A 57,671-nucleotide genomic window follows, 5' to 3' on the forward strand; every position below is an offset into this window, starting at 1 on the left:
GATTTCAAGCCCTTACGATAAGATGGGTGTTCGTGCTTCTAATACTTGTGAAATCGTACTTGATGGTGTGCGTGTACCGAAAGAAAATATACTTGGTGATGTAAATAAAGGATTTAAACAATTCTTATATACACTTGATGGAGGACGTATTTCAATCGCAGCATTAGCAGTAGGTATTGCACAATCTGCATTTGAACGTGCATTGCAATATGCGAAAGAACGTCAACAATTTGGAAAAACGATTTCTAATTTCCAAGCGATTCAATTTAAATTAGCTGATATGGCGACTGAAGTGGAATTAGCGCGTAATTTAGTACATAAAGCAGCTTGGTTAAAAGATAACGATAAACCTTTCGGTAAAGAAGCGGCTATGGCAAAGTTGTTTGCATCTGAAGCAGCTAGTCGTATCGCGAATCATGCAGTACAAATTCATGGTGGATATGGCTATATGCGTGAATATGAAGTTGAACGATATATTCGTGATGCAAAACTGTTAGAAATTGGTGAAGGAACTTCTGAAATTCAACGTCTCGTAATTGCAAGACATTTAGGATGTAGATAAAAAGGAGGAGTCACTATGTTTCAAAAAATATTAATTGCTAATCGCGGGGAAATCGCAGTTCGCATTATGAAAACTTGTCAAAAACTTGGCATTCGTACCGTTGCTATTTATTCTGAGGCTGATGAAAATGCCCTTCATGTAAAATTGGCAAATGAAGCTTACTTAGTAGGCGGTCCACGTGTCCAAGAAAGCTATTTAAACCTTGAAAAAATTATTGAAATAGCTAAGAAGACAAATGCTGAAGCAATCCATCCGGGGTACGGATTATTATCAGAGAATCCATCCTTTCCGATTCGCTGTAAAGAAGAAGGAATCGTATTTATCGGTCCTTCAGAAGAAATCATTACTAAGATGGGAAGTAAAATTGAGTCACGTATAGCGATGCAAGCAGCAGATGTGCCAGTAGTTCCAGGCATTACTACAAATATTGAAACTGCTGAAGAAGCAATTGAAATTGCAAAACAAATTGGTTATCCATTAATGCTTAAGGCATCCGCAGGCGGCGGAGGCATTGGAATGCAGTTGATGGAAACTGAGCAAACGCTCACCAAAGCATTTGAAAGTAATAAAACAAGAGCGCAAAATTTCTTTGGTAACGGAGAAATGTATTTAGAGCGCTATATAGCAGATGCACACCATATTGAAATTCAGCTTTTAGCAGATACACATGGTAATACAGTGTATTTATGGGAACGTGAATGTTCAGTGCAGCGCCGAAATCAAAAAGTAATTGAAGAAGCGCCTTCACCATTTTTAGATGAGGGTACACGAAAGGCTATGGGAGAAGTTGCTGTACAAGCTGCTAAAGCTCTTGGTTATACAAATGCTGGCACAGTGGAGTTTCTTGTAGATGATCAAAAGAACTTTTATTTCTTAGAGATGAATACGAGATTACAAGTAGAACATCCAGTTACAGAAGAAATTACTGGGTTAGATCTAGTTGAACAACAACTACTTATCGCATATGGTGAGAAGCTATCATTTACACAAGATGATGTAAAACGTAGTGGTCATGCCATCGAGGCTCGTATTTATGCAGAAGATCCGAAAACATTCTTCCCATCACCTGGGAAAATTACAGATCTAACGTTACCGACAAATGTACGTATTGATCACTTTTTGGAGAATCAAGTAACGATTACACCTTTCTATGATCCAATGATTGCGAAAGTAATCGCTCATGGCGAAACTCGTGAAGAAGCGATTTCAAAATTACAGGATGCGCTGCAAGAGTTAAAAGTAGAAGGTATTAAAACGAATACACCAATGCTACTACAAGTATTGGAAGATGATGTGTTCAAAAGTGGTATTTATACAACGGGTTTTGTAACGAAACAACTTGTTAAAAAATAAGATTTATGAATATTAAGGGGGAAAAAATGATGACGAAAGTATATGCATCGATGGCAGGAAATGTTTGGAAGATTGTTGTAGGAGTAGGAGACACAGTAGAGGAAGAGCAGGATGTCGTCATTTTGGAATCTATGAAAATGGAAATTCCAATCGTTTCAGAAGAAGCCGGAACTGTTATGAAAATTAACGTACAAGAAGGCGATTTTGTAAATGAAGGAGATGTATTACTAGAAATTGAATAGGGAGATATAGGGGGAAGCGAATTGAAACTACCTAATTTTGCTGTCATTAAAGAAGTCGGGCCACGTGATGGCTTACAGAATGAAAAAAAGATTGTTGGCACAAAAGATAAAGTAAAATGGATTCAACTACTTACAGAAGCGGGATTGTCGTACGTTGAAGTTTCCTCATTCGTTCACCCTAAATGGGTTCCTGCATTAGCAGATGCAAGTGATGTATTTTCTGAGCTAAAAAGGGATCCAAATGTTACATATGCAGCGCTTGTTCCAAATCAAAATGGTTTGGAACGAGCTTTTTTGCAAAATGTAGATGAGGTGAATGTTTTTTTATCAGCAAGTGAATCTCATAATAAAAGTAATATTAATAAATCAGTTAAAGAAGCATTAGCTGTAATTGAAGATATAACAAAACAAGCAACATTCGAAGGGAAAAAGGTAAGGGGCTATGTTTCTACTGTATTTGGATGTCCTTATGAAGGAGATATAAGTGTTGAAGCGGTTGACGAAATATGTAATCAACTATTTTCATACGGCATTTATGAAATCTCACTTGGTGACACGATTGGTGTAGCGAATCCGTTACAAGTAGAGCAAGTATTAGAACATTTATTAAAGAAATATGATGCTTCGCAGTTTGCGATGCATTTTCATAATACGTATGGAATGGCACTAGCAAATGTAGTTAAGTCTTTAGAACATGGTATTACAACGTTTGATAGTTCTTGTGGTGGACTGGGAGGATGTCCTTATGCACCAGGAGCATCGGGTAATGTTGCTACTGATGACTTAGTACATATGCTCCATAAGTTAGGTGTCCAAACAAATATAGACGAAGAAAAGTTATTGAGAGCTAGTCATTTTATTCAAAATAAGTTAAATATCCAATTACCGAGTCATGTGTATAGAGCGCTTCAACATAAAACGATAAGTAGGTGAGAAGATGCTACAATTACAAAACATTTCCGTTGACTATGTTACACCGCATGTTGTAAAGATTTCGTTAAATCGTGAAAGACAAGCTAACTCATTATCTTTGGCATTATTAGAAGAATTACAAACTATATTAACTCAAATAAACGAAGAATCAAATACGCGCGTTGTTATTTTAACAGGGGCTGGCGAAAAAGCGTTTTGCGCTGGTGCTGATTTAAAAGAGCGTGCCAACATGAATGAAGAACAAGTTCGCCATGCTGTGGGTATGATTCGTTCTACTATGGAGATGGTTGAACAATTACCACAACCAGTTATTGCTGCAATAAATGGAATCGCACTTGGTGGAGGTACTGAATTAAGCTTAGCTTGTGATTTTAGAATTGCTTCTGACACTGCAAGTCTAGGTCTCACTGAAACTTCCCTTGCAATTATACCTGGGGCGGGTGGTACTCAGCGCTTACCTAGATTAATTGGAATTGGTAGAGCGAAAGAATTAATTTATACAGGAAGACGTATTTCGGCGCAAGAAGCGAAAGAGTATGGTTTAGTAGAATTCGTAGTACCAGCTGATTTACTAGAAGAGAAAGCAATTGAAATTGCAGATCGAATTGCTAATAATGGTCCAATTGCCGTTCGATTAGCAAAAGAAGCAATTTCAAATGGTATTCAAGTAGATTTACATACCGGCTTACAAATGGAAAAACAGGCGTATGAGGGCGTAATCCATACGAAAGATAGATTAGAAGGATTACAGGCATTCAAGGAAAAACGCAAACCAATGTATAAGGGGGAGTAAATATGTTAGATCAAAAACAACAATCTAATTCATTTGAAGAACGAGTTGAAACAATTAAGCAAGGCGGGGCACCGAAATATCATGAACAAAACAAAGCAAAAGGGAAACTTTTTGTTCGAGATCGTTTGGCTCTTTTATTCGATAATGGTGAATATGTGGAAGATGCATTATTTGCAAATTGTGAACAAACTGGATTACCAGCTGATGGTGTTGTAACTGCGACTGGTAAAATACATGGTCGTACTGCGTGCGTAATGGCAAATGATTCGACTGTAAAAGCTGGATCATGGGGAGCACGTACAGTTGAAAAAATTTTACGTATTCAAGAAACAGCAGAAAAATTACGTGTACCGTTATTTTATTTAGTTGATTCTGCTGGAGCGCGTATTACAGATCAAGTTGAAATGTTCCCTGGACGCCGCGGTGCAGGAAGAATCTTTTATAACCAAGTGAAATTATCTGGTAAAGTGCCACAAATTTGTTTATTATTTGGACCTTCAGCGGCTGGTGGTGCGTATATTCCAGCATTTTGTGACGTTGTTATGATGGTTGAAGGAAATGCTTCTATGTATTTAGGGTCTCCGCGTATGGCTGAAATGGTTATCGGTGAGAAGGTAACTTTAGAAGAAATGGGCGGAGCACGTATGCATTGCTCAGTATCAGGATGCGGAGATGTTTTATGTAAAACAGAAGAAGATGCAATTACGCAAGCAAGACAATATATTTCTTATTTTCCAAGTAACTATTTAGAAAAGACTCCTTTGATTACACCTCAAGAACCGAAACAGTTCGATAAAACGTTAGAAGAAATCATTCCAGAAAATCAAAATGCTCCTTTCAATATGAAAGATCTCATTAACAGAATTATTGATGAAGGTTCTTTCTTTGAAGTGAAAAAATTATTTGCTCAAGAACTAATTACAGGTTTAGCACGCATTGATGGTAAGCCAATTGGCATTATTGCAAATCAGCCGCGTATGAAGGGCGGCGTATTATTCCACGATTCAGCTGATAAAGCAGCGAAGTTTATAAATTTATGCGATGCATACCATATTCCATTATTATTCCTTGCAGATGTACCTGGATTTATGATTGGTACAAAAGTAGAACGTGCCGGAATTATTCGTCACGGTGCAAAAATGATCTCTGCAATGAGTGAAGCAACTGTACCGAAAATTTCTATCGTCGTTAGAAAAGCGTATGGAGCTGGCTTATATGCAATGGCAGGTCCAGCGTTTGAACCAGATTGCTGCTTAGCATTACCAACAGCTTCTATTGCAGTAATGGGTCCAGAAGCAGCGGTCAATGCTGTATATGCAAATAAGATTGCAGCTTTACCAGAAGAAGAGCGTGCAAGCTTTATTGCTGAAAAACGAGAAGAGTATAAGAAAGATATTGATATTTACCGTTTAGCATCTGAGATGGTGATTGATGGTATTGTTCATCCAAACAATTTACGTGAAGAGTTAAAAGGACGATTCGAAATGTATATGAGTAAATATCAAGTATTCACGGATCGTAAACATCCTGTATATCCAGTTTAAAAGCCCTATTTAGGGCTTTCTTGCTCAAAAAGTCAAGGAGGGGAAAACATGAAACAAGCAGTTTGGTTTCCAACAGAAGAATATAAAGAAAAAACGCGTTTATTTGGTTGGATGAAATCATTAGGCTATGAAGATTACGAAGCTTTTTATAATAAGTCAATTGAAGAAACAGCTTGGTTTTGGGGAGAAGCTGAGAGAGCAGTTGGCTATCAGTGGATGAAACCATATACAGAAGTGTTAGATTTAGAAAATGGTACACCGTTTGCACAGTGGTATACTGAGGGAACTTGTAACGTTGTAGAATCTGCTTTATCTCGCTGGCTTGCAGACGATAAAACGAAAACACAAGCAGCACTTATGTATGAAGGGGAAAACGGAACTTCGAAATCATTTACATATGAAGAGCTTGACAGTTGGGTAAGCTGTGTTGCAAACGGTTTGAAACATGCTGGTATTGAAAAAGGTGATCGTGTAACAATTTACATGCCAATGATTCCTGAAACAGTTGTTGCTATGTTAGCAGTAATGAAAATTGGAGCGATTATTTCACCAATATTCTCAGGTTTTGCTGCGGATGCAGTAATGACACGTGTACAAGCAGCGGGTTCAAAAATGATTATTACCGCAGATGGCTTTTCACGCCGTGGGAAAATTGTTTCATTAAAAGATGAAGTAGATAAAGCTTGTGAACATTGTCCAACTGTTGAAAAGGTGGTAATTGTTCGTCATGCAGGAAATGATTTTACACCGCATAATTATGATTTTTCATGGAGTACGTTAGAAAAAGAAAAACCATTTATACATGCTGAAGAAATGAACAGTGATGATCCATTAATGCTTATATATACATCTGGAACGACTGGTAAGCCGAAGGGGACAGTACACACACATGCTGGTTTCCCGTTAAAATCTGCATTTGATGCAGGATTTGGAATGAATATAAAACAAGGCGACCGCGTATTATGGGTAACTGATATGGGCTGGATGATGGGACCATTTTTACTATTCGGCTCTTTAATTAATGGTGCAACAATGGTTATGTACGAAGGTGTTCCAGACTTCCCAGAAGCAGATCGCTTATGGGAGACAGTTGATAAATATGAAATTACTCATCTCGGTATTTCGCCAACGTTAATCCGTGCATTAATGGCAAAAGGTGATGAGTATGTAAATAAACATTCTTTAAAGAGTTTAGAAGTATTCGCATCAACAGGAGAACCTTGGAATCCAGATCCGTGGATGTGGCTGTTTGAAACAGTTGGAAAAGGAAAGGTCCCGATCTGTAACTACTCAGGTGGAACTGAAATTTCTGGTGGGATTTTCGGTAATGTTCTTATAAAGCCAATTGCACCGATTAGTTTTAACGCATCTTTACCAGGAATGGCAGCAGTTGTACTTGATAATCAAGGTAAACCGATTCGTGATGAAGTCGGAGAATTATGTTTAGAAAAACCGTGGGTTGGTATGACGAAAAGTTTCTGGGAAGATGATGAGCGTTATGTGAACACATACTGGTCACGTTTTGAAAATAAATGGGTTCATGGTGACTGGGTCATTTATGACGGTGAGCAATATATCATTACAGGACGTTCAGATGATACGTTAAACATTGCTGGAAAACGTATTGGGCCTGCTGAATATGAATCTATTCTTGTGAAACATAATGATGTAATAGAAGCAGCGGCAGTTGGTGTACCGGACGATGTAAAAGGTGAAGTTTGTCATTGTTTTGTTGTATTACGAGACGGTGTAATATTCTCTGGAGAGTTAAAGAAAGAATTAATGAGTTTAGTAAACTCTCATATTGGTAAAGCTTTATGTCCAAAAGACATCCACGTTGTAGAAGATTTACCAAAAACACGAAATTCTAAAGTAATGCGACGTGTTATTAAAGCAGCTTACTTAGGAAAAGAGTTAGGAGATTTATCGTCACTTGTAAATCCTGAAGTAGTTCCGTTTATTCAGGGGTTACAGTCTAGCAAACTATAAAATTACGAATGAGCTCTATGTAAATAGAGCTCATTTTTAATGTTTACAAAAAGATAAGAGAGAAAAAGTAAATTTGAAGTTGAAAAATCTACTATTAGTGTTAAGTATGTCTGTTTGTTTTTAGTTTTTATCAAAATAGGATACTGTGGCTGTCTATTCAATGGAGTGATTGAATTTTGCTAAGAATGAAAATTTAGTGAAGAAAAAAGTAATGAATAAAAGGAGAAATCCCTGGGGGACAGGGATTCAATAAGGGAGATATTATTGTCGTTCAATGTCGAAATTTGGCGTATCCGACAAATTAATATTATCACGAATTTTCAGGAGATTGTGATAGTGGATGTGTCAAAAATGTGTACGGGTTTCATATAAAAGTGTTATTTAAATAGGAAAAGGGAAAAGAATTAAGTTCACTGGTTCTTAAGATTTTTTCCCTTTTAAATTTACTGTTTGTTCGTTGTTCTATATACAGCTGAAATTGGTAAATCTTCGCCATGTAAAGCTTGAGTACTGTCCTTTTTGTTTGAATCATGTGCCTCCTGAGATGTTTCTTGCATTTGCTCTTGGGCTTTACTAGGAGTATTCAGCGCATCCGATGACACATAATCAAGTTGTTGACTTAATAGATTTTTTTTATCCATGTTATGTAGCTCCTTTTTGAACTTAGATATAAAAACGAAGTATTTTTAAATAGTTACGTGGATATTATGTATCTTTGAATGGAATTATATACACAAACTATATTGAGAATTTAACTAATTATAAAAATTACTTGTGATGACAAGCTTAAGAAATATAAAGATCATTAGTTCTTAATAAAAGCGTTATTTTAGTAGGGTGTCACGAAATTTCATTTGAAAGGAACATCCCAATGATAAAAAAGAGCACTGTAAATCAGTGCTCATCTTATCAAAAATTACTTAGTACTTAAAAATAAAACCATTACGGACAATTCACAATGGTAATAGTGACGCTAGCCATTGTTCCAGGAGAATCAAGAAGTGAAGCAGTAACGGTTACTGTTCCAGGCCCATTAGCGGCTAGAAATACAACGGTAAAGTTACCTAAAGCATTGGTAATGACAGCAAGAGGAACCATGAAAGCAAGAGAAGGGTTACTAAATGAAAAACTGACCACTACTCCTGGAGTAGGACTACCGTTTACTAATACTTGACCCGAAAAAAATAAAGTATTATTTCCTTGAGTGGATACACATGCTGTGGTTTCGTTAGAAGTCAAGGTAATAGATGCAGGCCCAGCAGGAAGATTAAATCCAGTTGGTCCAGTTGGTCCGGTAGAACCAGTTGATCCCGTTGGTCCTGTAGAACCAGTAGCTCCTGTAGAACCTGTAGAACCGGTGGGACCAGTAGGGAATTGAAAGGGTTGAACAGGTGGAAGTGTAGGTCCAATAGAACCCGGATTAAGTGCAGCAAAATATAAAAACTCGTGCATTTTTATCACCTCTAAAAATCGTATTACTAATAGTAAATGTAATGATAGAGCAATGTGAAATGGACAAGCGGTTGTATTTTAATAAATTAAACAAAATAGTTATTTGATAGAAAAAGAAATTAAATATAAAAAGGCGATTATCGTCAAATCGCCTTTTGGGTAATGCAGTGTAATTTTATTCAGTTATTTGAAATATAGTTTCATTCGGTTTGGAAAATCCATACAGTTTCCTTGCGAATTTTAAAATTTCTTCTTCACTACCTGTTAAAGCTTTAACATCATTTTTAAGGGAATGACCATCCTTCTTTAAAGAAGATAATTTTTGTTGCTCCGTATTAAGCGTGATTTGTTTTTCTTTAATCATTTCTTGTTGGTTATTAAGAGAATATTGAAGGACAAAAATTACAGATAATATAAAAGCCAAAGTAGTTATAATACGGCGTCTTGTTTTTTTATTATTACCTTGTTGGGTGTTAGGGTTCACTTGCTGTGAGGGTATCTTAGGATTTGATTGTTGTGATGATATTTTTGGGATGTTTCCCATTAAAATGCCTCCATTACTGATTGTAGAATTTAAACCGTTTAAAAGTATTATAAATGTTCAATGGGAATTTTAGAAGATAGTTTAATATAGATGAGTTTTGTAAAGTTTAAACAAAATCCTTATTTAAATAAAAGGAACCCCGATTGTCTGCGGGGCCCCTAAGGGTAATCGTCAAGTAATGACGTACTCGACTAGTTAACGATATCATGAATTTTTTGGTAAATATACTGGTAAATGCGTCCAAATTAATGAGAGCATTATTTGAAACAAAAACGCTATTTGCGCGACACGTTTCCTTATAAGTGTGTAAACACGAAATAGGAGGGTTATCAATTTGATAACAATAACCAATTGACTGAAAGTAGGAATGAAAGCCGTCAGGTTGAGCTGAAACTACTTATCTAATACTCCTACATGCAAGGCGTGATAGTAGTCACAAATTGTATGAAGCTAGGTGAAGTCGGCTGAACAAAACCTAAGTGAGAAATTATATGGTAATGGATAGGTCGGGATGCTACAAAATATCTATGGTGAGAATGTCTAAATGGACTGGCGAACTTGCGAATGTACGGGTCTAAACGTTTAATACATCAGAAATGTGTATGTCGTTAATGACGACGTTATCTACCGAAAAGTAAGATTAAATAGTATGAAATTCGGAACATCTAACGATGAGGATGTAAAGATAACAGGCTTAAAGTAAGCACCTAAGGATATATGTATAGCTAAGTCAATCGGAACGTGGTAAGCAAGAAACTGTCACTAACGCCTACTAGCAGACAGGTGTATATAAGGTTCTAACGAACCGAAATTGCCTTATTCTTGTGAAGGTGGGGACACAGTACCAGCGAAGCATGTAACGAATGTGGAGGGATAGTCCCTAGTCTTGTTCTTTGAAAACTAAATCAATTAGATGTAACTCACAGGATCGAGTAAGATGATGTGACCTTTCGTAAGAAAGGGGAATTAATACGTTGGTGAGTACAACATTGTTTGTAATCTAGTTGCTTTAGTATAGAAGAATAAGATGGGACGCTGTATGCGGTGAAAGTCGCACGTACAGTGTTAAGCGGGGGAAAAGATGGAGATAACTTCAAAGTCTTACCTATCGCAACTAATAGGGAGGGGAATAATGATGATTCCATGGGACAAGCGAGTATACATTGTATCAAGGTGATCATTTTATTACAGAGGGGACAATTTTAGAGGTTAGTGAAAAGGCGAATAAATCATTATATTGGCTTTGGTGCATGTTAGCTCCAAGCTATGAAAAAGTGTGCGGTAATAGTGCAAAGCGACTTCGGTTGATTCGGATAGATGATGACGAATGATATAAAAATTTCATTTTGTAGAGAAATGAGGTGATTAAGGATGGGCATAGAATATGCCATGTTTGTATTAAAAAAGAGCAGAATTTAGCCTATATATAAAGATGTTGGAATTGTTCTAAAGGGGGGGATATCTGAAATATAAATAATTGAGGGGAGTGAACTAATAATGGAAACTAGTACTTTTTTAGGATTGTTTTGGGGATGGATAACGGTTATCGTATCGGGAATACTTTTCGTACGTCCATCGGTACTACGTGAATTGAAAAAATTAGTGGTTGAAGACAGAGGATTTGGTATTATGTATGGTTTTCTATCGATTTTCCTAGGGTTAGGTAGTGTAATCCTACATAATGTATGGGTATTCAACTGGCAGGGGTTCCTAACGGTTATTGCATGGCTTGCATTATTAAAGGGAATCTACATAATTGCATATCCTGAACCCTCCAAGAAAACAGACTTTGAATTAAGGGTACTATCTACACGTATAGCGCTCGCTATCATTGGCGCCTTGGCTTTATGGATGCTTATAGTAATCTATATAAAATAATCCTTTTCTAATAAGAACTATATTAAAATAAGTCTCTACGTGTTCATTGACAAAAAGCTGACTATACTTAGTCAGCTTTTTGTATATTACATTCTAGTATTTATCGGTCACAAAAGACATGTTCTCTCTTTTAGGTCGATATTGAAAATATTACCAATTTTTTCTTTTACAATGACAACAAATAAAGAAACATTTACAACGACACTTATTTCGTTTAGAACTCCAATCATTATCACAATGATTCTTTTCTTTAGATTTCCACCAATCATCATTACAATGCTTTTCCTTAGAACTCCAATCATCATCACAATGATTCTTTTCTTTAGATTTCCACCAGTCATCACAACAATGCTTTTTCTTAGAACTCCAACAATCATTTTTCCAGGACATTCTTTTATACCTCCCTTCAATAGGATTCATACTATTCTATGTTTTAGTAAAAGAATGGCTTGTTTATTAACCTATTATTTTACCTTTATATGATAGAGTGCTTTCTACTAGATATAGAATTCATACAAACTATGCTAATTTTCAAGAGATAGTTGAGAGAACTACTGGTTATGATATTAATCAACAAACACTTGTTGAAGGAAACGTTAAGATTTTAAATAATATCTTATTTTGGAGTACGCTTTTCTGAATGTATATTTCACAATGGTAAAGGGGAAATATACCAGATCACTGCAAACAAAGCCTATGTATATGTGAAGTAATAGGAAAAGGTGGTCCCTATTCAAGGAGCCGGCTTATTAAAAGTATAAATAAGAAGGTTTAGTACAAGTGTTTGTTTTTTTGTTTCTATGCTGTTGTCTCGTACACTTTTAAGCTATTGGACATACTTTACTAGTAGAAAGGATTAGGGGGTGAGGTTTTGGGTTCTCGATTTAATAATTGTAGAAAGAAATGTACGTGTAAGCATGATGATTGTTGGGATATTTTTGAAGAGTGTAAAAATGAAAAGAATGAGAAATGTGACAGCTCTTGTGTACAAGGAATTAGAGACGAGCTTAAAAAATTAATTAATAAAACAGTGCGAATTAACACTGAAGGACGTACTTATATAGGTACTGTTTCTTCTGTAACTTGCGATGTTGTTAAGCTAGCTGCTATTCCTGGTTCAGTTGCAGCAATTATATCTCTTTGTAAAATTGAAGCAATTTTACCACCTGCTACAACTGTTGCTGATGAGTTTGATTTTAACGGTGTTGACGTAGCAAATAAAGAGTAATTATGCTTTATTTATGCTAAGCCATTCTTATGAATGGCTTTTTATTTTATTTAAAAGGGAATATATTTTTCATATAGAAATAAATTTGAAGGTGTATAAAAGGTTGTGTGAAAGGAGAATGAGAGTGATCAAGCTGAAACAATTTACAAGAACTGATTTCAAACAATTAATTAATTGGATCGATTCCGAAGAATTCTTAATACAATGGTCAGGAAGTGCATTTACATATCCTTTAAATGAACAGCAATTAGAGAAATATATAGAAAGTGCAAATACACTCGCTTTCAAAGTAATAGATGAAGAGACTGAAGCAGTTATTGGTCATATTTCACTTGGGCAAATAGATAATATAAATAAATCTGCTAGAATTGGAAAAGTGCTAGTTGGTAATACGGAAATGAGAGGACATTCAATAGGGAAATATATGATGAAAGCAGTACTTCAGGTTGCTTTTGAAGAATTGAAACTGCATAGAGTTACTCTTGGTGTTTATGATTTTAATACGTCAGCCATTTCATGTTACGAAAAAATAGGATTTGTAAAAGAAGGTTTATTAAGAGAGGCAAAAAAAGTAGGAGAAACGTATTGGAACTTATGGGAAATGAGTATGTTAGAATATGAATGGAACAATAATTAACAACAGTTCTTTATAATTATGTTATGTTAACTAAAGGGGTTTGGTGGGAAATCATGAATAAAAAAACAAAAATAATTTCAATTGCAGCCGTTTCAGGAGGGGGGAAAACTACAATTACAGAAAGTTTAACGCATGAGCTAACGAATTCAAAGGCTCTATACTTTGATAGTTATAAATTTGATAACTGTCCTGCTGATATTTGTAAATGGATTGATGATGGAGCGAATTATGATGAATGGCTACTTACACCACTAGTCCAGGATATTCAGCATCTTATACGAGATAGTAATTTGGACTATATTATTGTAGATTATCCTTTTGCATACTTAAATAGAGAAATGGGAGAATTCATTGATGTAACTATATTTATCGACACACCTTTAGATATTGCGATGGCTAGAAGGATTTTGCGAGATTTTAATGAAGATACAATGAGTGAAATACATAATGATTTGAAACATTACATGACACATGCGAGAAAAGCTTATTTAGAGGCAATTCATACTGTTAAACCAAATTCAGATATTGTCTTGGATGGATCTTTATCTGTAAAGGAAATAATTGATCGTACACTAGAGGAACTTAATCGAAGAAAAGTGATTGTGAATGATTAAATGTATAGAGGAATATGTACAAAAGGATGAGCCACATTATATTATAGATGCCGTTAAGTGGACCAGTGGGGTAGGGGAGAGATAAGTGTGTACACTTTATTTCAATATAATTGGCAAGTAAGAGAAGAATTGTTTAAGTGGTGTGAACAACTTAATTAGTATAGATTTTAAAAGTAAATTAGCAATATAAATGGTAAGTGAAAACGCTCAGATTTTTCTGAGCGTTTTTTAGCGTAATATGTTTTATCAACCTAATTGAACTAACACTACCTGTTAATTTAATATAATTTGCTTCACAAATAAATAGAGGGAAATCGATAAAGTCAGAACCTTAAAGAATTTTGGAATCAAAATGGAAGTAGACAAACTGTTCACAGCCCCTTAAAATCAAGCAATAACTTTATTCGTTCGGATAAAGATTCTGATATGTTTTTACTGTATGTTTAATTAAATCCTTTAAAACATCGATATCGATATTAGCTAATGTATTAACATAAATACAAGCCTTACTCTTCGTGTGTTTACCAAAGTTTTCCAATAATTTTTCTCTTTCCTCACTTTCGTAGGTCAAATAAAGACTAATTTTCGCCTTTCTTGGTGAAAAACCCACTAAAGGCGCATCCCCTTCACGTCCTGATGCATACTTATAGTGATAGCTACCAAAGCCAATAATACTAGGGCCCCACATTTTAGCGTCGTAACCAGTTACTCCTTCAAAAATTTCTAATAACTGATAGGCATCTGCCTTCTTCTTCTCATTTTCCACACTTTCAATAAATTCAATTACACTATTTTCAGTTTCTTTCATCTTTGGTTCAGACATATATGTACCCTCCTATTCTCTGAATAAATTTATTTTAACATAAAACTTAAACTCGGTATTCAAACCAAACGTATCTGTGCAATACACAGTTCTCGTCATCGGCTCGATATGTAATACATTTATGTACATGTCGTGGACCATCCCGTCACGATAGTATGAAATCAATATTTCCTCTTTGTTTTGTAGTGATTGCACAAGCCATATTTGCAGTTGTTCTTTCATATCTTCAGTTACAATTGGTTTCGGTACTTTATTCAAATCATTCAGCATTTCTCTAATTCTTTCGTATTGTTCGGCATATTGGGCATTCGTTATCAAGACCTAAATCGTAAAAAGCCATAAAAAATAAGAGATGATACATATTATATATAACTAATTCATGATCAACAGCATCCAATATGGTATGGCAGGGCTGGAAGTGTTGGAAGTACTACGGGCACAGTTGGGCATTATTAATAAGAGCCCAATAAAAAATTCTCTTGGATGCAAGAGGATTTTTTATTGGGAATAGTAAGGGGGAGGGAGGTGCATTACATATGGGAAAAGGTAGAAGTAATAATGCTGGTAAAAAGCAACCGAATTTCGATGATTCATCTAATTTCGCTAAACAAAGCCAACCGACAGAAAAGAAGAAGAAATAAGAAAAGGAGCTCTCTTGATAAAGAGAGCTCCTTTTTAAGGTATATTGACATTTCAGCAAAACATATCGATCGCTCAACCAAATAGTCATAAGTGCAAGACTTAAATTCATGCGGCGAATGGCAGCAAATATAATATTATTGTCCTGCTTTTTCTAATGCTTCTTGACGGTGACCTCATATAAAATGCCAATACTCCATTTTATATAGCATGATGTTAAATAAATAAATTTTAATTCAAAAGAAATTGGTGAAGTGTTACGACATGTAATTGTACATGAAATTCATCATATTGGTCAGCTATCTATATGGGCGAGAGAATTAAATCTTCAACCTGTTTCAGCAAATTTAATTGGAAGAGGTTTATATATATAAGAGGATTTCTTAGTTGAAATCCTCGGATTTTTTCTGACGTATATGTAAAAACATTAAGAGGGTAATGATTAAAAAGATCATAATCGTTTGTATGATTAAATTTTTAAACTGAAGCAAAATGGTCCAAGATGTAACAACGTCTTTGAAAGCTTGGAGTGCAGAATATGAGGTAGGTTCAAAACCGTATTGAAGTAACTTTTTTGTTTCAACAAAAGCCGTGTTTTCTTCATTGGCGTCTAATACTACAGAAATAAACCTTGTATCTCCTTGTTTTGCTGTACCAACAAAACTATAATTACCGTTAGTTGACAAACTAGTTTGCAAGCCATCAACACCTTTTAGTTTAATGTTTTTATCAAGAGAGTAAATCATTTTATTTGTGTTGAGAACTTGAAAATCTTTGAAGGTAAATGGGTAAGAGGTTAGTTTAGTTATATTTAATACATCTGGATAGTCTTTTATTAATTGTGCAGCTATTTCGGCTGCGTCTATTGCTGTTGTAATCGATTGTTTATTCTTCTCGCTATTTATTCCAGTGGAATTTAAAAATGGAGATTGTTGTGATAACTTTAGTTGTTTTGCTTTTTCATTCATTAACGATGTGAAATTATCTTCATTTCCAGCAATGTGTTCTGCTAGTTCAAGTGCAGAACGATTATTTCCGGTTAAAAGCAATGTATTTAGTAAATCACGAACGGTTGTTTTATCATTCGATGTTACATGTATAGGACTCGTTTCGGTTTGAAAAACGTCGTTACTTATTTTTACAGATTCATCTAATTGTATTTTGCCATCATGAAGTTGTTCCATCACAATATACTCAGTCATTAATTTAGATAAAGTGGCCGACTGAATGGGAGTACTTTCATTTTTTTTATAAACAATCTCACCAGAATTAGTATCTATTAAAATAGCTGATTTAGCTTGAATAATTGGACCATTTACATAAAGGTGAAAATATAAAACGATAAGTGCAGTAATGAGAAAAGATAATAATAAAACTGTTATTTTTTTCAAGAATTGCATAAGCGATCCTCCTACTATTACATCAATAATATTATTGTAAAAAGGAATGCTTAATTAGGAAGAAAGAAAAGGTAAAGAATTTCTAAAGAATTATAAAGAATTATTAAATTTTGGATATTAATGGAATATAAAAGGTTCAATTTCTTATATGATAAAAAATTGAACCTATAAATATGTGGTATTAAGCTTTATAAGGGAGTAGTTTTACAGTGAAAGTTGTTTTTTTATCATCGCTATATACTTCAATTGTTCCTTTATGCAATTCAACAATACTTTTTGCAATTGCTAATCCGAGTCCAGATCCACCAGTGTTTGTTGAACGTGATTTTTCAACACGATAAAAACGTTCAAAAATATGAGGTAAATCAGTACTAGGGATAGGTTGTCCGTAATTTGTTATATCAATTGTAATCATGTTATTGCTTTCGTAAGCGGTAATATCAATATGATCTCCATCATTTCCATAAGTAATAGCGTTTATGATTAGATTTTCAAACACACGTACTAATTTATCCCCATCAGCTAGTACCATTAGCTTTTGAGATGGGAAAGAAGGGCGACATTCAATATTAGCTTCTTGAAGCTGTATCCGAAATTGGACAGTTAATTGTCCAATCAATTCTACAATATCAATGGGAGCAGAATATAAACTTAACTCTTTATTTTGAACGCGTGTATATTCAAACAAGTCATTCATTAATGCATTAAGACGAGTTACTTTATCGTAAATGACTTGAATATAGTATCGTAATTCTACTTCATCTCTATAATTATCATGATGGATTAAATTTACGTATCCAACTATAGATGTAAGAGGGGTTCGTAAGTCATGTGATACATTTGTAATAAGTTCGCTTTTTGCTTGTTCTGCCTGTCTTTCTTCATCAATCGAAACTTTTAATTGCTCAATAATTTGATTGACCCCAGTTGCCAGTTCTTCTAAATAATTATGGTGTACGATGGAAACTTTATGATTAAAGTTTCCACTTGCAATATACCGAATCTCTTCAATCATTTTTTTTATACAAGTTTCATAGTAAACCTTTCTTTCATGACGATAAAAAATGTATAAATAGGATGAGAAAATAGAAAATAAAAACAAATAAGATACAATCATCATCCATAAAGACTCTTTTAATCCAATATATTTTTCATGGCCAAAAATTCTAATGAATTCTTTTCCTAGTTCACTTAAAGTAAGTGAACTCTCAATTACACTAGTAACGAGGCGATAAATAATTAATTCAGTAATAGGGGTTAGTGTGATAGCTAATAAGAGCCAAAAAATAATTTTCCATTTTGGGATATCTTTTAATATGTCAAAAGCTTCATTTCTCAATTTTATAGCCTACTCCCCAAACAGTATGAATAAACTTTTCTCCATTCATTACTGTTTCAAGTTTATCCCGCAAATTACTAATATGAACCATCACAGTTTTATTTGAACCATAACCATCTTCATTCCAAACGCGTTCAAAAATTTCTTCGGAACTAAAGACTCTTCCTGTATTACTCGCAAGTAAATATAAAATATCAAATTCAATAGATGTGAGTTTAATATATTCTCCATTTACTTTAACAGTATGATTATGTTTATGTATTTCAACAGAACGAATACGAATAATACCATCTTCATTCTTTTGGGAAGTAGCATTTTGGAAAGAGGATCTTCGTAATAAAGCTTTCACTCTAGCCACTAATTCTAGTGGATTAAACGGTTTAATCATATAATCATCTGCGCCGGTCATAAGTCCTAAAATTTTATCCATATCTTCAGCCTTTGCACTAAGCATAAGGATAGGTACAGTATTATTTTCACGCACTTCTTGACAAACTTCCAATCCGTTTCGTTTGGGCATCATAATATCCAAAATCATAAGGTTAACTTCATATGTAGATATCATTTGTAATGCTTCATCACCATCATAAGCTTTATAAATGTTATAGCCTTCATTTCGTAAATAAACAGCCAGTAATTCTACAATATCTTTATCATCATCAATAATTAATATGTTTTTATTCATTTTATAGTTAGTTCCTTTCCTTACAATTAATCAACATTACTATAATATCAAACATTTATGTATTTTGTAGTAATGTTTCTACATAAAATTTCATGTATCGTATTAAAAAGGAATTAAAACATTCATAACGAATATAAAATAAGAAGGATATTTAAACTCCACATTATACTGAAAGATAGTTATAAGGGGGACTTGCTATGTTATATAATGATATATATTCATTTACTCCAACTGGAAAAATAGAAAATGATATTAAAGCTTTTCTATTAAAATACAATAAAGAATTTACATATAAACATTCAATTCGGAATTTAAAAGAAATTGTAGAGTAGAAAGGGTATAAAAATGCAATTAAAAGAATATATGAATCAAACATTCCCAGGAGTTACATTAGTACCGTTCATATACTTTCAGTGGGAAAATCATCTTCATTTTGATTTTGGGAAAGATAAATATCAAAATATAGAAGGAAACGACGATTTAAACATGGAATACTTCTCTCGACTATATACATATAATAAATATTTATTTGAAGATATATTTTCAAAAGAAGATGAAGTGTTTTTAGTAACAAATGTTTATTGATTTAAAAAGGAAAATGTGAAAAATTCGCAGAAAATAAATGTATATAATCGATTTATTAAAAAGAGGGAAATAAAGTTTCAGGTTAGACAAGAAACTTTACCATTTTTATTTAATGATGAAGAAGTAGATTTATATTGTACATATCAATTTTCATTAAAATGCTTTGCGGAAGATATTAAATACCAATCGCTTATTAAAGCTGCTAATCATGAAGATTTCTCAGGGCTTCACCCGCGTTTTGGGCGTAAGAAAGAAATTTCTTATCCAGATGTATTTCTCATAAATGCAACGAAAGATATTATCATGTTTATTTATCCTTTTCGGCAAGAAGACTCCATCTGATTTGTGTTACGGGTGAAGCCCAACAATTCAGGGGGAGATGAATTGCCGTCAGTCAATAGGCTGAACTCTCTGAGAAGGGTGGTGAAAACAATGGCTAGAAAGAAAGCAGTTAAAGTATTACGTAAACAAAAGAAAATAGAAAACATGCAACGATTCACTCAGAAACAGAATATCGGACGAGCTTGCCTCACGGCTAAAGAATTTCGTTTACTTCAACGCATGTCGCATAGTTCAAAAGCATTGCGAAATGTTGGATTGTACACCATTAAACAAAGTTATTTGAACAATAATAAAATGGCTACTGTAAAAGAAGTGGACACTGCCATGCAAGCCGATATGAACTATTGGGGCATTCAATCAAACTCTGTTCAAGCGATTCGTAGAGCCTTATATACAGAAGTGAAGAGCTTTTTTAAAGCATTGGAACAGTGGAAGAAAAATCCTGAGAAATTCACAGGTCGTCCTAAGTTTCCGAATTATTCTGGTTCAACTGACAAACGAATCATTGAAATCTATCAAGTTCCAAAAGTTGATGATAACGGGTATTGGATGATTCCGATGAATGTTGCATTCAGAAAAAAATTCGGTTCCATTAAAATACGTATGCCTAAAAATTTAATAAATAAAAAAGTCTCCTACATTGAGATTGTACCCAAGCAAAAAGGTCGGTTCTTTGAGGTGCATTATACATATGAGATGCACGTTTCTCAAATGAAGAAACAATCCACGACTACTAGTAACGCTTTGAGTTGCGATTTAGGTGTAGACAGATTATTAAGTTGTGCAACAAATGCAGGTGATACATTCTTAATTGATGGAAAAAAATTAAAATCCATTAACCAATACTTCAACAAAATGATACGTAATCTGCAACAGAAAAATAGGGGAAATGGACTTTCAAAACGAGTTGTAACGAATCAAATGGCTGCACTTTGGCATAAACGAGAACGACAAATAAATGGTTACATTTCACAAACTGTAGGCCTGTTGTTCAAAAAAGTGAAAGCATTCAACATAGATACGGTTATCGTAGGGTATAACACTGGTTGGAAACAAGAATCTGATATGGGAAACAAGAATAATCAAAAATTTGTTCAAATCCCATTTCATAAATTGATTTCAGCAATTGAGAATAAATGTGTAAAAGAAGGCATCCGATTTTTGAAACAAGAAGAAAGCTATACCTCAAAAGCTAGTTTTCTAGACAAAGATAGGATTCCTGTTTGGTCTAAGGATGATAGGACTCATTATCGTTTTAGTGGCAAACGAATGACTCGTGGTCTGTATCGAAGTAAATCAGGAAAATGTATCCACGCTGATATTAATGGTGCGTTGAATACATTGCAAAAATCAAGAGTTGTAGAATTGGATGAAAATCTCAAAGTGAAAACGCCGATTCTATTAGAAGTGCAAACACGTAAGGCTGTTGCTTCGTGCATAGCTTAGTGGGTGCGTCAACCATCCATGTGTACTCGACTTGTCGGGGCTTGTAGCACACGCCGGAGTCATCTGAGTGGTGGCTTCTTCCACAAGGAAGAATTGCTCTTTTTCGAAAGGGTGGTGCAAGTGGGAAAACAATCGTTCGTTGCCAGTACCAACCAAAAACTTACTTGGGGTGTTACCGAAAGATGGCATGAATTCTAGAGTGTCAAACTGTCTAGCGATAGACGAAAAGACCTAGAGTTCTAACTCAAGCCCCCACTGAAATGCTTCATCTCAGTGAGGGGAGTTGACGATGATAGAGGATGTGAAGTAATTGCGAAGAATAAAGAAAAGATACGGGATTTATATGAGAAGTATAAAGAGTGGATACCAGAATATGAACGAGAGAGTATAGATGACTTATTTACATGAAAATAGGAGGAAGTGAAGTGTGTAATGAAAAGGATCGCAATTGTATCTGCATGGGAACCAGAGCTTACGTATTTGCATCAACATTATCCAAGTGAGCGTGTAGAAAAAATAGCAGCTTGGGAATTTCATTTTCATTCTATTAATGAATTAGAAGTTATTTCAGTTGTAACTGGTGTCGGTAAAGTAAGTTGTGCTAGTTGTGTACAACTATTAATAAGTGAATTCCAGCCAGATCAGTTATTTATGACAGGGATTTGCGGGAGTTTATCAGATAAGGTGAAAAATGGACACATCGTTGTAGCTCTTAATACTTTGCAGCATGATGTTACTGCGGCTGGTTCAGGAGAAGATAGTTTTAATCTATATGATGGTAGAACAGCACCTATTGAAACAACTAAATCACTCGTAAAGCGAATGAAGAAATTGCGTTCGTATGACCCGGTCCATTTTGGTACATTTCTATCTGGAGATCAACGTATTCGAAGTTCAGAAATGAGGTATTTACTTCATACTGTATACGGTGCTTTAGCCGTTGATCAAGAAGTGGCAGCATTTGCTTATGTATGTCGTGTAAATAACAAACCATTTCTATGTTTAAAAGCTGCCTCAGATCAAGCGAATGACAAAACGAAAGAAGAACAAAAGGTTTTTAAAATGTTAGCATGTGAACGAGCATGTGAGCATTTAATTACTTTTTTACGTGTTTATGAGATTACTGTAGTTAACAATGTATAGTAAGAGGAGTATAGTGATGAAAGCTACAAATAAAATAGCGATTCTTGGTGCGAATGGAAAAGTCGGAAAATTCCTCGTAAATCAAGCGTTAGAAAAGGGCTATCAAGTACGAATATTAACGAGAAATTCTAAAAATATGACGATAACTAATGAAAATATAGAGACTATCAGTGGGGATGCCCGCGATTTTTCAGTCATACAGGAATTACTTCAAGGGTGTAAAGCTGTGATTAATGCGGTGGGTCAGCCGAAAAATGAACCTTATATTTTTAGTACAGTTACGAAGCATATTTTAAAAGTAATGAAGGAATATGAAATGAAGCGCTATATTCTTATTTCTGGAGGCTCCTTAAATGTAAAAGGAGATCAGAAGGGAATTGCAAATAAAATAGGGGCTAATTTGTTTCGATTATTTCTTCCAAAGATGATGCAGGATAAATATAAAGAATTGCAAATTATACAAAGTAGTGAAATAGATTGGACAATTGTTAGATTACCGTTTGTTATAGAGGGAAATGGGATTGGTGATATTAAAGAGAGTTTAGTAGATATGCCAGGAATCAAAATTCAAAATGGGGATATTGCACCGTTTGTAATAAAACAAATTAATAGTGAAAGATATATAGGAAAGTGTCCGCTCATTTCAAATTAAGAGGTGAATTACAATTGCATACGTATTATGGAGAACTTTGTACAAAGATATATGAAAGTGATAAATCAATTGCAGCCGGAAAAGAATTGGATTTTTATCTTTCTTTTGTAAAAGATAAAAATATACATGTGTTAGAACCAATGTGCGGAAATGGTAGAATGTTAATTCCCTTTATGCAAAATGGTGTGAATATAGAAGGGTTCGATATTTCGAAAGATATGCTTAAAGTTTGTAAAGATAAAGCAGAAAAATTAAACTTAAAACCGGTTGTGTCACAAGGAAGAATAGAAGAATATCATAGTGATAAAAAATACGATCTTATTATGATTCCTATCGGTTCATTTTCACTTTTACCAAATAATTTAGTAGACAATAGTCTTCAAAATATGAAAAACAACTTAAAGGAAAATGGCAAATTACTTCTGACAATTGTACAAGGTGGAAGTGAGACAGAACAAATTTTAGGTTGGATAGAGACAAATAGAAAAGAAATTAACAATGAATTAATTGTTGAGTATAGAAAAGTTTCATATGATAAGGCGCAAAAACTTCTAAAGATTATACTGAAATATGAAATCATTCATGATGAGAAAATAAAAGAAACTGAGATTATGGATTTTCCTATAAGACTATATGATTTAAAAGAATTTGAAAATATACTTATTACTAATGGGTTTAGTCAAATTGTTGTTCATGAAATAAAAGATGGATATGGTGAAGGTAATTCATTTCATGTATTTGAATGCAGTTTATAACAAGTCAAAGCGGGGGATTATACTTATATGATTCAATACAAAAGATGTAGTGAAGTAAGTATAGATTTAGTGTATAAAGCTTTTAAGGATGGATTTTCAGATTACATCATTAAACTGGAAGTTTCAAAAGAAGATTTTATAAAAAGATTTTTTGGGCCAGAAGGGAATTCGCTAGAACACTCCTTTCTTGCTTTAGACGGTGACAAATGTGTTGGTGTAATACTTGGTGGTATTAAGGTATATGAAAGTATAAAAACAATGCGCTGCGGAACATTAGCTGTTCATCCAGAGTTTCGAGGCATTGGTGTAAGTCAAAAGTTATTTGAGTTACATAAAGAAGAAGCGACACAAAATAAATGTAAGCAGCTTTTTCTTGAAGTTATTGTAGGAAACGATCGGGCGATTCATTTTTATAACAAATTAGGTTATGAAAAAGTATATGATCTTTCTTATTATAATTTAAATGATTTAACTAAAATAATGAATAAAGGTAATAAAAATATTGAAGTAAAACAATTAGAATTTCCAACATTTAAAGTTGAAATTCAGAAATGGTTAAACTTCCATATAAATTGGCAAAATGATATTGATTATATCGAAAAAACAAATCATACATTTTACGGTGCATATGTTGATAGTGATATAAAAGGTTCTGTATGTGTAAATGAACAAGGAAAAATTAGTTTTATTTTCATAGACAAAGACTATAGAAATATTGGTGTTGGGACGAAATTATTACAGGTAGCAAGTGAAGAATTAAAGTTATCAAGTTTATCAATTGGGTTTCCAAACAACAATTTACTGAAAGGGTTTTTAAAGAAATCTGGATTTGAAAAGAATTCTTTAGCACAATATGAAATGTATTTATTGCTATAAAAAGCGGAAGGAATTATTCTTTTCGCTTTTTATTTTGCACTATAAACGTTTTTGCTGTATGTGGGAGGATAAGTAAAAACAACAGAAGTTTTGTTACCTATCTTATTGAGCTAACTGGCACTTTAGTTGAAAAAGGAAAATGTATAGTAAACATAGAATATATTAAAAGATTTATGAGGTGAAAGTGATGGCAATTAAGCAAGACGAAATTAGAGTAGTAGTCGGAGCTGGAGTATTTAATAATAATCCAGGTTGGGTTCAAACGCAAGAAGATGAACTTAATTTACTAGACAATACCACTTGGGAAGAAAGATTTGAATACAATTCCATTTCAGCTATTTTAGCAGAGCATGTATGGGAACATCTTACTTTTGAAGAAGGTGTAAAAGCAGCTGAAATTTGTTATAAATTTTTAAAGCCATCAGGTCATATTCGGTGCGGAGTGCCTGATGCATTTTTCCGAGATGAAACCTACCAAAATATAGTTCAAATAGGCGGCCCTGGCCCGAAAGACCACCCAGCTGCAAGCCATAAAATCGTACATAATTATAAAACATTAACGAAAATGTTTGAAATTGCTGGATTTGAGGTAGTTTTACTTGAATATTGTGATGAAAATGGTCAATTTTATTACACAGAATGGGATGCGAATGACGGCGTTATTTTCCGTTCGAAAAGGTATGATTCTAGAAATAGAGGCGATAAACTTGGTTTTTCATCGCTAATTGTTGACGCGATTAAAAGGTAAGTCATTCACCTAAAATAGGTGTTAGTTCTATCAGTTCATGAGTCGCAAATGCGGCTTTTTTTATTTGTTTTGTAAACCTACGTTTAGCAAGGAATTAGACATACATAATAAGTGATTTTGAACATTACATAACTTGATTTGAATACTATATTAGCTCTTATTAACACCATTTATCTTAAAGGAAATTGCTTTTAAATATTTAATGGAAATATCATATAAAGTAAATAAATCAACGTTTTCTCATGTTGAATTTTTTTGCGGAAATGTTGAGGTACGCCTATTGTAATAAACACATGGAGAGAATATATAATAAATCAATCAATGTTCAAGATACCATTCACACATTAAATTAATATTTCATTGCCATAGAGATTTCTTTTATACATAAATTCGTGTAAAATAAAACAGGAACATACATTCTATACAAGAGTAGGAGGAAATAAATATGTTAGCTCAAATAGAGAAACAAACTGATGGCTATATTATAAAATTTGAACGCCAATTTCCTTATACAATAGAGGAAGTTTGGTCTGTTTTAACTGAAAACAGCAAGCTTAAAAAATGGATGTCTAATTTACAGATTGAAAACCTTAAAACAGGTGGAATTATAAAGTTCGACATGATGGATGGTTCATTTTTAAATATTGATATTTTAGAGTGCCAACTAAATTCAGTACTTGAATTCACATGGGATAAAGATCGTGTCCGATTTGAAATACATAAAGAGGAAAATGGTTCTCTTTTACTACTTAAAGAATACATTCATGAATTAACTGATCATACACCAAAAGATATAGCTGGTTGGCATATTTGTCTTGACCTTTTTTCTTCAGTTTTAGAAGAGGAAGAGAAGGAATTTTCTAAAAACGAATGGCAACAATGGTTCGAAAAATACAAGGATAAGATTCAAGAAGTGAGAGGATAATTGTATAATAGGTAATATTCATTATGTAATTATTATATTGTAAAAATGATTTTGTGGAAAAATAAGAATAGAGGTTAATATGAAAGTAAATCAATTAATTGCTAATAACATAAATAAACTTGATACTGTTATTCCGTTTAATAAATCACTTGGTATTGCTGGTTTATCTGGATCTGGAAAAACAACTCTTTGTCAAACAATTGGTGAAGAATCAAAGAAGCGTCTAGTTTCCTTATTGCCAAAGGCTGAATATCAATATTTATTTCCTAATATTATGGAAACTAATTTTAGTGCAATTAAAATGGAAGAAATGCCTTTAGTACTTTTTTTAGGGAAATCATCAATTTCTTCCAATCCGCGTTCGACGATTGGTACTCATACAGGTGTTTTTAAAGAGATTCGTGAAAAATTAGCGGAAGAATTTAATCTTTCTCCTGAAGTCTTTTCATTTAATAATCAATTAGGTTGGTGTGCTGGCTGTAAAGGGCGTGGTACTACTAAAAATATTGAGTGTAAAAAATGTAAGGGGAAACGTTATAGTGAAGAAGTTGAACAACGTACTATTGAGTTATTTGCTGAATCACATACAATTTCGGATATTAACGATTTAAGTGTTGAATCTATTCTTTCACTAGCAGAAGAATTAAATATTAGTGAAGCAAAACAACATATACTGCAAAATATTATCAATATGAACATTGGTTATTTAACATTAAATCGAATTATGGGTACGTTGTCAGGTGGAGAATTAACACGACTTTACTTAGCTGAATTCATGGCAGTAAGTGAAAATGCTGTAATTATTATTGATGAGATTTCCGTGGGGCTTGATCACGAAACATTATTACAAATATTAGAAGCGATCGGAAAATTAGGGTACAAAAATCAAATTTGGCTCATTGATCATTCAGATACAGTACTGGATACAACGGATGAGCAAATGTTCTTCGGACCTGGTAGTGGAAAATATGGTGGAAAAATCGTAAAAGAATCACCAAGGCCAAAGCCAATACTATCGGAACGAAATTACAAAATGCCAACAGAATATTATACATTCCATGAATTATATTGCCGAAATATCCAAATGACTGAGTTTCAGATTCCTAAAAATAGACTTGTAACTGTTACAGGAGAGTCTGGATGCGGGAAATCTACACTTGTCAATGAGTGTTTAGCTACAGATTTCTTGAAACGATATCCAAAAGATAAACTAGTTATGGTAGGGCAAGATCGAAACCAATCGATTACAAGTCGATCAACTGTAGCAACTTTCTTAGATATTAAAAAGAAACTGACAAAGTATAGTGAAGAAATTGATGATATTTTTGAGCGCTCAATTGAGGATATTATTGATGAAATTCCAAACGAAGATATTGCGTATAAACGCTTGAGCCTACTAATCAAATTAGGACTGGGCTATTTAACATTAGAACGAAAAACACAAACATTATCAACGGGTGAGTTTCAATGTGTTCATTTAGTTTCTGAGTTATTTGCAAAAACAAGAAATCCACATACATTGTTTATTTTTGATGAGCCTTCAAAAGGTTTATCGCAAAATATTTTAAATCAATTTATAGATAGTGTTAGAGGGATATTACAAGATGAATCAGTCTCTATCATAATGATTGAGCATAACAGTTACATGCTAGAAAGTTCTGATTATATTGTCGATTTTGGAAAAAGACAGCTTGAATCTATAGAGCATCTTGATGTATTAATTCATGAGGATTATTATCGTCAAAAAAGCAGTGTGAATAATGCTGAGCAAATACATATTTCTTCAACACTGAATCAACAAAATGGAATTAATTACTTAGAAGAAAATCATATTGATTATTTTAAAAATGCAGAAAACATCTATAAGGGTGGCATATTAAAAAGCTTATCATCAATGGCGCGTTTAATTTACGGTGAATACGAATCTGATACAATTGCACCTGTAGTTGCTATTGATCTCGAAAGACATTTGTATAGTCAATATAGTTTCTTATATGAAATTGGTGGATTGATCAATCATATTGTAGCTGCTCATCCGACTAATAAAGATACGAGAAGCTTCGATTTTTATTCTCAGGATAATCATTGCCCATCATGTTCGGGACGTCTTCAAATTGAAGTTTTTGATAAAGAAATTACAATTCAAGATAAAAATGTTCCATTTTGGGATGGTCTATTCGATCCGGAAATTATGAAAGTATTAAAATTTTATCAATATGAAAAAATAGAATTTCTATTTGAAGAAATTAAAAATGAGCTTGGTCATGATTTGTCAAAGAGCTATAACGATATGTCTGAGGAAGAAAAACATACATTTTGGTACGGCTATTTTGATAAGTCATTTTATGATAAGAAAGGCAAGACACGTAGAACATGGGTAGGATTTAATACAATTATTGGCGGATATATTGTTATTTCAAAAGCAGCTATTAAAGAAGATATTAAAACTTCTAAAGAAATGATGACATGTCCAATTTGTGAGGCAACTGTATTAAATCACCAAAAACCACTTAAATTTGGAGATACAGATATTCGTGAAATTATCAATCAGCCGCTTAATGAAATAATAAAAATTGTAGGAGATTTACCTGTACTCATCAAATTGAAATCTATCGTAGGTGACAATATGATTATGACAGAAGATGTCTCTTTACTGCCTAGGAAAACACAAGTCGCACTGAAAATGTTTGAATTAGAACAAGCAAGCTTTTCAAACTATGAAATGGTGTTACAAAATGTTTTACCATTCTGGGGCGAAATTAAAGGTAATATCGAATCAATCAGCAATAATAATAAGGTGACTATTTGTGATTTCCAAAATATCAATGAAACAAGAGAAACTATCATAGATAAGTATTTCACAAATGGAAAATATAAAAAATTAACATATGTGTATGAAGCATTTGGTTATAAAAAATTAGTTACCCAAATTAATAAAATAAAAAAAAGCAACCCATGCCCATTCTGTAACGGAAAAAAAGTTATAACCGAAGATAATCTACATGATGGCGTGTTTAAATTAACAATTCCATGTATAACTTGTAATGCAAGTGGTATTAATGATGAAGGGCTTAAAGAAATTGTTGAGGGCGTGGATGTACAAACATGGTTAACTGGAAAAGTTAGTGATGTTGTGGATGAAAGCTTACGAACTGAGGATGTTGCAGACATTCCAATATTTAATCGAATTCGTGAGTTGAATAAGCGAGAAATGATGGCAGTTTATGAATGTCTGGAGAAAAATAATTAAATTAAGAAGAATAAAAAATAGTGGTCAGTTAGGGATTAAAAACTCATTTGCAATAATCTGCAAATGAGTTTTTATGTTGAAGAAGAGTTTCTTTAAACGTGTTAAGGTAGTTAGATAATAGAGCAAGAAAAATCTATTTGTAATACAAATATAAATTATTCTTAAATTTTAAACTGAAAGGTATTACAGGTTGGCATTTATGTTTAAGTTTTGTTAGTCTTTCTAAGATGTAAATAATTTATCTGTGAGAGTTAGTTTTAAATCGTTAATTATAATCATTTATTATATAATTATTGACGTATAAAAATGTTTTTTGGGGATAATAATTTAGGTTATTTGGATAATAACAAAAGGAATATGCTACTTTTTTAGTGATTGTATAATTATTATAATTTTTAGATTTAACAGAAATATATACTTGAATGAAGTATATATTTCTGTTAAATTTATCCTATGGACAAAACAAGTTTAATTAAAGGTCATTTAGAAATGTGTGTGTTATCTATTTTGTCGAAAAAGAAAAGTTATGGTTATGAAATTATGAAAGAACTTGAAGTACACAATTTAAAATTGAAAGGAGTAGGAAGTATTTACCCTATTTTAACTAAGTTAAAAAATCAAGAGTGGGTAAATACTTATCAAGAAGTAACAGACAGTGGTAAAGTTAGAATCTATTATGAAATTAATGAAAACGGGAAAATACGTCTTGAGAAGAAAATTAATGAGTGGTTAGAATTACAATCTGATATTCAAACATTATTAAAAAGTGGTTTGAAAGGAGACCTTCTGAAATGAGGAATGAATTAAACGGTAAAGAAAATCAATTTTTAACTGACGTACTTAAGGAATTAAAGCAATACGATATCAGCTTAGAAGAAAGGGAAAATATTAAGCAACAAATATTAGAGCATATTCAAGAATGTCGTGAAAATGGGGAGGATAGTATAAATGATCTAGGTACGCCTCAATTATTTGTTCAAGATTTTTTAGAAATAAATGAAATTGACCTACAAGTTAAAATGAGACAACTTCAAAATGAAAAGGGAAATTCGAGCACATTTATCTTAGGTGGCATATTCATCGCAGTTATTACTTACCTCATCTCACAAACTACACTTTCACTATTTTTAACTGAATCGTTTAACGGAACTAATAGCAAAAATACATTTAATTATAATCTTTTATATCGTATAGCAGAGAATCAATGGTGGAACTATGTATTAATAATGTTTAGTTTTACGCTCTCTATATTAGTATTTATTAGCCTAGTAAGTTATAAAAAAAGAAAGCTATCTAAAGTATAATGAAGAAAACTATCTATAAACTATTTCAAATTTGTATTCTTTGTAATGTATTAATATTATGTATCGTACATCCAAAAGTTTATGCTCAGCAAAATATTAAAGTTACATTAGATAAGTATATTGAAAAATTTATAAAGGAACAGAACATTCCTGGAGCTTCCGTTGCAATTGTACATCATAAAGATGTATTCTTTACAAAAACATGGGGGATTACTGGGGAGTCTGAAAAAAAGGTAACTAGTAAAACCCCATTTGCGATTGGCTCAATAAGTAAATCTTTAACAGCTTTAGCTATAGTCAAGTTAATAGAAGATAAAAAAATAAAATTAGAGGATTCAGTTCAACAACATCTTCCTTCGTTTAAACTAAAAGATACACAATCAACTTCAAATATAACAATCCAACATCTACTAACTCATACAAGTGGAATAAACACATATGAAGGCTTAGCATTATCAGATAAACAATTGAAGAGTTCTAAAGCATTAAAGGAAAATGTAATGAAACTTTCAAAAGTAAAATTAAATGCCCCACCAGGGGAAAAATATCAATATAGTAATGCAAATTATATGATACTTGGTGCCCTTATTGAGGCAGTCACAAATGAAACATATTCTTCATATATAGAAAAGCATGTTTTTCAGCCTTTAAAAATGAATGGCGCAGCGGCAAATAAAGAAAGTGCATACGAAAAAGGCTATTTAACAGGTTATCAGTCGTTGTTTGGTATACCAAGAAAAAGTGTAGTGTCTTATGATAATGCTGGAGCACCGTATGGTTATATTACCGCGAATTTGGAAGATATGATTCAATTTATAATGTTTTTGAATCACCAAGACCACACTCAATTTTTAAAGAAAGAAAGCATGGATCTTTATCTATCACCACTTTATAAAATAAATTCAGAAAAAAGTTATGGGTTTGGATTAAGAACAACAAATATAAATGAAAGCGAAACGATGGTTTGGCATTCAGGATCAACGCCTGATGCTCGTGCAGAAATGTTTACTTTAAATAAAAGTGGCTGGGCTGGTGTGATTTTAACGAATAAAAATCATGTATTAGAAGAAACAGCACTAACGGTATTGAAAAAGGGGATTATTAGTATTTTGAATGGGGAAAAACCTGGTGATATCCCTAAAAACATACCATTCACACAAATTGTTATGTCGATAGTCACACTCTCACTCATTATTACATCAATTATGTTAGTGAAAAAGTATAAACATAAGAAAACTTGTAAAAAACTAACTTGGCTGTTCGCTGGGAGTATTTTTCTACTATTATCTATTATTTTGATCCCACTTCTTATTTATTGCACAAATTCACCGTGGCATACGACTAAATTGTTTGCAGCAGATGTAGCTTTACTCGCTAGTATTACAGTAATTTTATTAGCTGTGAACGGACTAATATCAATATTTATAGCCTTGAGGAGTAAGAAAGTATAAGGGTAAATAATTGAAGAAATATAATTTAAGTTGTTAAAAATAGTTGACTCTCACACAATGTCATTGTTTAAGCTAAAGTTGAGCTTCGAAGTAGATAGAATTTTTAGGAGGAAACCATGTTTAAAATTGGAGATTTTTCAAAACTATCTTCCATTAGTATACGTATGTTGAGACATTATGATAAAGTGGAGCTATTACAGCCAGTAAAAGTCGATGAGCAAAGTGGTTATCGATATTATTCAGCAGCTCAATTAAAGAAAGTAAATCGAATCCAAACGTTAAAAGATATGGGGTTTAATATCGCTACCATTAAAGAAATAATAGAATGCGATAATATAGATAGTATAAAGGAGCAATTTCTAAATCGTAGTACTCAAATTAAAGAAGACATGAATAACCTCCAAAAACAATTACGTCTCCTCGAAGACTCAATGAAAACGATGAGAGAGGATGTTGTTGAGATGAACTATCATATTTCAATAAAGGAAATTTCAGAAAGAAATGTAGCTAGTGTTAGAAAGGTTATTCCATCATATAATTGTGAAGGGGAATTATGGAGTATATTAATGAAGGAAATTCATTTTAAAAATATTAGTATAGCTAATCCGATTAATAGCATTGCTGTCTTCCATGATCAAGAATATAAAGAAAATGATGTAGATGTAGAAATACAGCTAAATATTTTAGGGAAGTATGAAAATACAAAAGATGTTCATTTTAAAAAGATAGAGCCAATCAAGGTAGCATCTATAACAGTAAACGGAAATTATGAACAAATGATAAACGTAAATGAAGCAGCGGCAAAATGGATTGAGGCGGAAGGATATGAAATAGCAGGCCCGATGTTTAATATTTATCATGTTAGCCCAGCGATGGAATCGGATCCTAATAAGTGGGTTACAGAGGTTTGTTATCCAATTAACAAATAAGTAAAAAAAGGCATATTTTATGCCTTTTTTTATTTTATTGTGCTCAAAAATGTATAGCTAAAGGGCTTGTCGGTTTGATTTATCAACTAAATTTAAAATTACGAAAATAAGTGGAGGCAGTTAAAAAATTTTATACCTACTGGAAATTGTGTTTAAATAAAAACCTTCAAGATAATTTACAGTTGAACCTTAAATTAATGATATGTGTATCCTCCATCAGGAAACAACACATTACCCGTAGTAAAACTATTTTGCATTAAATATAGTACAGTATGTGCAATTTCATCATTATGCCCAGGTCTCTGTACAAGAGAAAGAGATTTATAAGCTTCATAAGCAGCTAGTCTATTTTCGTTTTGTTCATTCTCTCTTCGTATCGTTCCAGGAGAAACAACATTAACTCTAATTGGAGCTAATTCAACAGCTAAAGCTTTTCCTAAACTTTCAATAGCGCCATTACAAGCTCCGTAAGCAGGCGCTCCTTTAAGTGGCCGCTGACTAAATGCACCGGACATTAATACAATAGATCCAGAGTTTGAGAGAAAAGGAATTGCATATCTTACGGCATAATATTGTGGCCAAAACTTTCCGATAAAGCTGCTTTCGGCGATATCATCCGTAGCAGTTATTGGTCCAAGTGTGTAAGAGGCTCCTGGTGTGAATAAATGATCAAAATTCCCAACTTTCTTGAAAAAATCTTGTAATTGGTTTTTATCTTGGTTATCCAATACATAAGTTTGAAGGTGGTTGTTATTTATTACTTCTCGAGCAAGCATTAATTTTTCTTCCGAGCGTCCTGCAATAATAACATGTGCTCCTTGTTCAATTGCTTGTTTTGCTGTTGCTAATCCAATACCAGAGCTTCCACCAATGATAACGATACGAGTATCTTTTAATGTAGTAATAGACATATTTTAGCCCCTCCTTTAATAAAAACTTTAAAATAAAACTGCTATGCTTTTATTATTCGCTAAAAGATTGCAAGTGAAAAGTACGCACTTTATATGTACATAGTCGCAAATTTCGTACTAATCGCTTGTTATATGGATACATAATATAAAAAATTACTCATTATAATTTATGATTTGAGGGGAGTGGTGAGGAAAGTGAATTTAGAGGAACCGAAATTAAAAGGGGTAATAGCGACATTACAAATAATCGGTGGGAAATGGAAGCCACTCATTTTATTTATATTATTAACAGATGGAACGAAACGGTTTGGTGAATTAAAGAGATTAATACCAGGCATTTCTCAAGGAACATTAGCGAAGCAGCTTCGTGAATTAGAGCACGATCAACTAATAAAACGCGAAATTTATCAAGAAATACCACCTAAAGTGGAATATAGCTTAACTGAGCATGGAAAAACAGTCAGTATTGTTTTGGATAGTATGTGTGGTTGGGGAAGAGGACATTTAGAATATATCGATAAAAATAAACTATAATATTATTATGTAAACTAAATGGGATTTGTCGAAACATATCGTTTTAATAATTTGTATTTTATAATATATAATTAAATAGTGTTATAGGTTATTATATATGCAGTCTTCCAGATGAGGTGATATAGATGAAATGCTGTATCGTTCGAAGTAACTAGTTGTTCGGGGCTGAAAAAATGCGTAGCAGATATAAAAGAAGACGTAGGCCCTTTCACGATAATATCAACTATGAGTCTATTTCGAGAATCATCTAAACAGTTAATGCATTTTTACAAAGGGGAAATAATAAAATGAATGAATTAGAGTATAAAAGTTTTTATGATAAAGTGGGACGATTAAATGGGTGGGACTTTAGTAAGCTAAAGTGTGAAACTGTAGGTGACACTTGGGACTTTTATGGCGAAGTGCAAGAAAGATGTAAACCATCAGATATTCTACTTGATGTTGGCACAGGTGGAGGAGAGAATATATTAAAAATAGCATCTTCAGCTGCATTACTGATTGGAATAGATAATTCTAATGGAATGATCAAAACAGCACATTCCAATTTGAATAAAGCAGGTGTAAAAAATGTTGAATTTCTTCAAATGGATTCGGAATTTTTAACGTTTCCGCATGCTCATTTTGATATTACTTCAAGTTGTCATGCGCCGTTTGTAGCATCTGAATTGGCAAAAGTAATGAAAAAAGGTGCTTTTTTCTTAACACAACAAGTTAGCGAACATGATAAATTAAATCTTAAAGAAGCATTTGGTAGAGGGCAATGTTTAGGTGAAAGAGATGGTACGTTAAAAGATAATTATATGGGTGAACTTATTAGTGCAGGATTTGAACTCGTACAAGTACGTGAATATGATGTTACTGATTATTACAGTACTCCTGAGGATCTTATTTTCTTATTAAAACATACGCCTATTATTCCTAGATTTGGAGAAAAAGAAGAGGACTTTAATATTTTACAAAAGTTCATTGACGCTAATAGTTCCGAAAAAGGTATTCATACGAATTCAAAAAGGTTTATGATTATTGCTGTTAAATCATAGTGTATTTTAACGTAAAAGCTGATTTTCTTTAAAAGAAAATCAGCTTTTTTTGTAGAAAAGAATGCAGGGGAAACTTAAAAATCATAGAAATAGGTAAAGTGGTAATCTAAAAATTGAAATATAGGGGATAATTATTTTGAAACGTTACTATATTAACAACGAAAAAATAAACGCACATATTACTGAGTGGGGAAATAATGAAAAGCCCGTTATCTTTTGTTTACATGGGTTAGGTAGTACGAGTTTAAGTTTTATAGAAATTGCAGAGGAATTAAAGGAAGAGTATAGATTTATCTCCATTGATGCACCTGGGCATGGTAAAACACCGCCCTTTGAAAGAACGGAAGATTATGAGATGCTGAATTTAGCAAACTGGTTAAATGAAATAATAAATGAACTGAGAATTGAACATTTCTATTTTTTATCACATTCGTGGGGAAGTTTTGTAGCACTATTTTATTTATTAAATAATCCAGAAAAAGTACTAGGAAGTATTCTTATTGATGGTGGATATCAAACAAAAAGGCTTCAAGAAGAAACGCTTGAAGAGGAAATCGCGTATTACGAAAAGGATTTTGAAGAATATATTTTTAATAATTGGGGTGGATTTTTCAAAAGTGAAAAAGAAGCATATACTAGGTGGTCTCCATTATTAGAAGTTGCTGTAAAAGACCTAGGGATTGAAATGGATATTAAAGTATGTTGGCATGCGAGAGGTACAACAGCTGGTAATATAATAAGAGGTATGCATAAAGATGAAACGATAGATATTTACGAGAAGTTACCATCTAATATTATATTGCTTCGAGCTACAGTTCCACAAATATGGGATGAATATAGAGATAAAACAGTGAGGATTTTCAAGTTAAAAACTGGCGCGAAAGTAAAATTAATCTCTGATACTACACATTTGTTACACTGGGATAAACCAGAAGTTGTTATAGAGGAAATAAAAAGTAATTGGAGCTAACATATTCATACTAAAGTTGTAGTTTTCACATGAAAAATCCACCCTTCGGTTTGATTTTATCTATTTATAAGTGTAATACAATAAGAATAGATAATAAGAAACAAGGGGGAATGTAAAGTGATTACACATATATCAGATATAAAACTACAAACGGTTTCTATAGAAGGGGTAAAACAAGTCTATAAAGACATATTATCTTTTCCAATAAAAAAAAGAAACCGCATCATATATTCAATTTGAAGTAACACCGTATACAACAATTAGTTTTCAAGAAGTATATGAACCAATTGCACCTGCGCATTTCGCTTTTGAGATCCCATATTCAAAGTTTCATGAAACGGAAAAATGGCTTAAAGAGTCTGGATTACTCATTGTGAAATGGAAAGATGGTCATACAATTGGTGAGGAGAATGGTCTATTCAATTTATACTTTAAAGATGGTGATGGAAATCTTCTCGAAATTATTGCACATAGTTATGTTAAAGAAGATGTATTAGTCCCGCATTCACCGTTAAACATTTTATACGTAAGGGAAATTGGTCTTCCGGTTAAAAGTGTACCTGTATTTACGGAATGGTTGAAATCAAATCTAGACATGAAAACGAAGGAAGATGGGGATATTTTTAACTTTGTAATAGGTGGCACTGCATATATCGTTGCAACCTGGTGGCAGCGACCGTGGATTCCAATCGCGATGAAAGCTTTACCACCGAAAGTACATGTTTCATTCGGAACACCGGATCATGCGTTTTTACAACAAATCCAAAATAACTTTAAGAAAAATAGTGTTCCATTTGAAAGTAAACATACTGAAGTATTGTTTATTCAACAAGGGTATTCATTTTCTGTTTTGCATACACCGGAGTTTCATTCCGATATTCCTAGAAAATTAAACTTACCACTTTCTATATAATTATAGGGAGGGGTAAGTTTTTTTCATTTTCATGAAGAAGGGTTTCAGTATAATTACACTGAATTTATAGAGGACTATAAGGCGTTATTCTAATTTACTGTAAGGAGAGAAATGAATTGAATCTAGGAAATCCGATAGCCAAAGGAAATACGGCTGAAATTTATCTTTGTGATAATAAAGTTGTGAAATTGTTTAAAGAATGCCTCCCTAATACAGAATCTCTATACGAAGCACAAAAACAAAAGTATGCATATTCATGTGGTTTACACGTTCCTAAAGTATTTGAAGTTACAGAGATACAAGGTAGACAAGCTATTATTATGGAATATGTAGAAGGTGAAAGTGTTGGTGAGCTTTTGCTTAATAATTTGAGTAAAGCGGAGCATTTCATAAGTATTTGTGTAAGTATACAACAAAAAATTCATGCTATATCTGTGAGCCCGGATGAAATAGAACCGATGAAAGAGAGACTTTATCGTCAAATTAACTCCGTGCATAATCTGGATGAAAAACAAAAGGGAAATATATTAAAAAGGTTAGATTCAATCATATTTGAACCTAGATTATGTCATGGTGATTTTCATCCGTTTAATTTAATTATGAGCAATGATGCTATGAAAATTATAGATTGGGTTGATGCTAGTTCGGGTGATATTCGCGCAGATGTGTTTCGGACATACTTATTGTATTCACAGAATTCAGTGGAATTAGCTGAAATGTATTTACATATATATTGCAAAAAAACAGGTTTATTAAGAGATGAAATTTTCCAGTGGGCTCCTATTATTAGTGCAGCTAGATTGGCAGAGAATAAATCTCTGTAAATAAAAGATGTTTTCAAGTATTTATTTTGATCCCTATTAAAATAGTGAATCATTTATTTTTTTACTCATTGATTCTCTCCGTTATTTTTCTTGCTAATTCATTTCGATTTGTCATATACTTAAAAGAGACCAAACGTTTTCTTTTAGGGGGACACAATGCGTAAAGGTGAATTAACAAAAAGAATGATTCTTGATCGTTCCTCTGCTCTGTTTAATGTAAAGGGGTATAGTGGTTCTTCAATTTCTGATATTATGCGAGAGACTGGGCTAGAGAAGGGTGGTATTTATCGTCACTTTAAAAATAAAGATGACTTGGCTGTTCAAGCCTTTCAGCACGCAACTTCACAAATGGGAGTGCGTTATGTCGAAGAGATAAAAAAAGCATCCAATACGTTGGATAAGTTAAAAACTTTTATTTCAGTTTTTACATCTCTCATTCATAATGATCCTCTTCCTGGAGGGTGTCCAATCATGAACGTAACGTTAGAAGCAGATGATTCCCATCCTCTCATGGCAGAACAAGCACAGATAGCGATGAATCAATTACTTGGAATAATTGAAAAGATTATTACGTATGGAATTGAGCAAGGAGATTTAAAACCAGACACTCAAGCAAAGCAGATTGCTATCATCTGGATTTCTTCTCTTGAAGGAGCACTTGCCTTGTCACGCTTATACCAAGATACAGTCTATATTGATACAGTATCGTCACGACTTTTAGATGAATTGGAAAAACAAATTACGGCCAAGTAAGCCGTAATTTTTATCACCAAAAAGAGACTGTTCGGTTTCTTTTTTGAGGGGGTGATCACTTAATAGAAATTCCATGATGGAACTATGAAAAAACGGATGAGAGAAGAATGGTACTAATACAAAATAGTAAATTGAAAAATGTGTAGAGTATGAACAATTTCGGCCTACCTGTTTCTAATTTTTGGAGGAGTGTGAAAAAGGATATGAGAGAAATAGAAACAATCGTAATTGGCTCTGGACCTGGAGGATATGTTGCTGCAATAAGAGCTTCACAATTAGGGAAACAAGTGGCAATTATAGAAAGAGAGAATCTTGGTGGCGTATGCGCTAACGTCGGCTGCATTCCATCTAAGGCACTTATTTCTGTAGGTCATCGCTTTGAGGAAACAAAGCATTCAGAAGATAGGGGTATTTTTTCTTCTGGTGTAAATGTTGATTTTGCAAAAGTACAAGAATTTAAAAACAACGTTGTAAAGAAATTAGTAGGTGGTGTAGAAGGGTTATTAAAAAGCAATAAAGTAGAAGTGATAAAAGGTGAAGCTTATTTCATGGATGCTAACACTATACGAGTAACCAATAAAGATGCAGCTCAAACATATACATTTAAAAATGCAATTATAGCTACTGGATCACGCCCAGTTGAAATTCCAACATTTAAATTTACAAAACATGTGATTAACTCTACAGGTGCACTTAGTTTAACTGAAGTTCCAAGTAAATTGGTTGTAATCGGTGGTGGTTACATTGGTACTGAATTGGGCTCTGCTTACGCTTCCCTCGGTTCTATAGTAACAATTATTGAAGGAGGTAAAGATATTTTAACTGGCTTCGATAAACAAATGACTCAAATTGTGAAAGAAGACCTTATAAACAAAGGTGTTACAGTAATAGTAGATGCATCCGCTAAAGGTGCTGAAGAAGTTGAAAATGGTGTAATTGTTACCTACGAAATTGGTGGTGAAGAAAAGAAAGTTGACGCTGATTACGTATTAGTAACGATTGGCCGTCGTCCTAATACTGAAAATATGGGTTTTGAAAAAATCGGTATTGAGTTTTCTGACCGCGGTTTATTAAAAGTTGATCAACAATGCCGTACTAACCTTCCGAACATTTTTGCTATAGGAGATATCATTGCTGGTCCACAGCTTGCACATAAAGCATTTTACGAAGGGAAAGTAGCTGCTGAAGCTATCTCTGGTGAACTATCATTTGTTGATTACTTGGCAATTCCAGCAGTTTGTTTCACAAATCCTGAATTAGCTACAGTTGGTTATACTGAAGAGCGAGCAAAGGCAGAAGGCATGGAAGTAAAAGTGATTCAATCCCCATTTTCAGCAAACGGTCGTGCACTTGTATCAAATGAAGGAAAAGGGTTCTTGAGGCTATTGGTGCGTAAAGAAGATGGTGTATTAGTAGGTGCTCAAATCGTGGGTAATAGTGCATCAGAAATAATTGCCGAAATGGGTTTAGCAATTGAATCAGGCATGACAGTTGAAGATATTGCATTAACACCACATGCTCAACTAACTTTAAGTGAGATTGTGATGGAAGCTGCTGAGGCCTTAATTTACAATTTTAAATAAATATTAATTAATAAAAATTGGATTGCTTCGTTTTTTAGAAATTCTAAATAAAATAAATGTAGAGATAAATAAATATGCAAAAAACAATCTTTACTAATAAACTTCTTAATAACATATTATGGCTAATTGAGCCGTTTTTTTACCGTGAAAAAGAGACTGTTCGGTTTCTTTTTATGAGAAGATTTATTCATTTATTAGAGAGTAAAAAGTGAAATCATGAAAAACAAATATGAGAGGAGAATACAAATGAGTCAATTTGTTAATTCAACAATGGAAGGTGAAAATTTTAGTGCTGTTCAAGTAGGAAAGTGGGAGAATCTGCTTCAATATAAAAATGGAAATCCATTCAAAGCTCCTGGAAAGGTATTTCTTAAAGATGACTTACAATGTACAGGGATGGAAGTTTCACTAAATGTTTTCCCTCCAGGCATTTCAATGCCCTTTTATCATAAGCATAGAGAAAATGAAGAGCTGTATATCTTCGTCAAAGGACAAGGGGAATTCAAGATTGATGATGAAATCCTTGAAATCAAAGAGGGTACTGTCATAAGGGTGGCACAAGAGGGGGAAAGAATTTGGCGTAACAATTCAAGTGAACCTCTCTATTTTATTTGTATTCAAGCTAGGGCAAATACTTTGGAAGAAAGTAATATCGAGGATGGTATTAAGCTAGATAAATCCGTTGAATGGATTGAAAAATAGGTGCCACTGTACGATTAAATATCGTTTCGCTCCTTGTATTTTGTCTTTTGAAGAAAACTTATCTATAGAAAAGTACACCCAATTGTTAAACTGAATGTAACAATTGGGTGTACTTCATAGGAAACCAACTGTGTTTAAAGAATGGCTTTTTTCAATCTTTATTCTATAAAGGTTCATTATCCGTACTTGTTCCTCAGTTAACTCTTCTTTATTCCAATACATATGCATTAAACTATATTCGAATATCTCCTTTAATTTAATAAACAATGGAAATAGATCTATCATTTCTTTAGGAATCTCATTTTCTTCTTGGTATCCGTCGATTATTGCATTTGTAATAGAATTCTCATAGTCGACTATGTTGCCATTCCCAACGAAAGAATATTCTATCGCGCTATAGACTGGAACAGCTAAATCGAATATGTAAAAATGTTTTTCACAGTCTTGAAAATCAATCATTGTTAAATTTAAATCATTGTCCACTAATATGTTTTCTAACCATAAATCTCCATGAATTAAGCCGTAATTTGAAGTGGACTTTGGCAGCTCCTTTATAGAAGTTAAAACGTCAGATGCAATTTCTCTTATAGTAGTTTCTTCTTTTGGGATATAGTTAAGAAAATTATACTCTTCATTTTCATACCAGTCGTTTATATGTTTTACTGGTTCAATACTTTCAAAATTTTTAGATACACGATGTAATTTACCAGTTTGTTGACCAAGCTTTTTAAATACATTAGAATTCCATTCGTTTCTTGGTAAATGTATACCAGGAGCAGCTTTATATAATACAGCAAAAACTTCTTTGTCTAATGTTATTTTCTCTACTAAATTCCCCTTTAAAGAAGGTATTATGGGGGGGACTCCTAATCCCTTTTGATATAAAAAGTTCGTATATGTAACTTCTTCTAATTGCTCTTCAAATGTTTTATAGTTTGTAATTCTAACGAAGTAAGTACCTTGTGCTGTGAGACATTGATACATTTCATTTGTTATTGGTTTCATTTCAATAAAATCCAATGGATATAGTTTATTAATTAGTTTAAGTATCTCTTTTTCTATATTATTCATTTTAACTTCCTTTCCAAACATAAATTTTCCACTCACAAAACTACTAGTTCCTTAACTTACAAATTTCGTGTTTTATTTGGTAGAATCCTTTAAAAAAGATTTATCCCGTAAAAGTCCGATTAGTATGGGATAATAATCAATGGGGAGGAACAAACTCCCCACTGATTAAAGTTTCACTTTATTGGAAAGTTAAGTAAATGTATGACAAAATAAGATAGCTGAAAAAATATGAAATGAGTAATTACATATGATATTTAAAGGTTCTAGAGAGTGGTTAATGTTATAAACCACAAGAAATATCAAAAGAAAGAAGTGGATACTTCTTATAATATTTAGTGAGGAGGGAGATAAATGAATGAATGAACATATACAGCTAATGATTGAATCGATTGAGGGCAATTTTAAAAAGGAGTTTTCATTAGATAAATTATCTGATTATATGGGGTATTCTCCTTACTTCTGTTCGTTTAAATTTCATCAAGTAACAGGGATAAGTATTAGACGATATATTCTTCTTAGAAGATTGTATTTATCAACGGAAGATTTGACGAATGATAGAAAGATAATTGATATCGCATTTGATTACGATTACTCTTAGCAAGAGGCTTATAGTAGAGCATTTAAAACTGTTTTTGGTATAACCCCAGGAAAATTCCAACTTAACAAAATACCGGTTCAATCATTTATTAAACTCTCAATCAATGATGGCAAGGAGTGGGATAGAATGAATTTTTCTAGAAAAATTGAAGTTAATCAGTTACGAAATGCGAAGAGTGAGCTGTTTGATAAAGATGTACTAAACATATTAAATGGTCAATTTATGTATGAAGAATTTAAAAGTGAAAGACTAATGGGGGAGTCTGATTACGCTCCATTTAATGAAGCTATGTGTGTAAATGCGACTACTGCACAGATTTTTGATGATGAGTTTATTAAAACAAGGGCAGAAGGACATCAAGGTACTGTAGAAAATTATATGAAAAAGGTTATTCATCCTTTAGAGAATCTTTTTAAGAAAGAGTATAAATGTATCGTTTTATGGTTTGGTGAGGATATGTTTTGCCAAATGAATCTACTTACCGTACTTTCTTACCTTGAACAGTCTGATTATAAGGGAAAAGTATACTTAAATAGCTTCAGAGAGGATGAATTTAAAGTTAGTCAAATTGAACTTAAATTAGGGAACTATTTTTCTGTTTACAATGAAGTTCTAGTAAATCATAAAAAGCCATCTCATGAGGTACTACCTGTAATGTATCAGGCGATAGATTTATATTTAGAGATGCTAAAAGAAAATAATGTAGTAGTAAAGTATATCTCCAAAAATAAAGATTTACCAACACAAGAGTTATTAAAAAGGTTATTTAATCTTTTTCCAACAATAGGATATGGGGACGTACAATATATAGAGCTTATTAATAAAGCGAGATGAAAATTGAAACTAATTAGAAGAGAATACAGTAAAAAAGATGCACCTAAAAGTATAGGTGCATCTTTTTTACTTATATTTGTTCAAGTAAATTTAATTCTTCTTCTACAAATGCCATTAATTCTTTTATTGTCTCACTAGAAAAATCAAAACGAATTCCAGCTGCTTCATATACCTCTGTTAAGGATTTAGAGCTACCTAGAGACAATGCTTTTTTATAATTTTGTAGTGCTTGTTTAGGATTCTCTTTATATTGTTTATACATTTGCAGTGCACCGAGCTGCGCAATCGCATATTCGATATAATAGAATGGTACTTCATAAATATGTAGTACAGGTAACCAGCCAGTTGCTATCCAATGTTCATAACCTTCAATATTTACCACATTCGATTGGTAAGTGTTATGTAATTCTAAATATTTTTCATTTCTTTCTTTAGCAGTATGATTTGGATTTTCATACATCCAATGTTGGAATTGATCAACGATAAGCATTTGTGGTAAATACTTAACAATATCTTTAAAGAAATCTAATTTTGCTTTTATAAATTCTTCTGTATTCTCATAAAATGTATCCCAATACTCCATCGAAAACAATTCCATTGTCATGCTGGCTAGCTCAGCTGATTCTGAAGGGATTTCTAAATATTTTTGTAGCTCTAGCTGCTTCATACATTCATTATGAATACTATGGCCCATTTCATGGAGGAAAGTAGTAACATCATAATGTGTATGATTGAGATTCATAAAAATAAAAGATAATTGAGAAGCAGGTAAGTGTTCGCAAAATCCTCCAGGTGCTTTTCCTTTACGACTTTCTAAATCTAAGCAATCATTTTTATGCATACGGCTCAATAATGCAGAAAATTCTGGGTCTAGTTTTTGTAAAATATGAGAACTTTTTTCGATTAAATCACTCTCGTCTTCAATAGGTTTTAATACTTTTTGATTTGGTGCGGCTGCTTTTAGATCCCACGGACGAAGTATATCTACTTGAAGTTCAGCTTTTTTCTCATTAAATATATTATCAATAAGTGGTACAACGTATTTACGAATGGATTCTGCAAGTTCATAGCAATCATCAGCCGTATAATCAAAACGCTCATATTTTTTAAACATATAATCACGATAATTATTTAATTGAATGTTTTTTGCCTTTTGGTGACGGATTGCAATTAGTTTATTTAAAATATGTTGTAAATTATTTTCAACAGATAAGAATTTTTCAGAAATGAGCGTTTTTGCTTTTTTTCGTATATCACGATTCGGATTTTGTAAGTAAGACTGTAGTTCAGTAATTGTTTTTTCTTCGCCATCCCATAGTGCAGTCAAACTGCCTGTAATTTCGAAGTACTCGGTTACTAATTTGTCTTCTTTTACTTCTAAATCGATGTTCTTTTCACAAAATAATGTTTGCGCATTTTTTATTTTTTTATCTAGTAAGCTATAAGTTTTTGGATCAAGTACTTGCATTCGAAATGGCGATTCTAAATATTTATTTTCAAATGAATTTTGATAACGTTTTAAAAGTGGTCTTACGTGCTCCTGGTCGTGTTCAAATGTATCTTTAATCTCCTGATTAGCTGTATTACATTGAAAAGCGATATAATGAGATCTTAACTGTTCTTCGATTTCCCAAATTAAATTAGATTGCTCTTTTAACCAATTTTCAAGGTCTAGCTTTGAAGAGATCACTTTATTTAACAAAGCAGAAAAAACTTTTTCTAATTCTAGTACATTACTAATATCAACTGTGTTTAAGCGTTGCATTATATATCCCTCACTTTTTATTTATTCATAGAGATATTCTTCTTTTTCGTTATAATTCCTTTTTTACCAAAAAAATTTGTGCCTATTACGCCAAGAACAATCATAAGTGTACCGATAATATGATAGTAGGCAATTTGCTCGTGTAAGAATACAACACCTGCAATTATAGTAATAAGTGTAGATAAGTTGCTAAAAACACTTATTTTAGCTGCTTCAATATAAGATAATGAATAGTTTAATAATAAGGCCGTTAGTAAGGATGATAGTAATCCTAAATATAAAATGGATATAAGAAATGTACCGTTTGTAAATGGCTTAAAGTACATAGTTATTGTGCCTTTATTTATATGATCAGCGATAGCAATTAAATTAAAACTAATAAAACCGATTGCTGTCATTGTGTAGGTTAAATCCATTAGCTTGAATTTCTTTGTCATTTTTCGAGCTAATACATTGTAGCAAGCAGATGATAATGCCGATAACAGGATGAGAATAACTCCGATGAAGCTAGTTTCATGGGCACCGATACCATTCATGATAAATATATAAATGACACCGATGACAGAAACGAGTACAGATGTTTTTTGCCATATATTTGTATACTCTTTTAAAAAATAGGAAGCTAGTATCATCGTAAATATAGGGATAGCAGCCTGTATAATTCCAGCTTCAGATGAACTTGTATATACTAGACCAAATGCTTGGAAAGCAAAGAACAGTGCTGGATAAAATATTGCAAGTGGTAAAAGGGCAAGTATGTTTTTGAATGATATATTTAACTTTACAAAACCGAAAATAACCGGAATGCTTGCTGCTATGAAAGCAACTGTAAAACGGTGAGCAAGGGTATCAAGAGGGCTCGTAATGGTTAGTGCTAGTTTCACAAACATAAATGAAAATCCAATAATAAATGAATAGAGTAATGCTGATATATATGCTTTTGTTGTATTTTTCATAATTTCACCTCATAGTAGTTGATTTCTTACTGGCCAGTATACGTATATAGTAATCTTTCTGATCTAGTGCTACAATGTGAACAAATACAAACTGTACCGGTACAACTTAAATATTGGGGTGGTAATGATGTATAAGTATTTACATATTTTAAACGATTTAGAAAGTGTGATTCAAAATGGTGAGATAAAAGAAGGAAAGAAATTACCGTCTATACGGTCACTCGTCACGCAATATGAATGTAATAAGGCGACTGTAATACGAGCGCTGCATGAATTAGAAAAGCGTCATATTATTTATTCTGTACCTCAAAGTGGATACTACGTTGTTAAGAAATCTGGGAGTTACATAGAAAATAACGAGATGATTGATTTTGCTTCCTCAGCACCAGATCCAGATGTTTTTCCATACTTAGATTTTCAACATTGTATTAATAAGGCAATTGATACATATAAAAATGATTTGTTTGTATACGGAACACCGAAAGGTTTACCATCTTTAATTCCAGTTATTCAAAAACAGCTGGCAAATTATCAAGTCTTTACAAAAGAAGAAAATATCTTTATCACATCAGGTGTGCAGCAAGCACTTGTTATATTGACTTCTATACCGTTTCCAAATGGACATAGCACGATTCTAATTGAACAGCCAAGTTACCATTTATATATTGAATATGTAGAAACAAATAACATCCCTGTAATCGGAATTAAGCGTACGCATGAAGGGATAGATTTAAATGAACTAGAGAGGATATTCAGAACAGAAAAAATTAAATTCTTTTATACAACTCCAAGGTTTCATCATCCACTTGGAACGTCTTATTCTAAAGATGAGAAAGAAAAAATCGTGCTATTGGCCAAGAAGTATAATGTATTTATAGTGGAAGATGATTATTTAGCAGATTTAGAAACAGATTCAAAAGCAGATCCGTTATATAGCTTACATAATTGTAATCATGTCATATATTTGAAAAGTTACTCGAAGATTATTTTTCCAGGTTTACGAGTCGGTGTGGCGGTTATTCCACCAGCTATTGCAAATGCTTTCCATAAATATAAAAAAATTTTAGACATTGATAGTCCAATGATATCTCAAGCTGCTTTAGAAATTTATATAAAGAGTGGCATGTTCGAACGCCATAAAAATAAAATTAAATCCTCCTATAATAATAGATCAAAAAAACTAGCAGAAACATTAGAAAAAGTGCATAATGAAAACCCACTTTTATTTAAATATAAAAAGTATAATACAATAGGAATCCATACTTGTTTAGAAATAAATAAAACCAGTGTTTTGGAAATGTTTTTACAAAAATTGAGTGATATTCAAATAAATATTGATACTATTGATAAAAATTATCTAAGGGATTTTCCTAAAGAAAGACTGTTAAAGTTAAATGTATCGAATGTAAAAGAAAATCAGATAGAAGAAGGTATACGCAAAGTAATTGAGGAAATCAAACAATCACAACGTCTAAATTTTCAATTTAAAAAAGAATAATACGAATAAGGAGGTTTGTTGTGAGACACAAATTAATAACCTTGTTTATATGTATTACTATAGTAATTGGAGCGATGGTAGTTACTAAATATTATATAGAAGATGATCAATGCATAGCAGTTGGTATGTATTCAAGAGGTATAATCGTAGATCAAAATAACGAACCTATATCAAATGTGAAAATTTATGAGGATTCAATTGAAAGTAAGGAACGTAGTATTTCAAATGAAAAAGGTGAATTTGAAATTGCAAATGGCGTTTGTGGTGACATTACGTTACAATTAGTTACTCCAAATAGCGAAATCTATACGAGGAAGTATGAAAGAAAGCATATACCCCAAGTTATAAAGTTGAATTATAAAAATGAAGGTGAATAAAATGAAACCATTACAAGGTAAAGTAGCAGTTGTGGCCGGAGCAACAAGAGGTGCTGGAAGAGGTATTGCGATGATGCTTGGAGAAGCTGGAGCAACTGTATATGTAACAGGAAGAAGTACAAAAGGGAATCTATCCTGTATGGGAAGAACAGAAACGATTGAAGAAACGGCAGAGCTTGTAACAAAGCAAGGCGGAATCGGAATCGCAGTTCGTGTTGACCATACAATAGAAGAAGATATTAAAGTTTTATTTACAAAGATTCAAGAAGAACAAAATGGACAGCTTGATATTTTAGTAAACGATGTTTGGGGCGGCGATCCTTTAACAGAATGGGAGAAACCTTTCTGGGAACACAACTTACATAACGGACTACTCATGCAACAAAGAGCTGTTCATTCTCATATAATGACAAGCCATTACGGTGTACCATTAATGGTAAATAATAAAAAGGGACTTGTAATTGAAATTACAGATGGTGTCGATTATCAATACCGAGGCAATTTATACTATAGTTTAGCAAAAGTCTCAACAATTCATTTAGCAGAAGCAATGGCGAAAGATTTAGAACAACACAATATTACAGCTGTCGCAGTTAGTCCAGGATTCCTTCGTTCAGAAGCGATGCTAGATATATTTGGTGTAACAGAGGAGAATTGGCGAGACGGAGCAAAACAAGATCCTCATTTTATCGCATCTGAAACGCCTTTCTTCGTTGGGAGAGCAGTCACAGCTTTAGCAAGCGATCCAAATATTCATGAAAAAACTGGCCGAGCGCTAAGTTCATGGGAATTAGGAAGAGAGTATGGATTTACAGATATGGATGGAAGGCGACCAGACTGGGGAAAATATTTTGAAGAAAATGTTTTAAATCAAAATTAATATTTTTAGAGCACTCAATAGCTGAGTGCTCTTTTTCTTTATACTGTAAATAAATAATAAAGTCCTCTTAAAAATAAAATGGTTATTTAAGCATTGGTATAAATGAAATAATGTCAAAAATAAGGTGACAAATCCAACTTATCCAAATACTTTTTGAATTTTTCCATATATAATTTAGTGCTAATCTAACTGGGATTATAGTTATTAGTAACTGCATTGGCACAAAACCATAAGATGGAATATGCCATAAAGCGAACAACACACTACATATTAATGATGCCGTGCCAAATTTCAATCCTAATTTTTGTAATGCAATAATTATATTAGTACATAGCAACTCTTCGCCCATTAACATAAAGGGAACACGATATAAAATCATAGAAATACTTATGACTCCAGCAACAGAATTTTTAGTTGCAGGTTCAAAAATGTAGCTGAATATTAAGCTGGAACCCATACCCACGATTATAGTTAAAGGCACACCCCAAAGTAATGTCTTAAACTTAAAATGTTTAAATTGATCTAACGATATTTTCCCTAAAAAATAGTATCCTATAATTCCGCATAATGCAACATTCCATAAAGCTTCAAGAATCATTCCTAATACTTCGGGCATATTATCCCCTAAAAATGCGAAGAGTTGATATACAATCCCAGAAATAATTAATAAACTTAAAGCCAAAAGAGATTTTGAATCAATTTTCTTCCCTGTTCCCATAATCCTTGTTTCCACAACAAGCCCTTCTTTCTTATTTTTTGTTAATTATGAATATATAATAGCACATTATTTTCCGAAATAATGGTAATTGAGATGGGCATAATAATTTTATTTTTTCAAATCAGTAAGTCCAAGATTAGGAGATTCCTTGCAAGAGTCATTTACATCAAAACCTATTATTAATATCGTGATTAAATTAAAACATTTTGAAAATGGTATGAAGTAAAGCAATTATTAAAAAAAAATAATAATCGCCCATCAAATTTATGAGTAGGCGATTATTGTATTTATAAATAAAACATTTTTAAAATTTTATTGAATAAATGGAAAAACATTACCAAACTAATGATATCCTTAAAGTATAGTTTTTATTTTGTATAGGAGGGTGATGAAGTCTATGGCGGTACGTATAGTTGATGATTTACAACAATTATCTTTGTTACTTATGTTTTTGAGTACATTAATATTTTACAGATACTTAAAGAAGGTTAAACGAGAGAGAAAGCTGACTTTTTTCGAATGGACAATGTATTTTGTCACTCAATTCGCGACTTCCATTTGGGCAATTACTTATTTTATTAAATTCTTGTCTGAATCGTAAGTTACATTAAAAGATTTTAGTTTACTAAGTTATTGTTATCTATTAGGGATATAAATATAGTCCGTATCTAAGTCAATGACGATATCGCTCTTAATGTCTTCTTGTAATGACTTTGGAATGTTTTCAAAATGATATCGTACACAAAATAAACTTACAAGATCCTCATTAGATAACTCTTCATTTTTTACGTTAAAATACATTTTTTTCAACTTACTGATAGAACATTCATGACCAATAACATACTCATTAATTCCATATCCATCAAATTCAATTATCATGTTATCACTGTTGAGTGCTAGCCAACATTATAGCTTTAATTTTGGATGAATCTTTCATATTGATTATTATAGCTTAAAGTTTAGTGTGAATATATTTTTATAAAGTGAGAGGATATCAATGGAACAATATAAATTAGTTTTAGAAGGCTCTAAACAACTGAAGTGACAAACGGATAAAATTAGGCCATTACAGGATGATGAAATTATCGTTAAAACAATCGCAGGTGCAATAAGTATTGGGGCAGAGTTACCACAGTATAAGGAGTCGGACATTTCAGATGGTAATCCTTTATATCCGAGAGAAACTGGATATGAAAGTTATGGTGAAGTTATTCAAGTTGGTAATAAAGTAACAAATTGGTCTGAAGAGTGTGTGAAATATCATAAAAATCCTTTAATGGGAATACTAGTAACATTCATAATTAAAGGATTGGGCTGTAATGAATATACTTTTTGAAAGCATTATTTTAATCCTCACTGGAATTATTGTTTTGAAATTGACAGGTAGTAAATCTGTTAGCCAAATGACTAGAGCTGAAATTATTATTGTTGTTTCTATAGGACGTATTATTGTAGAACCTGTATTAAGTAGGAAAGTAGTCCCATCTATTTTTGCTGCGTTTATTTTTGCGAGTGTTTTACTTATCATTCATTTTTTTGAATTGAAATCACGAAAAGTAGAAAAGTTTCTAAATGGAACTAGCATTATTGTTATAGAAAACGGAGAAGTTTTAAAAAAGAATTTATTACGCGCAAAAATGTCAGAACAACAATTATTTATGCATCTGAGAGAAAAAGGTATACATGAAATCAAGAATTTACAACAAGCAACTGTAGAAACGAATGGACGGATTGGGTATCAACTAACTACTAAGGCACAACCAGTTACTTTGGAAATGTTAGAGAAGCTATTAGAGCAATACAATCTTAAAAAATAGTTGTAGACTGAAAAACGCTTCTTGTACATAAAGACACTTTTCACAAACATGTAAAAGTCCCTTCAGTAATACTGAAGGGACTTTCGTGTTATTTAATGTATCTATCAATTTGATTTGTGTCTATTAAGATTGGAAGGTATGATTTTTAACGGTCTCATCATATCATGGTCTTCATGCTCTAAACGATGACAATGCCATACATAATCTCCAGAATAGGGCTCAAACTTCATTATGATTCGGACGATTTGTTCACCTGCTACTAGCACGGTATCTTTTAAACCGAAATCAGCTGGGAGAGGATCTAACAAGTTTCCATTCAAATCATGACGATCAAGAACTTGAAAATTAACTAGATGTATATGAATAGGATGAATCCCAACGGTCAAATTTACTAACTCCCATATTTCAACAGAATTAAGTAAAGGTGTTTCTGTCACGGGATCGTCCCATTCTTTATTATCTAATAAAAGCATTAGACGCCCAAATTCATCCTCTGAGTCATTTAATGTTAATCGTCTTACTTTCTTTACTTTTTCTACTGGAATAAAGTCAATGTTACTTAATTTGCATGGGATTTTACTTTTATCTGGGCAGGATAATGGTTTCGTTACTTGGAACTCCATAATCTCACCAGTTGGATTATCTAAATCACTTCCATTTTGTAATACTACTTTTTTTCCTACAAACCTTGAAAAATCAATAATAATGTCAATACGTTCTGCTGGTGAAACATCTAAACTTTGTACTTTAATCGGCCGTTTAAGAAGGCCGCCATCAGTTCCTATTAAAAAGAATGAACTAAGGTCACTTAATTGGAACTTGTATGTGCGAGTATTGGAAGCGTTTAATAAACGAAATCTATATTTGCGGGGCTCCACTTTTAAAAATGGCCATACTTTCCCGTTAACTGCAATTGTATTTCCTAAAAATAGAGAAACAATAGAAGGGTATGGTAACCCTGGTGGTGGGTCTTCTGGTTGAGCAGGATAAAATAGGGAACCGTCTGGGTTAAAGGATTTATCTTGAACGATAAGCGGTATCTCGTATTTTCCTTTAGGTAGGGGTAGTGATTTTTCTTCTTTATCACGAATCAAGTAAAGTCCTGCAAGACCCGCATATACATTTAAACGAGTAATCCCAAGTGCATGATCATGATACCAAAGGGCAGTTGCTCGTTCTCGATTCGTATAATGATAAATCTCTTTTACGAAACTAGGTCCTGTTTGTTGAAAGTTTTTCGTAAACCATGCTTCAGGATGACCATCGCTATCTGGTTCACTTGGGCTTCCATGTAAATGTACAACAGTTCGTACTTCTGGGTTATCATGGGCCCCGTGAACGGTTGTATCAACAGGTAAGAAGTGTTTTTCAGGTAAATCGTTTGACCATCTCACATATACAGGATGATCTTTTTTAACCTCAAACGTTGGACCTGGTACCATTCCATTATAGCCCCATACTTTCGTCTTTGGTAAATCACTATGAAACTTGTGTAGCGTTTCAATCATACGTACATCATAAAACGACTTACCTTTATATGTTCCTATAGGTTTTATTGCAGAGGGAATCGGAAGGGGATCAATAAATTTTTTTAATTCCAAATATCGCTATCTCCTTTCATGTAATATAATATATTCTATTACGCGAATGTTATATTGTTTGTATACTTGACCAACAAAATTATTGATATATCCCTTATACATGTGAAGCTAATATGACTTAAAATAATATACAGAAAAATTTAGTGGTCTAACTGCTTCTTCAGGGGTTTTAGGCTGTGGACCATCCAAATCTTCTTGGAATTTACAGAGGAAGATATTTTACTGGGCATAACAGAAAATCTATTTGATAATACATTTTAGTACGTGCTTGTATTTTACCAAGGGTGATGACGATCAATATTACGATTAACATAAAGTTCATAAAAATAAACAGAATGAATAATTGACAAAAAATGAGAATAGTAGTAATCTAACGTAAAACATACGCTGCCGTATTTTACTGGAGAGATGATATGCAAGTAACGAGGGAAGACTGGATAAAAGTAGGATTACAACAATTAGCTAATGAAGGTATACATAAAGTTCGCATTGAAGCACTTGCTCGATTGCTAAAAATAAGCAAAGGAAGCTTCTATCACTATTTTCGTGACCATCAAGAGCTTTTAGATTCTATGCTCGACTTTTGGGAAGTACATGCAACAAAGCTGATTGTTCAAAGTATGGAGCAACAAGATGCCTCTTTAGAACAGCTATTACAGATTAGTTTTAATCGAGATAAAAAAATTGAGAATGGTATTTATACTTGGGCTAAATATGATCCTGTTGTGGCAGCACGTTTAGTAGATATAGAAGAACAAAGAATTTCTTGTGTTGCAAAATTGTATCAAAAAATGGGCATAGACGAAACTGAATCACTTGCTCGAGCGAGACTTGCCTATTTAACGTATGTAGGATGGATGACAAGGTTTGAAGCAAATCCTAATTTTGATATTAATAAAATGGTTGAGCTTTTAACTTCTATCAGCGGGTGTCCAAACATCGACTGAAAGAAGTAAAGCTTCCGGACGCAATTATGCTGCAGCATAATTGATTATTCGATAATAAATGTCCCTAATATGGTTATAAAACCTGAAGGGACAAAATTTTCACTATAACATACGGTAGTGTATGTTATCTTTGAAGTTACGAAATTGGGGGCGAATAAATGAAATTACTATTAATAGTAGTAGCTGTAGGGCTTCTGTGGTTTATCAGTTTTTTGCATATTTATTGGGCTTTTGGAGGTCGATGGGGTTCTGCCGCTGTTCTCCCAGTAAAAGAGGGAGAACATAAGCCTGCTTTTACTCCGAGAATAGGGGGAACATTATTCGTAGCCATTCTTATTCTATTAGCTAGTGTCATTATTGTTGTTCAAGTAGGTTATTTGCAGGGGTTCCAAGCAAATAGTTTATCTAAAATTGGAAGTATTGTCTGTGCTTTAGTTTTCATTATTAGGGCAATTGGTGATTTTAAGTTCGTTGGATTTTTCAAGAAAATTAAACATTCTCAGTTTGCTAGATACGACACTTGGTTCTATAGTCCATTATGTGTATTCTTTGGCTTTGTCTATATCATGTTGTTGTTTTAATAAGCATAATGAATTCCCTATAAAATTTATTTTATAGAGGAAGAAAACATCTCAAAATGGTGGGATTTTAAATTCTGTATATACTATATATATTTCTTGTAATATGCATATCTAACTGTAACTTTAACGAATTTACCGAAAGAATTCTCCTTCCTCAATCGTGTGAAGGGCGATCTATGATTAGTCATTTGTGGTTAAAAAGAGGATAGATAGGGCGAAGTTATTCAAGCTCTTCTATCCTTTTAATTTCTATACATATAATGTATGACATTAGATAAGAATTCACTATTAATAATAGGTTCAGCTTATATCTTGACTTTTAATAAAATTTAAAAGTGTTGGTTTTTAATTGTGTGAATAAGAGGTTAGTTGTTGTTTTGGAATTTAAAACATTGATTTAAACTTGGCAATTGTATCATATAATTTTTCTAATCCAATCAACATATCTTTATCATTTAACATTGAATAACTAATTCGTAAATGATTATATTGATTTTCATGGTTTAATAGACAAGCTGTTCCAGGTAAAAAAGAAACATCTACTTCATTTGCTTTTTGTAATAATGTAAAAGGATCGATTGACCGAGGGAGTGTAACCCATAAGTTAAATCCACCATTAGGTATTTCAAATTCTAATTCTTTTAATGGAGATAATATATCAATTGTTAAATCACGTCTAATTTGTAAAGCTGTACGTAATTTTTCTAAATGATTTTTCATTCGTTCCGCCCGTAAAAAAGGAAGTAGTGCTTTCTGCGTTAATAAAGGGCTACCAATATCCATAGAAGCTTTCACTGCATATAACCATTCAAAAATAGGACCTTCAGCTGCAAGCGCCGCGATGCGAAGGCCTGGTGCTAACGTTTTACTAAATCCTTTTAAATATATAACATGACCATTTGTATCAAAGCTTTTTATGGGGGGAGGTACTATAGCATCCTCAAAATAAATTTCTCCGAAAGAGTCATCCTCAATAATGAAGAAGTTATATAACTCTGCTAGTTCTACAAGCTCTATTCTTCGTTCTTTACTCATCAAAGTACCTGTTGGATTCTGAAAAGTAGGATTCACATATAACAAAACAGGATTCTTTCTTTGACAAATATCATCGATTAAGTCTGAGCGAATTCCGTTGTTATCAAGACTAACAGGGATAATTTGAACTCCTTTATTAACAAATACATCAAGCGCCGCTCCATAACATGGACTTTCTACTAAAACTAAGTCTCCGGGCTTTAATAATGTTTGAGCGATTAAATCAATTCCTTGCTGGGCACCACTTGTAATTAATAATTGAGATGGATCTGTAACTAATTGTTGGTGTTCTTTTAAGTAGTTTGTTATTTCCACTCTAAGTTCTTCATCACCTTGAACAGGTCCGTAAGTTGCTAGTATCATTTGATCTTTATTAAGTAGTTTGTGCATTTCATCTGAAAGAAACGGATTTGGTAATAAACGTGGATAAAGGACCGCCTGTGAAAAATCGAAATATTTACGGTGTTGGTTCATTACATATTGAGAACGCATAACATTAATGGATTTCGTTTGTTGCCATTGATACGGAATTGGTTTGAAATCTTTATTCACACGTTTATGTATATAGGCACCTTTTCCTTGTTCAATTCGTATATAACCTTTCGTTTCTAACTGTTTATAAGCTTTACGAACAGTTAATAAACTAATTTGCAAATCATCGGCCATAGAACGTAAAGAAGGGAGGTAATCGCCATGTGAAAGCATCCCGCTTTGAATTCTCTCAAAAATTTGCATATATATTTGTTGGTAATATGGTATGTTGGATTCTTTACGCAGTACTATCTTCATAGAATCACCTGTTTTTCTTTTTAACTCAATTAAAGCGAAAAACATGGAGGGAATCAACTACATATTTGTTTAACTGTTATATACGTTGATACACTGTTATACACTATATCCTCTATACTCATTTCAAGAGTAAAAAGGAGGAAGAAAAATGGTCATTTTAAATTATATTTTAGTATGTATTATTTTTGGAACGACATTTTTAACGATAAAAATTGGAATAGAAGCGGGCGCGCCACCATTATTTTCAGCTGGAATTCGTTTCTTTTTGGCGGGCCTTATTCTCATTATTATTTTTAAATTAAAGAGAAAGGATATTATGCCTTACTTATTATCAAAACGTATTATATATGCTGGTTTTTGTTTAACATTTATGACATTCGCGACCCTTTACTGGGCAGAACAATATATTTCTTCTGGATTAGCTGCAGTTCTATCTGCTACAGGCCCAATGATGATCTTGCTATTACAATCAAGGCGAAACAAAACAAAATTGCAAAAAGAACAACTTGTTGCTTTAGTTATAGCACTTATAGGCGTTTTTTGTATTTCGTTACCTGGAATGCATCAAGAGCTTACATTCATATGGAGTATCGCTTGCCTAGTTATATTAGTAGGAGAGTTGTTTTATGGAATTGGTTCTATTCATTCAAAAGAAATACTTTCAGATTTACCAGACGTATCACCATTTCTCATTAATGGTATTCAAATGTTTTATGGGGGAATGTTGCTGTTAATTGTATCTGTTGTAATGGAACAGCCTAATCTAACGGTCTTAACATCTTGGAGTGTACAATGGCCAATTTTATATCTTATATTTGTAGGATCTATCGGTGGACACGGCTTATATTACTGGCTTTTATCAAAAACAAATCCTGTATTTCCATCAACGTGGTTGTATGTATCTCCGTTAATC

General features: G+C 32.8%; 56 protein-coding genes and 7 pseudogenes (2 of these 63 only partly in view). 46 read left to right on the forward strand and 17 right to left on the reverse strand.

Annotated elements, in window-relative coordinates; all coding sequences use genetic code 11:
* The 7 genes in view from EXW56_RS12025 to EXW56_RS12055 are tightly spaced (at most 48 nt apart) and all read left to right on the forward strand, a layout consistent with a single transcriptional unit that may run on beyond the window.
* A protein-coding gene (locus EXW56_RS12025; RefSeq protein WP_002110003.1) for an acyl-CoA dehydrogenase crosses the window boundary here: on the forward strand, positions 1-562 show its final stretch. It extends 584 nt beyond the left edge of the window; the window shows 562 of its 1,146 coding nt (coding positions 585-1,146); its start codon lies off the left edge, out of view; its stop codon occupies positions 560-562.
* A 15-nt stretch (positions 563-577) separates the two neighbouring features.
* Positions 578-1,915 carry an acetyl-CoA carboxylase biotin carboxylase subunit gene (locus EXW56_RS12030; protein WP_002200449.1) on the forward strand — a complete coding sequence of 446 codons (1,338 nt, stop codon included), beginning with the start codon at positions 578-580 and terminating at the stop codon, positions 1,913-1,915.
* A gap of 26 nt (positions 1,916-1,941) precedes the next feature.
* On the forward strand, positions 1,942-2,157 hold the full coding sequence (locus EXW56_RS12035) for an acetyl-CoA carboxylase biotin carboxyl carrier protein subunit (RefSeq protein WP_001985297.1): 216 nt from the start codon (positions 1,942-1,944) through the stop codon (positions 2,155-2,157).
* A gap of 21 nt (positions 2,158-2,178) precedes the next feature.
* Positions 2,179-3,090, forward strand: coding sequence for a hydroxymethylglutaryl-CoA lyase (gene mvaB, locus EXW56_RS12040; protein ID WP_078181593.1), 912 nt, complete (start codon positions 2,179-2,181; stop codon positions 3,088-3,090).
* 4 nt (positions 3,091-3,094) lie between these two features.
* Entirely contained in the window at positions 3,095-3,883 is a 789-nt protein-coding gene (locus EXW56_RS12045) for an enoyl-CoA hydratase (RefSeq protein WP_215558496.1), read from the forward strand.
* Between the two features lie 2 nt (positions 3,884-3,885).
* Positions 3,886-5,427 (forward strand): acyl-CoA carboxylase subunit beta, encoded by a 1,542-nt coding sequence (locus tag EXW56_RS12050; protein ID WP_002017014.1) that lies wholly within the window; start codon positions 3,886-3,888, stop codon positions 5,425-5,427.
* A gap of 48 nt (positions 5,428-5,475) precedes the next feature.
* Positions 5,476-7,416 (forward strand): AMP-binding protein, encoded by a 1,941-nt coding sequence (locus tag EXW56_RS12055; RefSeq protein WP_215558497.1) that lies wholly within the window; start codon positions 5,476-5,478, stop codon positions 7,414-7,416.
* 443 nt (positions 7,417-7,859) lie between these two features.
* Here EXW56_RS12055 and EXW56_RS12060 read toward each other — a convergent pair whose 3' ends face one another.
* The 3 genes from EXW56_RS12060 to EXW56_RS12070 all read right to left on the reverse strand — a co-directional run bounded on the left by EXW56_RS12060 (position 7,860) and on the right by EXW56_RS12070 (position 9,412).
* Positions 7,860-8,057 (reverse strand): hypothetical protein, encoded by a 198-nt coding sequence (locus EXW56_RS12060; protein WP_002110011.1) that lies wholly within the window; start codon positions 8,055-8,057, stop codon positions 7,860-7,862.
* Between the two features lie 301 nt (positions 8,058-8,358).
* Complete coding sequence (locus EXW56_RS27970; RefSeq protein WP_215558498.1) at positions 8,359-8,868, reverse strand: exosporium leader peptide-containing protein; 510 nt, start codon at positions 8,866-8,868, stop codon at positions 8,359-8,361.
* A 175-nt stretch (positions 8,869-9,043) separates the two neighbouring features.
* The gene (locus tag EXW56_RS12070; RefSeq protein WP_002200443.1) at positions 9,044-9,412 is read right to left on the reverse strand and encodes an FtsB family cell division protein; all 369 of its coding nucleotides are present in this window, start codon (positions 9,410-9,412) and stop codon (positions 9,044-9,046) included.
* 1,163 nt (positions 9,413-10,575) lie between these two features.
* Here EXW56_RS12070 and EXW56_RS12075 point away from each other — a divergent pair.
* Positions 10,576-10,743: a hypothetical protein gene (locus EXW56_RS12075; RefSeq protein ID WP_215558499.1), complete on the forward strand. Its 168-nt coding sequence runs from the start codon at positions 10,576-10,578 to the stop codon at positions 10,741-10,743.
* A gap of 166 nt (positions 10,744-10,909) precedes the next feature.
* A complete protein-coding gene (locus tag EXW56_RS12080; RefSeq protein ID WP_002127497.1) occupies positions 10,910-11,290 on the forward strand; it encodes a hypothetical protein in 381 nt (126 codons plus the stop codon).
* 107 nt (positions 11,291-11,397) lie between these two features.
* On the opposite strand, the gene EXW56_RS12085 is transcribed toward EXW56_RS12080, so the two are convergent.
* Positions 11,398-11,700 carry a hypothetical protein gene (locus EXW56_RS12085; RefSeq protein ID WP_353479620.1) on the reverse strand — a complete coding sequence of 101 codons (303 nt, stop codon included), beginning with the start codon at positions 11,698-11,700 and terminating at the stop codon, positions 11,398-11,400.
* 461 nt (positions 11,701-12,161) lie between these two features.
* On the opposite strand from EXW56_RS12085, the gene EXW56_RS12090 reads away from it, so the two are divergent.
* The 3 genes from EXW56_RS12090 (at position 12,162) to EXW56_RS12100 (ending at position 13,769) form a co-directional block, all read left to right on the forward strand.
* On the forward strand, positions 12,162-12,518 hold the full coding sequence (locus EXW56_RS12090) for a hypothetical protein (protein WP_002110017.1): 357 nt from the start codon (positions 12,162-12,164) through the stop codon (positions 12,516-12,518).
* A 118-nt stretch (positions 12,519-12,636) separates the two neighbouring features.
* Positions 12,637-13,155 (forward strand): GNAT family N-acetyltransferase, encoded by a 519-nt coding sequence (locus EXW56_RS12095; protein WP_080013716.1) that lies wholly within the window; start codon positions 12,637-12,639, stop codon positions 13,153-13,155.
* A gap of 53 nt (positions 13,156-13,208) precedes the next feature.
* The gene (locus EXW56_RS12100) at positions 13,209-13,769 is read left to right on the forward strand and encodes a nucleoside/nucleotide kinase family protein (protein ID WP_002200439.1); all 561 of its coding nucleotides are present in this window, start codon (positions 13,209-13,211) and stop codon (positions 13,767-13,769) included.
* Positions 13,770-14,169: 400 nt separating this feature from the next.
* Here EXW56_RS12100 and EXW56_RS27620 read toward each other — a convergent pair whose 3' ends face one another.
* Positions 14,170-14,592, reverse strand: a complete 423-nt coding sequence (locus tag EXW56_RS27620; RefSeq protein ID WP_002110021.1) for a DUF1801 domain-containing protein — start codon at positions 14,590-14,592, stop codon at positions 14,170-14,172.
* A gap of 12 nt (positions 14,593-14,604) precedes the next feature.
* Positions 14,605-14,910 carry a YolD-like family protein gene (locus EXW56_RS27625; RefSeq protein WP_255298775.1) on the reverse strand — a complete coding sequence of 102 codons (306 nt, stop codon included), beginning with the start codon at positions 14,908-14,910 and terminating at the stop codon, positions 14,605-14,607.
* 560 nt (positions 14,911-15,470) lie between these two features.
* Between EXW56_RS27625 and EXW56_RS12110 the strand changes: the two are divergent.
* Positions 15,471-15,605: pseudogene (locus EXW56_RS12110) on the forward strand (DinB family protein); the annotation flags it as partial.
* 9 nt (positions 15,606-15,614) lie between these two features.
* Here EXW56_RS12110 and EXW56_RS12115 read toward each other — a convergent pair.
* The 3 genes from EXW56_RS12115 to EXW56_RS12125 form a co-directional block, all read right to left on the reverse strand.
* Positions 15,615-16,631 carry a D-alanyl-D-alanine carboxypeptidase family protein gene (locus EXW56_RS12115; protein WP_215558500.1) on the reverse strand — a complete coding sequence of 339 codons (1,017 nt, stop codon included), beginning with the start codon at positions 16,629-16,631 and terminating at the stop codon, positions 15,615-15,617.
* Positions 16,632-16,812: 181 nt separating this feature from the next.
* Complete coding sequence (locus tag EXW56_RS12120) at positions 16,813-17,970, reverse strand: sensor histidine kinase (protein WP_002110024.1); 1,158 nt, start codon at positions 17,968-17,970, stop codon at positions 16,813-16,815.
* Positions 17,960-18,655 carry a response regulator transcription factor gene (locus tag EXW56_RS12125; protein ID WP_215597515.1) on the reverse strand — a complete coding sequence of 232 codons (696 nt, stop codon included), beginning with the start codon at positions 18,653-18,655 and terminating at the stop codon, positions 17,960-17,962. The genes EXW56_RS12120 and EXW56_RS12125 overlap by 11 nt, the downstream gene beginning before the upstream one ends.
* A gap of 197 nt (positions 18,656-18,852) precedes the next feature.
* Here EXW56_RS12125 and EXW56_RS12130 point away from each other — a divergent pair.
* The 15 genes and pseudogenes from EXW56_RS12130 to EXW56_RS12200 form a co-directional block, all read left to right on the forward strand.
* Positions 18,853-18,975 (forward strand): annotated as a pseudogene (locus EXW56_RS12130) (HD domain-containing protein); the annotation flags it as partial.
* 25 nt (positions 18,976-19,000) lie between these two features.
* Positions 19,001-19,564 (forward strand): annotated as a pseudogene (locus EXW56_RS12135) (DUF3885 domain-containing protein); the annotation flags it as partial.
* Positions 19,565-19,672: 108 nt separating this feature from the next.
* On the forward strand, positions 19,673-21,028 hold the full coding sequence (locus EXW56_RS12140; protein WP_215558501.1) for an RNA-guided endonuclease TnpB family protein: 1,356 nt from the start codon (positions 19,673-19,675) through the stop codon (positions 21,026-21,028).
* 288 nt (positions 21,029-21,316) lie between these two features.
* Positions 21,317-21,436: pseudogene (locus EXW56_RS12145) on the forward strand (DUF3885 domain-containing protein); the annotation flags it as partial.
* Between the two features lie 24 nt (positions 21,437-21,460).
* Positions 21,461-22,171: a 5'-methylthioadenosine/S-adenosylhomocysteine nucleosidase gene (mtnN, locus tag EXW56_RS12150; protein WP_002032255.1), complete on the forward strand. Its 711-nt coding sequence runs from the start codon at positions 21,461-21,463 to the stop codon at positions 22,169-22,171.
* Positions 22,172-22,187: 16 nt separating this feature from the next.
* The gene (locus EXW56_RS12155; RefSeq protein ID WP_113709425.1) at positions 22,188-22,823 is read left to right on the forward strand and encodes an SDR family oxidoreductase; all 636 of its coding nucleotides are present in this window, start codon (positions 22,188-22,190) and stop codon (positions 22,821-22,823) included.
* Between the two features lie 14 nt (positions 22,824-22,837).
* Entirely contained in the window at positions 22,838-23,578 is a 741-nt protein-coding gene (locus EXW56_RS12160; protein WP_215558504.1) for a class I SAM-dependent methyltransferase, read from the forward strand.
* Between the two features lie 27 nt (positions 23,579-23,605).
* Positions 23,606-24,454: a GNAT family N-acetyltransferase gene (locus tag EXW56_RS12165; protein WP_088039420.1), complete on the forward strand. Its 849-nt coding sequence runs from the start codon at positions 23,606-23,608 to the stop codon at positions 24,452-24,454.
* Between the two features lie 184 nt (positions 24,455-24,638).
* Positions 24,639-25,202 (forward strand): class I SAM-dependent methyltransferase, encoded by a 564-nt coding sequence (locus EXW56_RS12170; RefSeq protein WP_215597516.1) that lies wholly within the window; start codon positions 24,639-24,641, stop codon positions 25,200-25,202.
* 445 nt (positions 25,203-25,647) lie between these two features.
* Entirely contained in the window at positions 25,648-26,127 is a 480-nt protein-coding gene (locus tag EXW56_RS12175; RefSeq protein ID WP_215558507.1) for an SRPBCC family protein, read from the forward strand.
* A 79-nt stretch (positions 26,128-26,206) separates the two neighbouring features.
* On the forward strand, positions 26,207-29,377 hold the full coding sequence (locus tag EXW56_RS12180; protein ID WP_215597517.1) for an ATP-binding cassette domain-containing protein: 3,171 nt from the start codon (positions 26,207-26,209) through the stop codon (positions 29,375-29,377).
* 453 nt (positions 29,378-29,830) lie between these two features.
* Positions 29,831-30,172: a PadR family transcriptional regulator gene (locus tag EXW56_RS12185; RefSeq protein WP_002032268.1), complete on the forward strand. Its 342-nt coding sequence runs from the start codon at positions 29,831-29,833 to the stop codon at positions 30,170-30,172.
* Positions 30,169-30,681, forward strand: a complete 513-nt coding sequence (locus EXW56_RS12190; RefSeq protein WP_002168325.1) for a DUF1129 domain-containing protein — start codon at positions 30,169-30,171, stop codon at positions 30,679-30,681. The genes EXW56_RS12185 and EXW56_RS12190 overlap by 4 nt, the downstream gene beginning before the upstream one ends.
* The gene (locus EXW56_RS12195; RefSeq protein ID WP_131232146.1) at positions 30,681-32,132 is read left to right on the forward strand and encodes a serine hydrolase domain-containing protein; all 1,452 of its coding nucleotides are present in this window, start codon (positions 30,681-30,683) and stop codon (positions 32,130-32,132) included. The genes EXW56_RS12190 and EXW56_RS12195 overlap by 1 nt, the downstream gene beginning before the upstream one ends.
* 116 nt (positions 32,133-32,248) lie before the next feature.
* Positions 32,249-33,061 (forward strand): MerR family transcriptional regulator, encoded by an 813-nt coding sequence (locus tag EXW56_RS12200; RefSeq protein WP_215597518.1) that lies wholly within the window; start codon positions 32,249-32,251, stop codon positions 33,059-33,061.
* Positions 33,062-33,255: 194 nt separating this feature from the next.
* Here the strand turns inward: EXW56_RS12200 and EXW56_RS12205 are convergent, their stop codons facing one another.
* Complete coding sequence (locus EXW56_RS12205) at positions 33,256-33,972, reverse strand: SDR family oxidoreductase (RefSeq protein ID WP_215597519.1); 717 nt, start codon at positions 33,970-33,972, stop codon at positions 33,256-33,258.
* 186 nt (positions 33,973-34,158) lie between these two features.
* On the opposite strand from EXW56_RS12205, the gene EXW56_RS12210 reads away from it, so the two are divergent.
* From EXW56_RS12210 to EXW56_RS12245, 8 genes and pseudogenes are all read left to right on the forward strand, one after another.
* A complete protein-coding gene (locus tag EXW56_RS12210) occupies positions 34,159-34,506 on the forward strand; it encodes a winged helix-turn-helix transcriptional regulator (protein WP_002085409.1) in 348 nt (115 codons plus the stop codon).
* Positions 34,507-34,793: 287 nt separating this feature from the next.
* Positions 34,794-35,546, forward strand: coding sequence for a class I SAM-dependent methyltransferase (locus EXW56_RS12215; RefSeq protein WP_215597520.1), 753 nt, complete (start codon positions 34,794-34,796; stop codon positions 35,544-35,546).
* 136 nt (positions 35,547-35,682) lie between these two features.
* Complete coding sequence (locus EXW56_RS12220) at positions 35,683-36,516, forward strand: alpha/beta fold hydrolase (protein ID WP_215558512.1); 834 nt, start codon at positions 35,683-35,685, stop codon at positions 36,514-36,516.
* Between the two features lie 117 nt (positions 36,517-36,633).
* A pseudogene (locus tag EXW56_RS12225) lies at positions 36,634-37,429 on the forward strand (VOC family protein).
* Positions 37,430-37,545: 116 nt separating this feature from the next.
* A complete protein-coding gene (locus tag EXW56_RS12230; RefSeq protein ID WP_215597521.1) occupies positions 37,546-38,253 on the forward strand; it encodes a phosphotransferase family protein in 708 nt (235 codons plus the stop codon).
* 156 nt (positions 38,254-38,409) lie between these two features.
* Positions 38,410-39,006 carry a TetR/AcrR family transcriptional regulator gene (locus tag EXW56_RS12235; protein WP_215558515.1) on the forward strand — a complete coding sequence of 199 codons (597 nt, stop codon included), beginning with the start codon at positions 38,410-38,412 and terminating at the stop codon, positions 39,004-39,006.
* Positions 39,007-39,209: 203 nt separating this feature from the next.
* Positions 39,210-40,589, forward strand: coding sequence for a dihydrolipoyl dehydrogenase (gene lpdA / locus EXW56_RS12240; RefSeq protein ID WP_215558516.1), 1,380 nt, complete (start codon positions 39,210-39,212; stop codon positions 40,587-40,589).
* A gap of 246 nt (positions 40,590-40,835) precedes the next feature.
* Entirely contained in the window at positions 40,836-41,291 is a 456-nt protein-coding gene (locus EXW56_RS12245; protein WP_215597522.1) for a cupin domain-containing protein, read from the forward strand.
* A gap of 114 nt (positions 41,292-41,405) precedes the next feature.
* On the opposite strand, the gene EXW56_RS12250 is transcribed toward EXW56_RS12245, so the two are convergent.
* Complete coding sequence (locus EXW56_RS12250; protein ID WP_215597523.1) at positions 41,406-42,383, reverse strand: phosphotransferase enzyme family protein; 978 nt, start codon at positions 42,381-42,383, stop codon at positions 41,406-41,408.
* A gap of 334 nt (positions 42,384-42,717) precedes the next feature.
* On the opposite strand from EXW56_RS12250, the pseudogene EXW56_RS12255 reads away from it, so the two are divergent.
* A pseudogene (locus tag EXW56_RS12255) lies at positions 42,718-43,794 on the forward strand (helix-turn-helix domain-containing protein).
* A gap of 70 nt (positions 43,795-43,864) precedes the next feature.
* Here EXW56_RS12255 and EXW56_RS12260 read toward each other — a convergent pair.
* Both EXW56_RS12260 and EXW56_RS12265 read right to left on the reverse strand, forming a co-directional pair.
* Positions 43,865-45,559, reverse strand: coding sequence for a M3 family oligoendopeptidase (locus EXW56_RS12260; protein ID WP_215597524.1), 1,695 nt, complete (start codon positions 45,557-45,559; stop codon positions 43,865-43,867).
* Between the two features lie 17 nt (positions 45,560-45,576).
* Positions 45,577-46,515, reverse strand: a complete 939-nt coding sequence (locus EXW56_RS12265) for a DMT family transporter (protein ID WP_078175012.1) — start codon at positions 46,513-46,515, stop codon at positions 45,577-45,579.
* 127 nt (positions 46,516-46,642) lie between these two features.
* Here EXW56_RS12265 and EXW56_RS12270 point away from each other — a divergent pair, with 127 nt between their 5' ends.
* The 3 genes from EXW56_RS12270 to EXW56_RS12280 are packed head-to-tail and all read left to right on the forward strand — an operon-like array spanning position 46,643 to position 49,270.
* Positions 46,643-48,013, forward strand: a complete 1,371-nt coding sequence (locus tag EXW56_RS12270; RefSeq protein WP_215597525.1) for an aminotransferase-like domain-containing protein — start codon at positions 46,643-46,645, stop codon at positions 48,011-48,013.
* Positions 48,014-48,033: 20 nt separating this feature from the next.
* Positions 48,034-48,390 (forward strand): carboxypeptidase regulatory-like domain-containing protein, encoded by a 357-nt coding sequence (locus EXW56_RS12275; RefSeq protein WP_215597526.1) that lies wholly within the window; start codon positions 48,034-48,036, stop codon positions 48,388-48,390.
* Between the two features lies 1 nt (position 48,391).
* A complete protein-coding gene (locus EXW56_RS12280) occupies positions 48,392-49,270 on the forward strand; it encodes an SDR family oxidoreductase (protein WP_199659423.1) in 879 nt (292 codons plus the stop codon).
* Between the two features lie 82 nt (positions 49,271-49,352).
* Here EXW56_RS12280 and EXW56_RS12285 read toward each other — a convergent pair whose 3' ends face one another.
* A complete protein-coding gene (locus tag EXW56_RS12285; protein ID WP_215597527.1) occupies positions 49,353-50,003 on the reverse strand; it encodes a CPBP family intramembrane glutamic endopeptidase in 651 nt (216 codons plus the stop codon).
* Positions 50,004-50,385: 382 nt separating this feature from the next.
* Between EXW56_RS12285 and EXW56_RS12290 the strand changes: the two genes are divergently transcribed.
* Positions 50,386-50,589: a hypothetical protein gene (locus EXW56_RS12290; protein ID WP_199659424.1), complete on the forward strand. Its 204-nt coding sequence runs from the start codon at positions 50,386-50,388 to the stop codon at positions 50,587-50,589.
* Positions 50,590-50,624: 35 nt separating this feature from the next.
* On the opposite strand, the gene EXW56_RS12295 is transcribed toward EXW56_RS12290, so the two are convergent.
* Positions 50,625-50,867: a hypothetical protein gene (locus EXW56_RS12295; RefSeq protein ID WP_002110072.1), complete on the reverse strand. Its 243-nt coding sequence runs from the start codon at positions 50,865-50,867 to the stop codon at positions 50,625-50,627.
* Between the two features lie 178 nt (positions 50,868-51,045).
* Here EXW56_RS12295 and EXW56_RS27630 point away from each other — a divergent pair.
* Positions 51,046-51,276, forward strand: a pseudogene (locus EXW56_RS27630) (hypothetical protein); the annotation flags it as partial.
* A gap of 31 nt (positions 51,277-51,307) precedes the next feature.
* Entirely contained in the window at positions 51,308-51,805 is a 498-nt protein-coding gene (locus EXW56_RS12300) for a DUF421 domain-containing protein (RefSeq protein WP_215597528.1), read from the forward strand.
* A gap of 104 nt (positions 51,806-51,909) precedes the next feature.
* On the opposite strand, the gene EXW56_RS12305 is transcribed toward EXW56_RS12300, so the two are convergent.
* The gene (locus EXW56_RS12305) at positions 51,910-53,406 is read right to left on the reverse strand and encodes a multicopper oxidase family protein (protein WP_215597529.1); all 1,497 of its coding nucleotides are present in this window, start codon (positions 53,404-53,406) and stop codon (positions 51,910-51,912) included.
* 413 nt (positions 53,407-53,819) lie between these two features.
* Here EXW56_RS12305 and EXW56_RS12310 point away from each other — a divergent pair, with 413 nt between their 5' ends.
* Both EXW56_RS12310 and EXW56_RS12315 read left to right on the forward strand, forming a co-directional pair.
* Entirely contained in the window at positions 53,820-54,353 is a 534-nt protein-coding gene (locus EXW56_RS12310) for a TetR/AcrR family transcriptional regulator (RefSeq protein WP_215597530.1), read from the forward strand.
* 158 nt (positions 54,354-54,511) lie between these two features.
* Positions 54,512-54,934: a DUF3995 domain-containing protein gene (locus EXW56_RS12315; RefSeq protein WP_215597531.1), complete on the forward strand. Its 423-nt coding sequence runs from the start codon at positions 54,512-54,514 to the stop codon at positions 54,932-54,934.
* Between the two features lie 384 nt (positions 54,935-55,318).
* Here EXW56_RS12315 and EXW56_RS12320 read toward each other — a convergent pair whose 3' ends face one another.
* Positions 55,319-56,758 (reverse strand): MocR-like pyridoxine biosynthesis transcription factor PdxR, encoded by a 1,440-nt coding sequence (locus EXW56_RS12320; protein WP_215597532.1) that lies wholly within the window; start codon positions 56,756-56,758, stop codon positions 55,319-55,321.
* A 148-nt stretch (positions 56,759-56,906) separates the two neighbouring features.
* On the opposite strand from EXW56_RS12320, the gene EXW56_RS12325 reads away from it, so the two are divergent.
* Positions 56,907-57,671 carry the 5' portion of a DMT family transporter gene (locus EXW56_RS12325; protein WP_215597533.1) on the forward strand. The gene runs 153 nt beyond the window's last position, so 765 of the gene's 918 nt are visible here — the first part of the coding sequence; its start codon is at positions 56,907-56,909; its stop codon lies off the right edge, out of view.

Origin of the sequence: Bacillus mycoides (assembly GCF_018742245.1) — a bacterium.
Taxonomy (GTDB): domain Bacteria; phylum Bacillota; class Bacilli; order Bacillales; family Bacillaceae_G; genus Bacillus_A; species Bacillus_A cereus_U.

What these genes read in the sequence shown, in the direction of transcription:
- EXW56_RS27970 (WP_215558498.1), bottom strand. Translation starts at nt 8,868, where the DNA reads ATGCACGAGTTTTTATATTTTGCTGCACTTAATCCGGGTTCTATTGGA.
- EXW56_RS12100 (WP_002200439.1), top strand. Translation starts at nt 13,209, where the DNA reads ATGAATAAAAAAACAAAAATAATTTCAATTGCAGCCGTTTCAGGAGGG.
- EXW56_RS12235 (WP_215558515.1), top strand. Translation starts at nt 38,410, where the DNA reads ATGCGTAAAGGTGAATTAACAAAAAGAATGATTCTTGATCGTTCCTCT.
- EXW56_RS12155 (WP_113709425.1), top strand. Translation starts at nt 22,188, where the DNA reads ATGAAAGCTACAAATAAAATAGCGATTCTTGGTGCGAATGGAAAAGTC.
- EXW56_RS12280 (WP_199659423.1), top strand. Translation starts at nt 48,392, where the DNA reads ATGAAACCATTACAAGGTAAAGTAGCAGTTGTGGCCGGAGCAACAAGA.
- EXW56_RS12030 (WP_002200449.1), top strand. Translation starts at nt 578, where the DNA reads ATGTTTCAAAAAATATTAATTGCTAATCGCGGGGAAATCGCAGTTCGC.
- EXW56_RS12250 (WP_215597523.1), bottom strand. Translation starts at nt 42,383, where the DNA reads ATGTTTGGAAAGGAAGTTAAAATGAATAATATAGAAAAAGAGATACTT.
- EXW56_RS12140 (WP_215558501.1), top strand. Translation starts at nt 19,673, where the DNA reads ATGGCTAGAAAGAAAGCAGTTAAAGTATTACGTAAACAAAAGAAAATA.
- EXW56_RS12205 (WP_215597519.1), bottom strand. Translation starts at nt 33,972, where the DNA reads ATGTCTATTACTACATTAAAAGATACTCGTATCGTTATCATTGGTGGA.
- EXW56_RS12190 (WP_002168325.1), top strand. Translation starts at nt 30,169, where the DNA reads ATGAGGAATGAATTAAACGGTAAAGAAAATCAATTTTTAACTGACGTA.
- EXW56_RS12125 (WP_215597515.1), bottom strand. Translation starts at nt 18,655, where the DNA reads ATGAATAAAAACATATTAATTATTGATGATGATAAAGATATTGTAGAA.
- EXW56_RS12045 (WP_215558496.1), top strand. Translation starts at nt 3,095, where the DNA reads ATGCTACAATTACAAAACATTTCCGTTGACTATGTTACACCGCATGTT.
- EXW56_RS27620 (WP_002110021.1), bottom strand. Translation starts at nt 14,592, where the DNA reads ATGTCTGAACCAAAGATGAAAGAAACTGAAAATAGTGTAATTGAATTT.
- EXW56_RS12260 (WP_215597524.1), bottom strand. Translation starts at nt 45,559, where the DNA reads ATGCAACGCTTAAACACAGTTGATATTAGTAATGTACTAGAATTAGAA.
- EXW56_RS12265 (WP_078175012.1), bottom strand. Translation starts at nt 46,515, where the DNA reads ATGAAAAATACAACAAAAGCATATATATCAGCATTACTCTATTCATTT.
- EXW56_RS12200 (WP_215597518.1), top strand. Translation starts at nt 32,249, where the DNA reads ATGTTTAAAATTGGAGATTTTTCAAAACTATCTTCCATTAGTATACGT.
- EXW56_RS12070 (WP_002200443.1), bottom strand. Translation starts at nt 9,412, where the DNA reads ATGGGAAACATCCCAAAAATATCATCACAACAATCAAATCCTAAGATA.
- mtnN (WP_002032255.1), top strand. Translation starts at nt 21,461, where the DNA reads ATGAAAAGGATCGCAATTGTATCTGCATGGGAACCAGAGCTTACGTAT.
- EXW56_RS12300 (WP_215597528.1), top strand. Translation starts at nt 51,308, where the DNA reads ATGAATATACTTTTTGAAAGCATTATTTTAATCCTCACTGGAATTATT.
- EXW56_RS12055 (WP_215558497.1), top strand. Translation starts at nt 5,476, where the DNA reads ATGAAACAAGCAGTTTGGTTTCCAACAGAAGAATATAAAGAAAAAACG.
- EXW56_RS12290 (WP_199659424.1), top strand. Translation starts at nt 50,386, where the DNA reads ATGGCGGTACGTATAGTTGATGATTTACAACAATTATCTTTGTTACTT.
- EXW56_RS12315 (WP_215597531.1), top strand. Translation starts at nt 54,512, where the DNA reads ATGAAATTACTATTAATAGTAGTAGCTGTAGGGCTTCTGTGGTTTATC.
- EXW56_RS12320 (WP_215597532.1), bottom strand. Translation starts at nt 56,758, where the DNA reads ATGAAGATAGTACTGCGTAAAGAATCCAACATACCATATTACCAACAA.
- EXW56_RS12115 (WP_215558500.1), bottom strand. Translation starts at nt 16,631, where the DNA reads ATGCAATTCTTGAAAAAAATAACAGTTTTATTATTATCTTTTCTCATT.
- EXW56_RS12165 (WP_088039420.1), top strand. Translation starts at nt 23,606, where the DNA reads ATGATTCAATACAAAAGATGTAGTGAAGTAAGTATAGATTTAGTGTAT.
- EXW56_RS12270 (WP_215597525.1), top strand. Translation starts at nt 46,643, where the DNA reads ATGTATAAGTATTTACATATTTTAAACGATTTAGAAAGTGTGATTCAA.
- EXW56_RS12035 (WP_001985297.1), top strand. Translation starts at nt 1,942, where the DNA reads ATGATGACGAAAGTATATGCATCGATGGCAGGAAATGTTTGGAAGATT.
- EXW56_RS12175 (WP_215558507.1), top strand. Translation starts at nt 25,648, where the DNA reads ATGTTAGCTCAAATAGAGAAACAAACTGATGGCTATATTATAAAATTT.
- lpdA (WP_215558516.1), top strand. Translation starts at nt 39,210, where the DNA reads ATGAGAGAAATAGAAACAATCGTAATTGGCTCTGGACCTGGAGGATAT.
- EXW56_RS12215 (WP_215597520.1), top strand. Translation starts at nt 34,794, where the DNA reads ATGAATGAATTAGAGTATAAAAGTTTTTATGATAAAGTGGGACGATTA.
- EXW56_RS12180 (WP_215597517.1), top strand. Translation starts at nt 26,207, where the DNA reads ATGAAAGTAAATCAATTAATTGCTAATAACATAAATAAACTTGATACT.
- EXW56_RS12185 (WP_002032268.1), top strand. Translation starts at nt 29,831, where the DNA reads ATGGACAAAACAAGTTTAATTAAAGGTCATTTAGAAATGTGTGTGTTA.
- EXW56_RS12295 (WP_002110072.1), bottom strand. Translation starts at nt 50,867, where the DNA reads ATGATAATTGAATTTGATGGATATGGAATTAATGAGTATGTTATTGGT.
- EXW56_RS12080 (WP_002127497.1), top strand. Translation starts at nt 10,910, where the DNA reads ATGGAAACTAGTACTTTTTTAGGATTGTTTTGGGGATGGATAACGGTT.
- EXW56_RS12245 (WP_215597522.1), top strand. Translation starts at nt 40,836, where the DNA reads ATGAGTCAATTTGTTAATTCAACAATGGAAGGTGAAAATTTTAGTGCT.
- EXW56_RS12060 (WP_002110011.1), bottom strand. Translation starts at nt 8,057, where the DNA reads ATGGATAAAAAAAATCTATTAAGTCAACAACTTGATTATGTGTCATCG.
- EXW56_RS12050 (WP_002017014.1), top strand. Translation starts at nt 3,886, where the DNA reads ATGTTAGATCAAAAACAACAATCTAATTCATTTGAAGAACGAGTTGAA.
- EXW56_RS12195 (WP_131232146.1), top strand. Translation starts at nt 30,681, where the DNA reads ATGAAGAAAACTATCTATAAACTATTTCAAATTTGTATTCTTTGTAAT.
- EXW56_RS12095 (WP_080013716.1), top strand. Translation starts at nt 12,637, where the DNA reads ATGAGAGTGATCAAGCTGAAACAATTTACAAGAACTGATTTCAAACAA.
- EXW56_RS12310 (WP_215597530.1), top strand. Translation starts at nt 53,820, where the DNA reads ATGCAAGTAACGAGGGAAGACTGGATAAAAGTAGGATTACAACAATTA.